Origin of the sequence: Paenibacillus sp. S-12, assembly GCF_030363895.1 — a bacterium.
Classification (GTDB): domain Bacteria; phylum Bacillota; class Bacilli; order Paenibacillales; family Paenibacillaceae; genus Paenibacillus_B; species Paenibacillus_B alvei.
This window is the reverse complement of the sequence record NZ_JASIUF010000018.1, coordinates 57,672-115,342: the sequence shown is the minus strand read 5'-3', so window position 1 is coordinate 115,342 and position 57,671 is coordinate 57,672. Positions and strand designations below refer to the sequence as shown.

Below are 57,671 nucleotides of genomic sequence, written 5' to 3'. Positions count from 1 at the left end.
ATTTGGTGGACATATGGTTGTAGTTTCCGTTTTGCTTTCTAGCGGTATTTAGTGCTTTGCGCAATCGGTCATTTTCAGCGCGAAGTTCTTTCATCTCATCAAACAGCTCTTGCAGCAATTGGGAGCAACTATCAGGATTCCCTTCTATATGCGCGGTTACTTTATTCTGCAAGTCATGCCACTTCTGTTCATTCATCACCATACGTCTCCTATTCCATTGCGTTCATCTATTTGTACCCATTATAAAGCAAAAAAAAAGAGCCGTCACTTGACGGCCCTTCAGGACATCATTACTTTTTGCCCCACATTTGTTCGATTTGCTTCATATTGAGGATGTGCATGCGATCCATCGCATAGCTTCCGGTCATCGCAATCCCGTCAGAGGCAGATTCATAGTTGATATAGAGTGAATCTTCAACGATTACCACCTCTTCAGCCATTGGCGGACCGTCAAGTTTCAGTTTGAGCTCTGCTTTATCAAGGAACCAAAGTGGGATTTCCTTGTTGTTAAGCGTGACTTTTGCGTGAGGTGCTTGCCTGCGAGGGTCATTAAAGAATAGCATCGTGCTGTTGGTGTTACGCCCATAAGAATCGCTTAATACCCAATGGCCATTCCAGAACGATACACCTTGAATTCGATTCGGAATCGAGAGGAGCTGCTCTGGAACCAGCTTATCGCCAGATTTCTTCAATTGTGCAGGAAGCCCTGTCTTCGTATCTACCGTAAATCCTTCGATCCAAGCGCGATATTCGTCGCCATCGCGGTTCGTTATATAGTGCGACGCATCGGTTGGATAACTTGTGCCATAAGCGAATTCGCCAACCCATAGCTTTCCATCCTCGAATGCGATGAAGGAAGCATTTGTGTTCACCTTAAATTGACCCTCGAAAATAAGCTGCCCGCCATCATCGGTCTGCTTGATTTTATCAATGGATACGTATCTTGCCTTGCTGCCAGAAGCAATAAATACATAGCCATTTGAAATAGCAACACCGCCAGCATGACCTGTATACGGATCTCCGACTGCGTCATACAGTTCGAGAGACTTCAGCAGTTGGCCAGTTTTTGAATCCATAATGGCAATGACGCTGACGCCTTTGTCGCGATATCCTGACATCACAAGCCATCCTTGTTCAGCAGAGTAGGCAAGCCCCTGCGGAATAACAAGCTCGTGCAAGCCTGGAATAATAGGGCCATCCTTTGCCATGCTGAGCAGCGGTTTGAACTCTTTTTTATCGATGCGCAGCTTCGGGTTCACCTCTTGTTGCGTCAGCTTGCCAGCAGCCTCTGCTGCACTCGGATTGGTGTTGGATATTTGCATGACGGGTGCAGCAGCAAGATTCGCGCCTGCCGGCTCTTCTTCACTATTGGCACAGGCAACGGCAGATGACAACAGAATCGAGGAAAGCAGCAGCGCTTGAACACCTTTTCGATAACGTGAAGAAGTAGAGTAAGATTTCATTACTTAGCCTCCTTGAAGTATATGAATATGGGAAAGCCTATAGGTTGGCTGTACACCTACTTGAACGATTATTTAAAAGTAGAATTCGCGAGAGCAGAGACAATGTGCTTCTGTGCAAAAGTAAATACAATAACGATCGGCAGGATGACCATTACGCTTGCGGCGCTGAGCATGTGGAACGTAAGGGCCTCGTCGCCTGCTACTGCATCGCGCATCATCGCAACCGCTACCGTCAATACGCGCATGCTGTCCGAGTTCGACATAATAAGTGGCCAGAAGTACGAGTTCCAGCTTCCGATGAATGTTAAGACAATTAAGGTTGCAATCGTCGGCATCGCCATCGGAACGAGTATTCGATACAATTGATGGAATCGGCCGGCACCATCAACACGGGCAGCTTCCAGTACATCATTGTTTAGTGACTTGAATGCCTGACGAAGCAGGAAGATACCATAGGCGGAAGCTCCATGAGGCACAATTAAGGCCAGAAATGTATTCAGCCAGCCAATCTTGGACATCATCACATACACAGGCACGAATGTTACCTGTTCCGGAACGATCAGGGCAGCAAGGACAAGAATGAACCATTTGTCACGGCCCCAGAAGTTCCCTTTCGCGAAGGCAAAGGCAGCCCAGATTGCCACGTTGATTTGGAGGATCATAATGCCCAGTGTCTGAACGGCAGTATTGAAAAAGTAACGGCCAAATGGTGAAGCCTGAAATGCATCAATATAGTTCTGGAAGCGGAACGATTCAGGCCAGAAGGAGGGAATCGCGAGCCGCAGTTCAAACGGTGTTTTCAATGAAGTGACAACTAGCCAATACGTTGGAAAGAACATCACAATCGTAATAAGGATGGCTGCTGCCAACCGGATGGTTGAAAATAATGTTTTAGACATCCGCTAAGCCTACCCTTCGTAATGAACTCTTTTTTTCGAAATCCATAGCTGGATCACAGTTAAGGCGATAATAATGATGAAGAAAATAACGACGAGAGCCGAGGCGCGGCCTGTCCGGAACTCGGAGAATGCCATCTGATAAATCCAGAACACCATTGCCTTCGTTGCGTTCAACGGTCCGCCGTTCGTCATAATATTGATCGATTGGAAGACCTGCATCGATCCGATGAAGTTCGTAATAACTAGGAACAGTGTCATCGGTGACAGTAATGGAATCGTGATGTTGCGGAATTGGTTCCAACGAGAAGCACCGTCGATGCTGGATGCCTCATAGTACTCAACAGGAATGCTGCGTAAGCCAGCGATGAAGAGCAGCATTGCAAAGCCGACGCCTTTCCATAGGGACACCGTAATTAGTGCGCCAAGCGCTGTGTTCGGATTCGTCATCCAATTGATCTTATCGAATCCTGCCAATTCCAATAGGTAGTTGGCAAGGCCGTATTCACCGTTAAATATCCATAAGAAGATCATGGCTGCAACGACCATGGAAATGTAATAGGGCATAAAGATGATCGCGCGCATGAAATTGTAAATCTTCGATTTCGAGTTAAATAGAAGTGCCAGTAGAAGTCCGATGACAATCGTAAAGAATACGTCGAAAATCGTATACTTGAACGTAATCGTAAGAACCTTCCAAAAGTCTTCACTGGATAACAGCTTCGTATAGTTATCCGCCCCGATAAATTTCATCACTGGACGCGACATGTTCCAGTTCGTCGTACTGATATAGATCGAGAATACAAGTGGTACATAGGTAAAAATAAGCAGGAACAGCAGAGCCGGCAGCGCGAAGCTGAAATCCTTTAACTTCTCGGAAAAGCGGTACCATGACCAAGGCTTCTTGTACTTTACAGCTTCTGCCGGCGTATCAGTCGTAATTCCGGAGTTACTATTCATTTGTTAAATCGCCCTCTCCTTTGGAACCATGATAAAGAAAGGCCAAGTCAAAGCCGCATGCCCTGTTCCCATATGGCAGATAGGGGATACGACCTTGCTTGACCATAGATGTGCAATGTGCAACCCGCGCATTACGTTAGTTGCTATCTTCGAGTACTTTGTTGATTTGCTCAGCGGCTTCCTTCATCAGTTTCACAGGGTCTCCTTTTTCAAGGACCATTTTGCCCATTGCTTCGATGTAGAAGTTGCTGAACTCAGGGTACAACGGATGCTGCATGCGCGCTTGTACTTGGTCGAAGTTGTCAAGCACGGCTTTGTATTGCGGCCAACGCTGCATGTACGCTTTGCCTTCTTCTGTATCAATAACTGACTTGTGAGTAGGGAGATAGCCTACTTTTTCTGCCCACTTCAAGTTGTTTTCTTTGCCCGTCATGAATTGAATGAACTTCCAAGCTGCTTCTTTTTGGTTGTCCTTTGCGCCTTTCATCATGACGATACCGGCACCGCCGATGTTGGAGATGCGTGTTTTGTCGCCAGGCACAAAGGATACGCCCACTTCAAACTTCGCATTTTCTACATACGTCTTGATCATAGCGGAAGTGTGCTCAATCATACCGATTTTGCCCTCGAGGAACATTTGCCGCATTGTGCCGGAAGCACCTTTGCCGTAGCCGATGTGCATGTTGCCCTCATCTACCCAGCGCTTGAAGTTCTCGATGTAGCGCAAGCTCTCCGGTGTATCAATTGCAGCCTTGGACATGTCAGCGTTCAGAACGGAACCGCCGCCGTTAATCATCCAAGGATCGTAGTACCAGTTATCCCAGCCCGGAACGGAAAGCGCATAGCGAACTGTCTTTCCATCTTTCTTCTCTGTAACTTTCTTATTGTAGTCTTCGATCTCGGTCCATGTTTGCGGAGGCTGAGCACCGAGCTTATCTAGCAATGTTTTGTTATAGATCATAACACTCGTACTTACGATAAGCGGGAAGCCGAATTGACGGCCTTCATACGCATATGCCTTCAGCATGCCCTCCGAGAAGTCGGAGGTATCTACTTGGTCGCGCTCCACATATGGCGTCAAGTCTTCGAAAATACCATCGTGAGAGAAGATAGGCAAAGAAGATACCTCAACATTCGTTACCGCAGGAACATCGCCGGCAGCTACAGCTGCGAGGAGCTTCTTATGTAAGTCTTCATATCCGCCTTGATATACCGGTTCAACTGTAATGTATGGATATTTCTTTTGGAACTCTCCGATCATGTAGTTAAGACCTTCGGTTTGAGCCTCAGCGTGAGAATGCCAATAATGAATTTTGACAGGTGTCTTGTCCTCTTCTTTGGCAGCAGGAGCAGCAGCGCTTGACTCGTTAGCTTGGCCTTCGCCAGATGATGAACTGCTCGAACATCCAATAACGGATATAAATAGTAGAGAGATGATAGTAAGCAGGGCAAACCAACGTTTTGCTTTCATAGTTACACTCCTTAGTAGATTTAGATTTCAGTAGATCCCATTCATGATTCATCTTGTTAGCTAACCAACCCTTATTTTGTTGAAATTCGTCGAAACTGTGCACAAGCCCCATTGTAAATGGAAAGATTAAACATAGCGTTAAGTGAGTGATAAGGAATTGTAAATAACTTCAATGTTGATTTTTGGGACTTCGCGGGGATAACTTACATCATCTTATGTGAATCCGCTTTCAATAATTACAACAGTCAGCGGCCTATTTCAAATTTTCTATGAAAAGAAAAATCGCTTTAATTTTTAATAGAGTGAGTATAAAAAGGTATCTTGCATTACATAGTAGTGGGTGATACAATGTAGAAAATTACCACGAAAGGGAAAAGGGGAGGGTGGTGCAGATGGTATGAATGTACAATTTAAAAAGGGCGTATTGGAGCTGTGTGTGCTTGTACTTACCTATGAGCAGGATCGCTACGGTTATGAGCTTGTTCATCGCATCTCAGAGAAGTTCCAGGTTGCAGAGGGCACGATGTATCCGCTTCTTCGCAGATTAACGCAAGAGGGATATTTTGAGACATATTTGAAAGAGTCGCCGGAGGGCCCGCCGCGTAAGTATTATACACTTACCGAAACAGGAAAGACCTATATGCAAGAAATGCTTAAGGAATGGAGTCTGTTCTCCCAAGGGGTAAATGAGATGATTAAGGAGGTAATGTCACAATGAGCTTGCAAAAACTAGAGTTTCTTGTGAGATTGGAGCGGGAACTGGAGGAAATTCCGCCAACTGAGCGTAAGGAAATTATGAGTGACTTTGAGGCTCATTTCCAAGAGGCAATGGAGGCTGGTAAGTCCGAAGAAGAGATATTGAATTCATTAGGCAACGTACAGACCATCGCCAATGAAATTCTTGAGCAGCATCGTGAACATCCTACTCAGACCAGACAGAGTGAAGGAAATGTACAGGCTGGCGCTGAAAGAACACATAGTGACAATGGGATGTTGCATGTAGCAGCCTACGCTGCTGGACAATCATTCCGGTCATCTTCATCACCTTACAATCAGGAGAATGATGATACTTCATCGATACGTGTGTTGCGCATCCAGACAAGTGAGGTGGATGTTGCCATTGAGTCGTATGAAGGGGATCGGATTGGCTATCGCCTTGAATCGGATGAGCCGGAGAAGTTCGATATTCGTGATCATTTGGATAGCGATACCTACACGATTTCAGCTCGATTGAGATACAATGCCAAGCGCTTCTTCTCCTTTCTTACTATTCAGCAGCTCCGTTATAGTGAGCACAAGCTGTATGTGCGTGTGCCAAGCAGCTATCAAGGTCATCTTCAAATTACATCGGAATCAGGCGACATTGATATGCAGCAAGTTCGGTCGAGCCAGCTTGATATGGAATTGTCGTCTGGGGACGCAGATATTCGGCAGGGGATATTCCAATCTGTCCGGATAGCGAGCAAGTCGGGTGATATCCACTTGGATGGCTGCTCAGCAGAACAAATGAGTGTGGTAGCATCATCAGGGGATGTAGATGTCCGCCGCAGCAAGACTCAATCGATGGCGATTCAAACGTCGTCGGGGGATGTGGAAGTCGGGCAAATTAGTGCTGATGAGCTGCGTGCAGAGGTGATGTCCGGCGATCTTTCGATCCGCGAAGGAGTCGGTCTTAATTGGGCACTGTCTTCTTCCTCAGGAGATATGGAGCTAGAGTATATTCGTTCCAATCTAGAGATCATTAGCCGATCTGGCGAGGTGGAGATTGATGAACTGAACGGTTCGCTTATGCTCAAATCGAGCAGTGGTAATGTGGACTGCTCTTTCGGGCGTGATATTGGCCCTTCAGTGATTGAAAGTGCGTCAGGAGATATTGACGTCCGAATTTCTTCGTTAGTGGCAAATATCAATATTGAAGCGATCACCAGCAGTGGTGATTTATCCGTGAAGCTTCCGCATGTACAAACAGAGACGGAACATCGAGATCATTATCGGGGGAGCATTGGATATGATGGGCCAATAGTACGAATTGTTTCTGCAAGTGGAGATATTGAACTACGAGCGACAAGAGCATAAATTAAGCTGGGTTCTAGTGCGTACTTGAAATTTAGCAAGCCTAATTCCGAATTTCAACACAGCCCTTAATTTTGCTGCGATCGGTATTCACATTTTTCATTCATCAGATTATACTAATATAGTAATGTTGCCTCAATTCAAAAAAATGACCATAGTGAAAATTAATCTCATTATCAATGCATGCTGCTTCCCTCTCGGAAGCAGCATGATGCATTTTTAGGGGGTTAACAACGATAGTCATTTTCAATTGAAGAGAGGATGAATGAAAATGAATAATACGATCTCAATGACAGCATCATGGAAGAAATGGCTGGATACACATAATGAATCTTGTGCGGCAGCAGGCAGTCTGCTGTTCCTGCTGTTGGCTATGTTCGGCAGTTCAGTTTCGGATGATTGGGTGTTGGCGTGCTACGTGCTGTCTTATATTTGTGGAGGCTGGCTAAAGCTGAAGGATGGCGTTGTTACGCTAATACGTGATAAGGATTTGGATGTCAACCTGCTGATGATTGCAGCCGCACTTGGTGCAGCTTCAATCGGATACTGGTCAGAAGGTGCGATCCTTATTTTTATTTTTGCATTGAGCGGTGCACTGGAAACCTTTACGATGAATCGCAGCTCAAAAGATATTTCCGCACTCATGGATCTGAAGCCTGAAGAAGCACATGTCATTCGCAGCGGAGTGGAGTATGTACTGCCTGTAGAGGAGGTGCTGGTCGGGGATCTCGTTCTGGTAAAGCCAGGTGAACGTATACCGGCTGATGGAACGGTGCAAGATGGGCAATCTGCAGTGAATCAATCATCGATTACCGGCGAAAGCATTCCAGTCGATAAGAATAAGGGTGACGACGTGTATGCAGGAACAGTGAATGGGCAGGGGGCTTTATATATTACTGTATCGCAAACGAGTGAATCGTCTTTATTTGCAAAGATTATCCTGCTTGTACAGGAAGCGCAAAGTGAAATGCCAAAGTCACAGCGAATGATTGAAAGATTCGAACATATTTACGCAAGGGTGATTCTATTCGCAGCCTTGGCGCTTGCAGTTTTTCCGCCATTGCTGCTTCAAGAAACATGGACAGAGGCCTTTTACCGGGCAATGGTCTTTCTCGTTGTGGCATCCCCATGTGCTTTAGTTGCCTCGATTATGCCAGCTACGCTATCTGCGATTTCAAATAGTGCTCGTAAGGGTGTCTTGTTCAAGGGCGGTGCATACTTGGATCATATTTCACATGTGAAAGTGATTGCCTTTGACAAGACGGGAACGCTGACAAGCGGAAAGCTGGAAGTAACAGATGTTATTCCGTATGAATCGATGAATGAACAGGGGCTCCTGCTTGCTGCAGGGGCATTGGAGAAGCTGTCCACACACCCGATTGCTAAGGCAATTGTTGCTGAAGCGCAGCGAAGCGGTGATGGTGTGGTCGATTCTGAATTAGGGCCACGTCCTTCTCAATTTCAAGCACATGCTGGGCAAGGCATTGAGGCTGTATGGGCAGGAGAGTCGTGGAGAATCGGCAAGCCTGCTTATATCCAGTCAGAGCAGGAAATAGATGGGGACATCCGCGAACAGATTGATACGCTGCAATATCAAGGCAAGACGGTTATTGTGATAGAGAAGTCCCGGCGAGTGGTTGGAGTTATTGCACTGCAAGATCGCATTCGTCCGGAAGCGATTGAAATGGTGAAGCAATTGAAGCGCCAAGGAATACAGGTAGCGATGCTGACAGGCGATCAGAAGCAGACAGCTAACAGCATTGCGACAGAAGCAGGAATTGACTTGGTGTTCTCAGAGTTGTTGCCCGAAGATAAGCTGAGCATAGTTAAGGAACTGAAGACGCAGTACGGTCAGATAGCGATGGTAGGAGATGGCGTCAATGATGCGCCGGCACTTGCGAGTGCGTCGGTCGGAATTGCCATGGGGGCAGCAGGCAGTGATGCAGCCTTGGAAACAGCCGATGTTGTTCTGATGAATGACGACCTCACTAACATTGGCCGTGCGATCGTATTAAGCAGAAGAACGCAATCCATTGTGAAGCAGAACATTATTTTTGCTGCTGTGGTCATTATGGGGCTAATTGCAACGAACTTTATTTTCGGCATCCCACTCCCGCTTGGCGTTGTCGGACATGAGGGGAGCACGATTCTTGTTATCTTAAATGGGTTGCGATTATTGAAGTCCTAAAAGGGTTTCCTGAGCCAGCAGGAATTAATGATCGCTCTATTGAATTATGTACGAGGAAAAAAGCTCCTTATTCGGGGTATGTTCTGGAGATGGTTTCCATATTGTGTGGGGAGGTTATTGCATCATGCTGCAGCATGGGGATAAGGTCGTTGTCATTGGGGATTCCATTACGGATTGTGAACGGGCAAGGCCATATGGAGAGGGGCTTTTCGGAGCCAATGGAAAAGGATATGTATCCTTGTTCGATGCATTGGTTCAAACGGAGCATCCAGAAATAGAAATTCGCATTGTAAACATGGGTGTTAGCGGAAATACAGTTGTTGATTTAGAGAGCAGATGGGAGACAGATGTCGAAGAGCTGGAGCCCGATGTTCTCGTCATTTGCATCGGTATTAATGATGTGTGGCGCCAGTTCGACATGCCCTACATGTCCGAACAACATGTAGGGTCAGAGCGGTATTCCGATACTTACACTCATCTTATTGAACGCTCCAAGCCAAATGTGCGCGAGATTGTTCTTATGACGCCATTTTATATAGAACCGAACAAAGAAGATGCCATGCGTCAGACCATGGATGAATATGGCCGGATCGTGAAGGATTTGGCGAATGTTCATGGAGCAGTGCTTGTTGATACGCAACAGGTTATGGATAATCTGCTCAAGCATTTCTATCCGGCTGCACTAGCTTGGGATCGAGTTCATCCGAGCATTGTGGGGCATATGGCTCTGGCTAAGGCGCTTTATAAGGTCTGCTTTTCTAACTAATCCTCATACGGACAGGAAGTTATAGGTAAGTGGTAAGTGAACGAGCAAGGAGATGCTGCCATCTCTTCCTGTCAACTATTTCCTTATGGCTGCCGCATATTATTCGTATTCACTTTTTATCCATTGTTGTACGATCTTTGATCAAGGAATAAAGAACCGCACCAAATGCAAACGTTTACAACCGAACAAACTTTCCTTATTCGATTTTTTCAATGAATCAGAGGGAAGAAGATGTCCGTACACTACAGTCAAGCATGTGTTGAACGTATGGATTAACAGAAATGTTGAAGAGTTTGCTGCACAAGGTGTTGTTTGTGCCGGGAAGAAGGGCAGACAATTATAAATGATACTTATGATCACGTCTTGAAGCCGACAGCATTGTTTTGCTGTCGGTCTTATTTTTCGCAGCCTGTTCATAAGTTTTTCTTATTTATTCGGTCGGAATACGTTATAATAAGAGTATTAGCAGTATACCCATGCAATCCTCCCATTGATTGCCCAAAATGATGCTGTTAGCGATTACACGACGGAAAGGGCTGATGCGAATTTGTGGACGACGGATATGATTATTTTCTTATTTGGTGGTTTGCTTCTGGCGGGAGTGGTTAGTGCCAAATTCTCGAATCGATTCAATGTGCCATCACTTGTATTGTTTATTATTGTAGGTATGGCATTGAATCCCCTTATTTATTACGATAATGCGAATCTGACGCAGTTATTCGGGATTTTGGCTCTAATCATTATATTGTTCGATGGAGGTATGCAGACAAGCTGGCGTGACATCAAGCCCGTAATTGGCGGATCTGTGTCGCTTGCGACCATCGGCGTGTTAATTACCGCTACGATATTCGGAGTGTGCTCCGTATTTATTTTGGGCATTGACTGGAAGGAAGGCATGCTTATTGGTGCGATTGTCGGCTCAACGGATGCTGCGGCAGTCTTCGCGGTTCTCGGCAGTCAAAATGTAAAAAAGCGATTAACGTCTACCCTAGAAGCAGAATCAGGCACGAATGATCCAATGGCGGTCTTCTTGACGATATCATTCATCCAATGGATTCAAATTCCGGACTTATCGGTTTGGGAAATGCTGTTTTCATTTGTGTGGCAAATGGGGCTTGGACTTGGATTAGGGTTGCTCGCTGGCTGGATTGCTGTTCAAGTATTGAATCGGATTGCCCTCGATACATCGGGCTTATATCCTGTACTTTCGATTGGATTCGCTATTCTCATTTATAGTGGAGTCGGGCTGCTGAAGGGTAGCGGCTTCCTCGCCGTATACGTAATGGCGCTAGTTATAGGCAATTCCGATCTACAGTATCGCTATACAATCGTAAAATTCAATGAGGGCTTCTCGTGGTTGATGCAGATTATGATGTTCATTATGCTGGGATTGCTCGTATTCCCTTTTCAACTGCTGGAGATTACATGGCAAGGCTTGGTGCTGTCTCTACTCCTCATGTTCGTGGCGAGACCGATCGGCGTGTTTATCAGTCTGATGTACAGCAAGTTTACGGGCAAGGAGAAGACGCTTATCGCATGGGCTGGCTTGAAAGGCGCGGTTCCGATTGTCATGGCCACTTACCCGCTTATTGCAGGATTGGAGCATGGACAGCTATTCTTCAATATTGTTTTCTTTATTGTTCTGACATCTGCGCTTATCCAAGGCGCTACCATTTCTCCGCTTGCGAAGCGGTTTGGGCTGACAGGGGAGCCAGGCGGACAGCAAGTACATTCACTTGAACTGGTATCGGTCGGCAAGACGAATATGGATTTGGTCAAGAAAACGATTGAACCAGGGGCTTGCGTGGAGAATAGTTATCTTCATCAGCTCAAATTGCCGGAAGATACCTTGATCACTGCCGTTATTCGCGGTGAAGAAATGATAGCGCCTAAAGGAACCACGCAGCTGCTGGCTGGGGATGTGGCGTACGTGCTTGTTGCCAAAAATCAAAGGGATGAAGTTAGAAGATTGTTCACGGAGATTGCAGATGGGCGATGTACAGTAACCAGCAGCAATCATGCTGAGTCGCCGCTAGAGACAGCGGATGAAGCTATAGAAGTAGAAGAACAAGCGGGGTTGGCTCAGATTAAAAGTTCAGCTTTAGAAAAAAAGAACGAAATGAACCTGTCTGCTAAAAAAGGAACATGAACGGTTAAGAGCGAATAGTACGATTATAGTGACTTTCAAGGGGGAAGTAGAATCGTATGTTAGGGATGGAGCAGCACACCTTCAGTATTCGCAAGCAGTCAGCGGAATGGAAACGGGACGACAAAACACTGCGTGGACTAATTACCCTACCGGTTGCAAGCGCTCCTGTTGCAGCGGTCGTCATGTGTCATGGATTTACAGGACATATGTTGGAAGGAAGGGGATTTTTTCGCAGACTAAGCGAACAGCTTGCACAAGCGGGAGTGGCGGCCATTCGTTTCGATTTTGCTGGAAGTGGGGAGAGCGACGGAACGTTTGAAGAAATGACGCTGTCTTCTGAACTGGCTGATGCGTTAGCAGTATTCCGATCTGTTCGTAGTATGGATGGCATCGATCCGAATCGTGTCAGCTTATTGGGTTTCAGTATGGGTGGGGCGGTATCGCTTCTGGCGGGAGCACAGCTGGGAGATGAGCTGCATCGCTTGGTGGGGTTGTGTCCTGCTGCAAATATTTTTGATATTGTAGCTAGGGAAGCGTCTGGGCCTCGCTTTAAGCAGTTGATGGAGGAAGGCCGCATGGAGATGAACGGCTTCATCGTAGGTCAAGGGCTGCTGGAAGATACTGTTCAGCACGATATGTATGCTGCCGCATCTCGCATCCAGTGTCCGACTTTATTCGTTCATGGAACCGCTGATAGCGCTGTGCCTCCTTATATTTCGCATCGCTTAGCTGCCGCAATGGAAGGGCGAGCCGGCATCACGTGGATAGATGGTTCGGATCATGTATTTTCCTTGTCTGAGCATGCGAAGCAGGTATGTAAGGCAGTCGTACATTTTTTAGCGGATTAGCTGGTTTACGATAGATTGATGTGATTTATCTCCTTTTATTGGTATGAAAGATGCTGCACAATAGATTCAGGTGTGGTGTATGCGATATGGAATACGTATATGTCATGCAAGGTGCCCGTCCTTCTGCCCCCCAACTCCAGGTAGGGCGGGACTCTTAAAGCGATTAACGCATCTGCTTGCGAGCAGGTGCGTTTTTGCTCTTTATGGTCGTCTTTGCGTCGCGGAGAAATGGAATACTGACAGATTGAGTAATAAAAAAATGAGGAAAATGTTTCATAATGCTATTGTGAAATAGGACTAATTAACCGATATTATATAGTAGTACGTGAAAGTACAGCAAGGTTAAGAGAAGAAAGGTGAAGGCAATAGATGATGAAGTACGAGAAGCTGAATGATGCGTTTAAACACGTTGGATACAGCCCATATCGCTATGTCCATATCGTGGATGTTACGACTGAGGCTGTTGATTTTGATCATAGGGACAGAGAACGCGTAGATCAATTGGTTATTGGGTCAGAAGAACCAATGACAGAAGAGCAGTTAAAAGTGGAGGCACGCACGAAGTTGATGGAAGAACATCCTGATTTTCAGTTTTTCCGCGAGGTGCAGGTAGCAAAGCTTGATGTCGTGCAGGCGTTCGATTTGGAACTGCAGTAGGTTGTAAAGCAGCAAGCATTTGTTATTACGGATGCTAAGTTCTCCCCTTAGGTGCGTTTTTGCAGCCGCATGTAAGGGGACGAGCTTTCGATAGCAGGAAAGGTACATATAGGGATAAGGAGATGAATCGGTTGTTCAAGGGGATTAAGAGAGCACAAGGGACGACACCGAGGAAGTGGAATTTGAATTGGAAATCATTCGTTTCCTCCGTATTTCAGAATCCATCGCGTTCCGTAGGAACGAAGCTATTTCTGGTGTTTGTCATCAGTATTATTGTGTTTGTATTTAGTGTAGGCATGATTTCATATTTCTTCTCTAAGAATGCAATTGAAGATCAAGCATCTAAATCCAATTACCAAACGATGGTTCAGGCCGCGCAAAAAATTGATCTTCAACTGACCCAGTTCAACAATATGACGATGCAGATCATGTTCGATCCTAACTTGACAGCCTCGCTCAAAACGTTGAAGGACAATCAGATTAGCGCATATGAAAAGATTCAAACGATGGAAGCGATTACGAAAACGCTGCAAACCTACAGCGTAGGCAATCCGCTAATCGAAAATATTTATCTTATTCCGATCGATCCGAAGCGCAACACAATGGCTGCACTTGGCCTGCGCGGCAATTTGGATAATTTGCGCAAACAGGCATGGTTCGAAGAAGCGACGAAGAGCAATGGACAATCTATTTGGGTAGATACTATGCCGAAAGGGGTGGATAAGGCGCCGGAAGCTACATTTGGAATTGCGCGTCCGATGCGGGATTTGAACTCTGGCATGGCCGAATACATTGTACTGATGGAAATTCGAATCGCTACTTTTTCGAAATCGCTGGAAGGAATTAATCTGGGTGACGGATCTACGGTTCAAGTGATGAACCGCAGTGGACATTATATTTATTTTGAAGATGATGATAAGCTGACCAAGGAAGCTCCAAAGTGGCTCATGCCTCATATTGAGGATACGGCGAGTGTCGTTAGCGGCAGCACGAAGGTGGCTTCTGATTCTGATGGTGACATGCTTCTTGTCTATGATCAGATGCCATCGAGCCGTTGGATGCTCGTTGGAGCGGTTCCTGTGGCTGAGCTAGTGAAAGAAGCGAAATCCATTCTGACTCTTACATTCATCTCCATGCTTGCTGCTGCTGTCATCGCGGTTGTGATCGGCTGGCTGGTTATCCAGTGGGTGGCTACTCCGCTCGTGAAGCTCCGCAATTTAATGAATGAAGGGGCACAGGGAAATCTGGCAGTTCGTGCGGTATCCAAGTCCAAGGATGAGATTGGCCAGCTTGCAAATGGATTTAATACGATGATGGAGCAAATTACGGATCTCGTGAAAAGCACAGATGCAAGTGCTCGCGCTGTTTTGGATACTGCTGCCTACTTATCGGAAGCATCTCGCAGCACGGCCATTTCCGCGAAGGAAATTGCGATTGCGACTGAAGAGATAGCTAAAGGTGCTACATCTCTGGCTGTTGAAGCAGAACGCGGTCATGATCTGACGCATAATATTGCTTCACAGATGACGACTGTTATTGATGCAAATGGACAGATGGATCTTTCTGTTCAGGCTGTTGCGGAATCGAGCACGCTTGGGGCGGCAAATATGACCTCCTTGATGAGCCGCACGACTTCAACAGGAGATATGATGCGATCTCTTGCAACGAAGGTCAATACACTTAGCGATAGTACACAATCGATTCGTAAAATATTGGACGTACTTCATAACATGACGAAGCAAACGAACATCCTATCCTTGAATGCTACCATTGAGGCTGCGCGTGCAGGAACTGCGGGCAAAGGCTTCATGGTTGTTGCAGATGAGATACGCAACCTAGCTGACCAATCTCGTCAATCCATCGATGTCGTTGGACAAATTACAGAGAAAATTCAGCAGGAGATTACAGAGACGGTTACGGCGCTGTCGGAAGCGTTCCCGCTCTTCCAGAAGCAAGCAGAAGCTGTGCAGGAAACGGATGTAATCTTCTCGACTGTGCAGCAGCAAATGGATGGCATGATTCAACAGCTTGGAAATGTGACGGGCTCGATTGGACGATTAAACGAGGCTCAATCCATTCTAGTTGAAGCGATGAGCAATGTAAGTGCAGTTGCTGAAGAGGCATCTGCTACGTCCGAAGAGGTGGCATCATTAAGTACGGAACAGTTGAATGTCTCGAACCGCTTAGTTGAGTTGTCGCAACAGCTTGAGGAAGTATCCTCAAACCTCAAGGAAACCTTATCTCAATTCAAATATTAGAATCATTCGCGAAGGCCCGTATCTGTTAGAGATACGGGCTTTATTTTGTGCGGGGATTGGAGAAGGCGTTCATTTATCGTAGTTTTATGCCCAATTGAAGCAGCCTGCGATGTATCCATCTACACCTAGAGTGTAATGTTCAAGAAATGAAAAATATGTTGAATTATGGATGTTGTTGTGCTATTGTTGAACTAACTTCACACGGAAAATGTACGGAAGCACCGTCATTAAGCGAGGCATTAGCATTAATGCCCGTTTGATGGCGGTGTTTTTTGTTTTGTCCAGGTATGGTGTAGGGGCGTTCTAAACCGTGAAGTAGGAAGGGGAGAGATGTATTAGCAGATGGGATGTTGTGATTGCTCATCCGCAAAAGCGCATACTGGACGGTTATACGGATTATTGGAAGCAATCCATGTACTATGAGTCGATGAATTTACGCGTATTTACTCAGTCCGATACGCTAGGCCATTATTTGCGGCTGAAGCCAGGCCTACATGTGCTTGTCGCTGAACCAGATTTGCTTCGAACCTTGTCTAAGGAGGATGTTAAAGGCATCATCGTGGTTGCATTGTCTATTGAGCAATCTGCTCAAGCGCTAGCAATAGACTTCCCATGCCACTTACAAAATCCTTATCAGCCGATCCCTCAGCTGCTGCAGTCGATTATTGAATATTGTCAATCGGAGGATATCAATGAGGAACCATGGAGAGGTAATCGCACATGTCGCATAGTTGGCATTTCCTCAACGTCCGGAGGAATAGGAAAAACCACTATGGCGCTTCACTTGGCAGCAATTGCTGTTAAATCCGGATTAAGGCCTTTTCTACTTAACATTGACCCGATTCAGGAGTACAGCGTATTCCTTCAAGGTATGGACGATCAGACTGAAGGGCGAATCCCCTTGGCTCAGCTTTTTTATTACTTAAAGAAGGCTGGGGAGGGGCATGTGTCCGAGTCGTTGTTCTTAGAGTCATCTATGCTGACTATTCCTATGCTCGGTGCACGAATGCTTCATCCAGTTCAATTGGCTGAAGAGTGGAAGTGGCTGGATGCGAGCCTGCTGCGTTCATTGTTGACTGCGCTTCAAGACAGCGGACAATACGACCTGATTATTGTTGAAGGGGCCTATATTCATCCTGCTTTTGAAGCTGTATGGGACATGGCAGATCAGGTTGTATGGCTTCTACTTGATGATATGGCCTATATACAGAAGACGAGGATATTGTTACAGCAGTGGGAAAGCGCTGAAGAGACTGTGCTTCGTCAGCGAATGAAGCGAATACGCGTGGTATTGAATCGATATATGGGTTCCATGCAAAATGCATGGCAGCCTCGAGAAGCAGGCATATCAGGATATTTACCTTACATTCCAGCATGGAAGCAAATTTATCGATTCGATCAATGGCTCCAATCCAGTGTATTTCGTTCAACCTTGGAGGAATGGGCTGGAACAGAGTTGGGACTATTCAGCATGGGCCGCTAAGGGGTGAATTTGTAATGATACGGGGAAAGGATAATCAGCCAGTCCAGACTAAAAGGCATTTGCAGATAGAAACGGATCGCATGTCGCTTGATGAATTGTATATCACGATACGGCAGAAGGTGCGTGAGAGTATGGAATGGGGAGATCCGCTATCTGATGAGGCTTTGATGGAGCGAATCGAGCAAGCTTTGTTCACTTTTTCGCAGGCTGCACACTTGGCATCGGCTGATCTTCGAACTGTGGTGCGCAGAGTCTTTTATTCCTTCCGTGGTCTTGACGCGCTTCAGCCGCTTGTAGAAGATCCCGAAATAACGGAAATTATGGTCAACAGCCATCGAGAATTATTCATAGAGCGCCAAGGTTATATGGAGAAACTGAATCTTTCTTTTGAAAGTGAGGAAAAGCTGGAGGATGTTATTCAGGCCATTGTCTCTCAAGTAAATCGTACGGTGAACGAATCTTCGCCAATTGTCGATGCTAGATTGCGGGATGGTTCGCGGGTTCATGTTGTCCTTCCGCCGATTGCACTGAAGGGGCCAGCGGTTACGATTCGAAAGTTTCCATCGAAGCCGCTTCACATGTTGGATCTTATCTGCTATGGCGCGCTGAGTGACGATGCGGCTCAATTTCTGCAAACCTTGATTAAGGGGAAATACAATTTGTTCATCAGCGGGGGTACGGGCTCGGGAAAGACGACATTTCTAAACGCGCTGTCCCAGTTTATTCCAACTGATGAACGGGTGATTACAATCGAGGATGCGGCAGAGTTGCAAATTCATTCAGTTCCAAACTTGGTATCCCTCGAAACGCGAAATGCCAATTCCGAAGGCAAGGGAGCCGTTGCGATGCGAGACCTGATTCGCGCCTCGCTTCGAATGCGGCCGAACCGCATAATCGTGGGGGAAGTGCGTGGAGCTGAAGCATTGGATATGCTTCAGGCGATGAACACAGGCCATGACGGTTCTTTATCTACAGGCCATTCCAATGGGCCAAAGGATATGATAAGCCGCCTGGAGACGATGGTGCTAAGCGGGGCGAATCTCCCCGTCATTGTGGTTAGGCAGCAGATTGCCTCTGCAATTGACGTGATTGTGCATTTGGCAAGGATGAGAGATGGCTCGCGCAAGGTGCTGGAGATTGCAGAAGTAAGAGGATTTGTCGAAGGCGAAGTGCAGTTGTCGAGCTTATATCAATTCGAAGAGAGCGGTCAAGAAGATGGCAGGATTATCGGGAGGCTGGTTAAGCGTGGGACGTTAGAACATGTGGACAAGCTGCGAATGGCAGGACTTGAGCTGCCTTGCGTGGGAGGGGACGGGGAAAGTGAAGCAACAGAAGGATAAGGCGGAGACGGGACTTCCTCGATACGATGCATATGTTTTGAACCATAAGGAGAGGATCTTCGCGATCCTTGCGGGATGTTCAGCAATGGCTGGTATCGGATACCTGTTTTATCAGCATTGGCTCGGGATGATCCTGCTATCAATCATTGGTGTTCGCTATACCCGTATCCGCCAGCGAACACTGCTTGAGCGCAAACGATCACAATTGACCTTGCAATTTAAGCAGACTTTATATTCATTATCATCCGCTCTCGGTGCAGGAAGGTCAATGGAGAATGCATTTCGGGAGGCTGCTCAGGATCTAAGGCTTCTCTATCCTGGAACTGATGTAGATATGATTCGAGAGCTTCACATTTTGTCATTGCGCATGGAGAATGGAGAACCGGTAGAACAAGCCATGATGGACTTCAGTGAGCGAGCGCAGCAGGATGATATTGCGAATTTTGCAGATGTATTTATGACCTGTAAGCGAACAGGCGGGGATTTGATTGAAGTAGTGCGCCGGACCTCCTCCGTCATTGGCGAGAAAATGGATATTCTACAGGAGATAGAGGTACTTGTGGCGCAGAAGAGGCTAGAGATGAAGGCTATGATGGCTGCCCCATTTTTGTTCTTGGCATTTCTCAATATGAGCTCGCCTGACTTTATGACGCCGCTGTATGAAGGGATTGGCAGAGTGATTGCAACGGCCGCATTAATCGTGCTGTCCATTGGAGTTTTATTGATTCATAAATTAATGGATATTCGGGTCTAATCAGACATTTTATTTCCGATGAAGTTGTTTAGTGAAAGGGGAGGTAGTTGTGCTGCCTACTTGGATCTGGGGCATATCCAGTATAGTAATTATCGTGCTATACGTTTTGATGAATCAAGCTGGAAAAGCGCGATATGCTGAATTGCTTGCTGCGATTGACTCGGAAATGAAAACAGCGAAATGGCTTCCAGCATCATTGATGTGGCAGGAGAAGCTGCAGCCAACCCTGGATACTCACCCCGCCCTAGTGAAGATAAGGCAGGCGATTATGCAAATGCATGGGCCAGCACGATCTCATTCGATGTATCGGGGAGTGATGGCGGAGATGGGGCTGTATCTGTTCGGGGGAGTCGTAGCGGGATTTCTCCTTCCTGCTGTAACAGACGGCAGCTTCACTACTATGGCAGGCGGTATGCTGCTCGGCGTCATTCTCCCGCTCGTGCGCGGCAAGGAGGTTGTCAACAAGGCCGAACGAAGACGCCAGGACATACAATTGGAGCTTCCGGAATTGATTAACAAGCTAAATCTGCTTGTACAAGCTGGGGAAACCGTACCGAAGGCACTTGCAACCTGTATTGAGCGGAAGAAGTCAGAGAACCAGCATCCATTATACATAGAGTTGTTTCGAATGATGTCAGATGTACATAACGGTTATTCCTTCGCGCAGGCAATGGAGCTGCTGGCGAAGCGCTGTTCGATGCAGGAAGTATCTATGTTCGTGACTACAGTGCTCATGAACCAGCGGCGTGGCGGGGAGACATTCATGCTTGCGATGGCGGATTTGGGCAGACAATTGTGGGACAAGCGCAAAACGGTGGCACGCAAGCGGGGCGAGGAGTTGTCAACGAAGCTGGTATTTCCGATGATGTTGATGTTTCTAGTTGTTCTTGTTGTTGTCGGTGCGCCAGCACTATTGATGATGCAGGGGTAATATTATCGTGTTTTCATTTTTATTGGAATTAAAGGAGGATAACAATGTTGAACTCACTATGGAAACGATTATGGGTCGAAGAAGACGGGCTTGGCATGGTGGAGATTGTTGTCATTATTGCCGTTATTGTCGTTCTTGCACTTACATTTCGGGAACAAATCAAGGAGTTTCTGAAAGGGCTATTTGCAAAGGTGGACACCGAGAAAAATAAAATTTTCGATAGCACACCATAAGAGGGGATTTCCTTGAAGAAAAATCTTCATAAATGGTGGAAACGGCTTATTTCCGAAGAGGGTACTTACACGGTTGAAGCGAGCATCATATTTCCAGTTGTTTTTTATTGTTCTTTAGCAATGCTTTTCTTCGCGATGCTGATGTTCCAGCACGTCATGTCGTCACATGCTGCGACGCTTGCGGCAGAGCGGGGAGCAGCCTTCTGGGACAATAGCTTCAAAGACGCAACTACGGGTTCTTATCCAGAAGGCAAGCGTGATGGGCTGTACTGGCGATTATTCGATGATTTTATGCTGGATCGTTTGCTTGGTGTTGTAACCGGCAGTGTGACGAACGAAATTTCGCTGCCAGTCAGCAGCGACTCGTCTTCACTTCCAGAGAAGAAGCTCATGCGGGCAGGAAGACTTTTGCCGCCTATTTTCCAGGGAGAGATGAAATTCGACAACATTGCAATTGAACGCAAGGTAAAGGTTTCACTTGATCGTCCCTTGTACCAAAAGGCATTTGCGCAGCTTACTGGACGTCGAGTATCTGGAGAAGGCGAGGCTGCCGCAGCCGTTGTGGAGCCTGTAGAATTTATACGTTCCGTTGAATTTGGACGGTATATGTATACCAAGCTCACTCAATGGAAGCAGAAGGGAGTCACGAATGAGCAAGCTGCTGATACGATTAAGCGGGCAGCTAAATAGCAGATGGAATCGAAAAAACCTCAATGATAGATGCGGAGGTGTTCAAGCGGATGGGGGACGAGAGGAGAACTCGCATGAGGCGAAGTTTATGGAAAGATGTTCAGGGCTCCGTATCCGTCCTTCTCATTTTTATCGTTGCCGCAATCTTTCTGTTTACGAGTGTGCTCATTGATTATGCTCGTATAGCGGCCGCTGAGTGGCGGGCGGAGGTGCTTGCTCAAAGCGGAATTCGCTCCGTTATGTCCGCCTATGAACCTGCACTGCAGCAGCGTTATCAATTGTTCGCTTACGGACAGTCCGATCCTGCCATTATTATGGATTATGTAATGCAGGATCAGGCGAGGCTAAAGGCTACCGGTGTATTTCCATGGGTATCTGTGCTGTTAGACAGCCATTCCACCTCGATTACGAGAGAACTTGGACGATATGATGAGTTGGAGCGGCAGATCTTAGAAGATATGAAGTACAAGGCACCTGTTCAATTTGCGTTTGATTTGTCCAGCAAGTTGAAGCCAATGTCCAAAGTAATGAAGGAAGCAGCGCAAACAACAGAGCTGCTATCCAAGTTGAAGAAGCAGGTTGACAAACGTGATAAGGAAATACGCACAGCCTTTAAGCTGCAGATCTCGCTTCGTAATGATGCTGCACGATCTGACCTGTCCAGCCGAATAGCGACAGGAGAAAGCGATATCATGCGAGATAGCTCGCTGGGTTCAATTCGAAGTGCAGCGGATATGGGAGCACAATATTCAGATTATGTATATAAGATTCGTTTGGATGAGAACCGTGCTGAAGATGAAAACAAGCAATATGAGGATGCTACGGATGCGTATGAGACTGACTCATCAGATATGTCTAGAAGGCTGATGTCGGCTTCCTCTAGCTTATTGGATCAGCATCGTAAGGGGGTGAATACAGCTCTGATCCATATTGAGAGGGCCCGTCAATACAATGAAGAGATGAAGCAGGTCATTCAAGAGGTGCGTGCCAGCTCGAGTTACAACGGATATGACCAAGTTGGTCAATCCAGTGAGCCAAGTGAAGGGACGATAAGTGATTCTGAACAGATGTCAAATGCAATTAAACGAATTAATGAAGCTGCTGATGATCTAGTAATTCCAGACACTTTCATTACGGAATGGAAGCAGGAGGTAGAAGGACAGCTTCGCAGCATGGAGCAAGTGAATGAAGCAGCGAATCAGGTTCAATCGACGGCAAACCAAATTATGGGGAGAACAATATCCGCTTATAGTCTAAAGAATACAGTTTTCAGTTTTTGGAGGCAATGGCGTCAGTATGCAAAGGATTACGTAGACGCCTCTAATGTGATCGATGCCAGGGAGCAGCAGTTTGAAAAGCAACGATCCACGGAAAAGGAGCGCAAGCAAAAAGAAAAGGAGGCAAATGAAAAGCTTGGAAAAGCAACTGATTTATTGTCTTCATTAAAAAAATTGAAGAATCAGTTAAAGGAGCATGATCAACTGTTTCAAGTAGTAAAGAAGAAGGCAGAGGCTATCGCGGCTTTTAATGATAGTGTATCCGAAGAAGAGACTGCAGCAGACAAACATTATGAGAATGCGGTAGAAGAGGGAAAGGAGTCAATGGATTCTGTTACCTCGATTTATGACAGCATTGCAAGTGGGTTTAGTTTGTTAAGAGATCGATTATACCGCAATGAGTATGCGTTCCTCTACTTCAACTCTTATGATCCTATGAAGCTGAAATCGCTTCTTACGTCAAATAAGCCTGCGGAAGAGTTGGTACAATCCTTATCCATACATAACCAGGAAGTTGAGTACATATTGTATGGATTCCATAATCCATCAAGTAATGTTTCAGCAGCATTTGGGGAAATATTTGCAATGCGGCTTGCGATTCGGACAATGGAGGGTTTTATCGAGTGCGCAAAGTTGAAACATCCGCTGCTCATTTTAATAGCTGCAATTTTATATGGAATTGAACAGGCGGTTCGGGATCTGATTCTTCTCGCTACGCAAGATAAAGTGCCGATTTCGAGATACTTGCCTTCTGTTACATTGTCGTATTCGGATCACTTGCGTTTGTTTATGCTCGTTCATGGCAGTCGTGAAGGAATGCTGAAGCGCATGCTCGCTCTTATTCATCAAAATACAGGTATCGATCCTACGACTAGAGGAACCTATGGTGACACAGAGCTGCGAATTAGCACACCATTATGGTTCCTGCCCGGGGTAATGAAATGGATTGGGCAAACCGGCATATTGGGCGGTGAAATCGAGAATGGAAGATACTATGCAACAAAGACTTCTGTGTTCTCATATTGACGGCAAGAAACAGCTTGCAAAAAGGAATTGCTTTGGACGAGACGGCAACTGGATGCGCCGTTTTATTGGCGATGGTAGGGCCAGTATCACAATTGAAGCTGCGCTGATGCTGCCGATGGTACTGTTCTTGTTTTTATTTTTTGTGTATATGATTTACGCCTCAGTAATTACGACATCTCTGCAATCCGCAGCGACGAATACAGTGAAGCAGGTAGCTGCTCACATGTATCCTATCGAGCTGATAGTGAAGAAAGGGGAATCAAAGGATAGAGAGAGCAAAAGCCCCTTTCTTCGCAAGCCGCCAGCAATGGCTCTAAAAATGACAGCACGGCAGTTCGCTGAGCGCTTTAGTAATGCCTTGCCCCCACCTTTGAATCAATGGGCTTCCGAGCATATGGTAGATTGGGCGGAGAAACGAGCAGAGGCAGCAGGAGAATGGGGACAGGCTCGCGTTGGAGCAGCTTTGTTTAAGCCTTTGCTCATTCGTTATGGAATTCAAGGGATATTAAAGGAAGAGCGGATTCGGATTACACATGTGAAGCTGCCGGATATTGTGGATAAGGAAGAGCCTTATATTGCGATAGAGGTAGAGTACGATCTACCTATGCGTGTGCCTTTTCTCTTGAAGACTATTACTATAGCTGCGAGAGCATCAGAGCGGGTATGGATTGGTGACGGTCCCCAGTCGAGAACAGCTGGGGGAGAAGCAAAAGCTGAGGGGGGGGCGCCACCTGCATTTGTTAGTCTGGAACCAGATCCCTTATTGCCTGGACGTAAAGCCAAGTTGGCGATTAAGGCTATACCACATGAAAAGGTCGAGCTAGTGGTCTTCTATAAAAGTGGAAAGAGTAAAGCAAGGCATATTGGATGGGCTGAAGCGGATGCCGACGGCAATGTAAGCTGGGAATGGCTCGTATCTGGCAATACAACATCTGGTGAATGGAGATTGGTCGTGAACACAGAAGACGGAGGAACTGCAGAGAGGCAATTTACAGTAAATTAATTTGAATGGCTACCGCAAGGGTGAAAGGATGCTGCCGAATGATATGGTCGATCGGGCTATGTGGGATATTGCTTGTGGCTGCGTTTACAACCGATTTGCGAACTCGAAAAATACCCAATTATTTAACCGTTTCAATTGTGCTTGTAGGCTTCATTGGACATTGTGCTGCAAATGGATGGGGTGGTCTGTTATTCAGCCTATTGGGGGCTGTCTGTGGCTTCGCTATTACACTAGTACTTTTTATACTTCGCGCCGTTGGTGCAGGAGATGTCAAGCTGTTTGCAGCGATAGGAGCATGTATGGGGGCTGCTTTTGCATGGGACACATTTGTTTACGCCATTATATATGGCGGGATGATTGCGGCAGCAATCATGCTATTCGGGCGTGAAAGAAGATGGAAGCGATTTGGAACGGCTATCATTCAATTTATGTGGCTTCGTTCTGCGGCACCTTTGAAGCATGTGACCTCCAATCAAGCAACCTTTCCCTTTATGTGGGCGGTACTGCCTGCAGCGATAACAGCATATTGGGGTCAATTATGGATCTAGGAGGTGGTCGGTGTCGATGTATGGCTATAAGGCGGATTTTGTCCATGAAGGGAAAATGAGAATGCTGCTCACCAGAGAGCCAACTGTCCATTCCGATGAATTGGATGCCTATCAGATCAATATGCTGCGCTTTAATGAAGTTCCTCATTTGCTGCCCGTGGAAATTCGAGAAGTCGATTTTGAGGCATCATTTTTATACGATATTAGTGGTAAAAAAATGATGGAGCAGGTGCTCCGTTCTTTACAGATTACTGCGATTCAATATTTTGAATGGATGTTTCAACTGGTCAATGTGCTGGAAGGATGCCGAGCATATATGCTGCATCCGAACCAAATTTTATTGCACGAGCGCTTCATTTATGTAGACGGGAGCTCTTGGAACGGAAATCTTTATACTGCGTACATCCCAACAGTGGAGCCGTTACATCCACAAGCTGGTATGGAAGGCTTGAGGAGATTAGGCATTTTGTTGTCCTCTCATGTCAATGCTTGGGATGGAGATGGTTTTCAACGTCTTGTGCAGTTGTTGTCTCAGGAAGGAGCAACTCTTGCAGATGTGCGTGGCTTATTGCAATCCTTAATTGTGGGTTCAGCGTCCGGCAGGTCTGTGAATAATAGGCAGCTCACAGAAGGGCAGCTTAATTCGGGGGACGGCGGGAGAGGTGGGCGGGATAATCAGAACCAGCTACCTAATGAATACACAGGTGCCGGGACAGAACTAGGAAGAGACGAGTGGAATTCCGCGGCATTTCCTTCTTTTGATAGGCAGGATCGAGTGCCCTCGGCATTCGGTCAATCGAAGTCTAATGTAAGTTCAAGTCAGCAAGAGCGAGGTCACTGTACGATCCCGGATGAGGCAGGACAAGAATATGAACAGAGCAATAAGAAGTATACGATCGTTACATCTGGGGTTGTCATTACTGTGGCCGCACTAGGATGGAAGTTTGGTTATATGTCTAACCCCACTCCTGAAGTATTTACGTATACAATAGCTTGGAATATTGCTATCGTTGCTATTGGCGCAATGTATTTAACGGGAATTCCCAGCCGGTGGTGGAAAAAGCTGTACTCTCACAAGGCGGGCTATCAGAAAGCAACAGATGAGCAGAAATTTCAACCGAGAGCAAATCAGGATTGGAATAACCCCAATAGACTTCCTGAGTTCTTATCAATGGAGCTATCCCATATATCCCAGCCTATGGGTGCGATGGATACACACAACAGCAAAGAAAAAGGGAGCTCACAATTGGAACAGAACACAGTGCTATCATCCTCTCCATCGGCTTCGGAACTAGCTGGACATCAGACCAATGAACGATCAACTGCTCATACCGCATCAGCCAGTTCAGAAGTTTTGAGTTTTTTACAGCAACAGAGAGCTGGTGAGATGCCTCAAATGTCTCATGTCGGAGTAAATCACTTCCATAGTGAGCAGCGATCAATAGTCGGTGGTGATCAAGGCTCGCTTGCTGCAGATGGTAATGACTATTATGCTTCATTAACTCATCACACAGCTATTTTAGATGCTTCTGATTCAGATGCTACAGTTATGCTTGGAGAAGGACAAGCCGAAGGCAGCCCGAGGGAACCGTATCTCCAGCAGCTCGATGAAGCGGGAATGGCTATAATTGGCACTTATTCTCTCCATGTGTTTCCGTTCATAATCGGACGTGCTGATCAAGGCGTGCATCACCGAGATGAAAGTATGGGGGTATCCAAGCATCATTGTGAATTCATAAGGACACCGACGGGCTCCTTAGAACTACGAGATTTGGGCTCAAAAAATGGAACGGAACTACAAGGGGAGCTTTTGATTCCCTACAAACTGTATTCATTAAATGATGGCGATAAGCTATCTATCGCCCGTTCGAAGTATATATTTCGGGTGGGATAACAAAGAGGGACAGACGCTGCGTCTGCCCCCCTTTGTTAGGGTCATACTGTCAATAATGGCGATTGAGAATGACTCTGATGCGGAAAGTGAATCGCTAAAATCATATTCGTATGATAAGCAAAGCTTGATAAACGGTTGTACATTTTCGTTCATCTATGAGCTGCTGTTGTTCTTCTTCGAATCGCGAAGCTCGGTCAATGCTTTTTCCAGTGTTCCATATTGGAAGGTGAAGCCATGCTCCAGCACCTTAGCTGGATAAACACGCTGACCTTGGAGCAACAGGGAGGACATTTCGCCAAAGAGAATGTGCAGGGCAGCAGCAGGAACGGGCATCCAGTGCTTTCGTCTATACACTTTAGCAAGGGATCTGCCGAAATCATCGTTGGTTACCGCCTCTGGTGAGGACGCATTTACGACTCCTGCAATTGAATCATACAGCACGAAATCAATGAGTCGAACCATGTCCGTAATATGTATCCAGGATAAAGGTTGTTTTCCCGAACCAATTCGTCCCCCAATGCCTAGCAAATACGGCAGCTTTATCATTGGATACGCTCCGCCTTCATTCGCCAGTACTGGGGCTATCCGCAGCTTAATGGTGCGATCAGCAGGAACGCGATCCGCTGCCTCTTCCCATTGATAGATAACATCTGTTAAAAAGTCATCTCCGCGAGCCATGCTCATCTCATCGAAGGTTCCCGTCTCGGAAGGCCCATAAATGGAAATGCCCGAGGCACTTATGTAGATCGGCAGCTTACGGGACAGCTTGCTCGCCCAATCTGCAATTCTCCGTGTAGGAATGATGCGGGAGGAGAGAATACGATTTCGAGCCATGCTAGTCCAACGTTGATTAATGGATTCTCCAGCTAGGTTCACAACGGCATCTACATCTTGAGAATGCTCGGGGATATGGGTCAGCTCTGACCAACTAATGGCTTGAACTCTTTTCCTCTCACCATAAGCATGCACTTTCGCAGGGGAGCGGGAAACGATGATAAGCTCATGGCCTTCTTGAAGCCAAAAATCGATCAGAGCCCTTCCGATAAGCCCGGTTCCGCCGCAAATCATCACTTTCATGTCATATCCCTCCTAGCACGTTAATGGAATGGATAGAACTAAGATGTGATTTACCCGAATAGATGCTTGTGTATGCGCATCCATCTCTTAATACGGAGAAACGATAGGAATCATTTGTTGAGCAGATGCTTATATGGTGTATAATCGATTCCATTATTGTCCAGAAATTTAACGAGGCTTCTATAATCACGCTTCGGTGTAGCCATGATGTATCCTTGGATGCAATGATCCTGCGTTACTTCTGCCGCGCCGCTCTCACAAGCTACTTGCCCAATTTTGGCTGCGATCGAATGACGAGCAATATCGCGGAAGGGAGTCGGTACGGGCTCAACAAGCTTTTCCAAAAATGCCTTTGATTCGTCCGTCCACAGGCCTCGACTTTGTTCTACCCAGTAATTCTGCCAATCCAGCTTCGACTTGCCATCATTCATTGGAAGCACCTTCATAAATTTGCGGAACATGAAGTAGCCGCCAATCGCCATCAGGCCTAATAAGACGAAGGTCCAAAATGCAATGGAATTCATAAACCAACGGCCTGGGCCATCAATAGCCATTGGGAACAGGGTGAACGAGTTAAGCATAAATTCTCACCTCATGATTGTTGGTACTTTTTACTAAGATGCTTATATCGAATTATACCCCATTCCTAGATATATTTCGAGAGTAAGTGGTGGAGCCAGCAGGTACAAAAAGGGTAACGTTTAATAACGTGGTATCAGGATCTGTTGGATACCTCCAAGTTTTCTACAACACCAATAACATCTGGCGTACCTTCCGTGACTGGAATGAGGAAATCACGGCGCAACTGGATCACTGTTTTCATTCTAGAATAGAAACAATTTTTCTTTTTAGAGCTACAGGTGCGGAAGCATATGGTTCTATGTCGTTTTTGCACGGATTGAAACTTATAATATAGAAAACATAGAGCCGCCAAGGTTTAGCCATGGCGGCTCTAAGGGTTTCTACCATAGTACTCTTTTTAGATCAATATTGATTTGTGCTGTTTCGCCATCTTTATATGTGTACAGCTTATTAACTTTATAAGTGAGATTTCCTCTAGCAATTGGGCGAGGCGGTTTTATGCGATCGTTAAAAGCGCTAATATTAATGCGATAGCTATTTCCCTCGACTAAAAGGGAATTATTGATGTTGAATTTTGTTTGGAAACGGTCTGTGGGATAAACTTTTTGGTGAGCTATTTCTCTGTTCGTTTCGACTTCCCTGATGGATACCTCGAAGTAATTGTACCCGCCTGTACTCCACAACAGAACATGTTCAATATATTTCGCGTCTGGTGGTGGAGACTGTTTCTCTGCTGAATTTGTAGATTCTGCAGAGGCTGGAGCTGCATGTGGAGCTGCATGTACAACTTGTCCTGTTAGTGACAGAGTTGCTGCAATGGTTAATGCAACAAATTTTTTCATTAACAGCAGTATCCTCCTAAAATATGGAATTTGATTACATAACAATCTTAACCAAAGCTTAAAGGGTAGTCAACAGGTAACTCTATTAAAGAGCTAATGAGCCGAGAGGATAGAATTCGACGGCGCTTTAATTTAGGCGCTACCTGAAACTGGATTGTTTTACCATCATTAGAGCTATGGTTTCTTGTTCAGATAGACATGGTGAGATTACGCAGAGGTATATAGTTGTTCGTCACATTCGAGATGGAGTGCTCCATGCTACCTTCCCACAAAAACGATGCTAAACCGTGCTATCCGTTGACTAAACGTGCTTACGCAAAAATCTAAAAAAACGCACCATTACAGCGTTTTTGCAAAGGTTCCCTAACGATAGCAACGTTGCCTAGATTTATTTCGATAATCCTTGTAGAATAAGGGGAAATGATTTTGAAAGGAGCAATTACATGCTGAAAATTGGATCTCATGTTTCGTTTTCCGATAAAGGGCTGTTGACTGCAACGAAGGAAGCAGTATCCTATGGGTCAAGCTCGTTCATGATATATACTGGAGCGCCGCAGAATACGCGCCGCAAGCCAATTGAATCGCTCTATATTGAAGAAGGCAAGGAACTGATGGAGAAGCACGGCATTGGAGAAATTGTAGTGCACGCGCCGTACATTATTAACCTTGGATCGTACAAGCCGGATACGTTTGAGCTGGCCGTTAATTTCCTCCAAGAAGAAATTCGGCGCACAGACTGCATTGGTGTGAAAAATATTGTGCTTCACCCAGGTGCTTATACCGACAAAGATGCTGAGTTCGGCATCAACCGGATCGCAGAGGGCTTGAACGAGGTACTGAGCAATACGAAAGATACAGACGTCAATATTGCTCTGGAAACGATGGCTGGCAAAGGGACAGAGATTGGCCGGAGCTTCGAGGAAATTGCCTCGATTATTGAGAAGGTTGAGGATAATCATCGCCTAACTGTATGTTTTGACACATGCCATACTCATGATGCTGGTTACGATATCGTCAATGATGTTGATGGTGTTTTGGAGCAATTTGACCGCATAGTAGGTCTGGATCGCATTGCGATTGTGCATATCAACGACAGTAAAAATCCACTCGGAGCTGGGAAAGACCGTCACGCCTCGCTAGGATCTGGAATGATTGGCTTTGAGGCGATTCAACGCATCGTGCATCATGAGAAACTTGCAGGCAGACCATTTATTTTGGAGACGCCGTGGATCGGGAAAGACTCGAAGAAGCAGCGTCCGATGTACGAAGCAGAGATCGCTCTTCTTCGCGGCGATGTGGAGCGCCTTGGTTCAGAATTTATCCCGGATGTGGAGCGTCTGGAGCATTTCTTCAAGGGACAGGATATCGCCCCGCGTGAGTTCGTATTGGCGACATGGGATGTGCTTAAAAAAGATGCGAAAGCTCGAAAGGCTGATCCGCGCGAGCCGATGGAGCGGCTGTATGATATGGTTGGCGAGGCAAATCTATTCCCAGACCTGTCTGAGGAAGAGATTAACCAGCGTCTAACGGCTTGCTTAGCTGGACAGGCTGCTTGGAAATAACCATCATAGTTGTATGTAAAGTATTACGAGAACATCAGCTGTTATGATTCGATTGGATAGGCACGAATGAAGCATGAAGACAGAGAGTATGATGCAAATGATATTCATGATGTGAAATCGATGTAAAGACTGCAGGAAGCAACGCTCATTCATGGAGGAGAAACGAAGATGACCCACCAACACACGATGGTTCACGCCCTTCAACAAGCTGGGGAACAATCGCGCAATCGCGCACGAATGCTGATCTCATGTCCAGATCGGGCAGGGATCGTATCTGCTGTATCTAAATTTTTGTATGAGCATGGAGCGAATATTGTCCAATCCGACCAATATACGATGGATCCAGAAGGCGGCATGTTCTTCATGCGCATTGAATTCGATATGGAGCAGCTGGATGGCAAGCTGTCACAAGTGGAGTCGGAATTCGAGTCCATTGCATCAGAGTTCAATATGCAGTGGCGTATTTCTCGTGTGAGCAAGAAGAAGCGTATAGCGATTTTCGTATCGAAAGAGGATCATTGTCTGGTTGAACTGTTGTGGCAGTGGCAGGCTGGTGATCTGGATGCAGAGATCGCGATGGTCGTAAGCAATCATCCTGATATGAAGGAATATGTAGAGTCTTTCGGCATTCCTTATGTTCATATCCCGGTGGACCCGAACAATAAGCCGGAGGCGGAGCGCAAGCAGTTGGATGCTGTAGAGGGTAAGGCTGACCTGATTGTATTAGCTCGTTATATGCAAATCATTTCACCGAAATTCATCGAGAAATACCCGAACCAAATAATAAATATTCATCATTCCTTCCTGCCGGCATTCGTTGGCGGCAAGCCGTATCAACAAGCGTACAACCGCGGTGTGAAGCTGATCGGGGCAACAGGACATTATGTAACAGAAGAGCTCGATGGCGGACCAATCATTGAACAGGACGTACAGCGAGTGACGCATCGTGCGGATGTGAATGAACTGAAGCGAATCGGCAGAACGATTGAACGCGTTGTACTTGCACGCGCCGTGCATTGGCACATTGAGGATCGGATTCTCGTATACCAAAACAAGACGGTCGTGTTTAATTAGATGATGTTGTGCTGGCTGTTGCCGGCTGCAGATGATTCTGCGGCTGGAACAGCTTTCTTTTATTTGGCCAGCGGGCAAGGCCTGATCCAAGACCCGCTGATAAGCTAAGCATGAAGTTCGGATATACTATATCTAAATATCCATAGCTTTTCACACGTTAAAGTAGCATCGAATAGGGTAGTAATGATACAATGAATGCAAAATAGAGCACAGCGTACAAGCTAAGTATTTACGCATTTTCATTTGTTCTGTATAGCTTTCAGCTTGTGATGAGTTGGACAAGGAGGAAATCATCAATGACTGCAAACCAAATGAATATTGACGAGCTATCGGTGGCGGCGATTCGAACACTTGCCATCGATGCCATTGAAAAAGCGAAATCGGGTCACCCGGGCATGCCTATGGGTGCCGCTCCTATGGGGTACCATTTGTTCGCCAAGGCAATGACGCACAATCCTATCAATCCTACATGGATTAACCGTGACCGTTTCGTGCTCTCAGCTGGACATGGTTCCATGCTGCTGTACAGCCTTCTTCACCTTAGCGGATACGACCTTCCTATGGAAGAAATCAAGAATTTCCGTCAATGGGGTAGCAAAACTCCAGGTCACCCGGAGTTTGGACATACAGCTGGTGTAGATGCAACAACTGGTCCACTTGGACAAGGGATTGCAATGGCAGTAGGTATGGCTATGGCAGAAGCACAACTCGGTGCAACATATAACCGTGACGGCTATTCTGTTGTTGATCATCATACGTTTGTAATTTGCGGTGATGGAGATATGATGGAGGGCGTTGCTAGTGAAGCAGCATCGCTTGCAGGTCACTTGAAATTAGGTAAATTAGTTGTACTTTACGACTCGAACGATATTACATTGGATGGCGAATCCGGCCTGTCCTTCAGCGAGAACGTTCGTCAACGCTACGAAGCTTACGGCTGGAACACGTTGCTGGTTAAAGACGGCAACGACCTTGCAGCAATTGCGCAAGCAGTTGAGACGGCAAAACAGGATCCAAGTAAGCCAACATTGATCGAAGTGAAGACAGTTATCGGATACGGAAGCCCGAATAAGCAAGGCAAGGGTGGACATGGCGGTACACACGGATCTCCACTCGGCGCTGAAGAGACGAAGCTGACGAAGGAATTCTATAAGTGGGGACATGAAGACTTCTTCGTGCCTGAAGAGGTTTACAGTCACTTCGATACAAATGTAAAGCAGAAGGGCGTAAAGGCGAACGAAGAGTGGGACAAAATGTTCCAAGCTTATCAAGCTGCTTACCCTGAGCTTGCGAAACAATTCGAAACTGCGATTAGCGGACAGCTTCCTGAGGGCTGGGATAAAGATCTTCCGGCATATGCGGCAGGAGACAAAGCATTGTCCACTCGCGTAGCATCCGGTAATGCCTTGAACGGTCTTGCAAAGAACGTTCCGAACCTGACAGGCGGCTCTGCTGACTTGGAAAGCTCCACAATGACGCACCTGAACGACCTTCCAGCGTTCCGTCCTGGTCAATATGACGGCCGCAATATTTACTTCGGTGTGCGTGAATTCGCAATGGCAGCAGCAATGAACGGTATGGCATTGCACAGCGGTGTAAAGGTATTCGGCGGTACATTCTTCGTATTTACTGACTACTTGCGTCCGGCTGTTCGTTTGTCCGCATTGATGGGATTGCCAGTAACATATGTGTTGACGCATGACAGTATCGCAGTTGGTGAAGATGGCCCTACCCATGAGCCTATCGAACAGCTCGCGTCTGTGCGTATTATCCCAAATGTGACGGTTATCCGTCCTGCTGATGCAAATGAGACTTCTGCAGCATGGGCTTACACGCTGCAGAACCAATCGAACCCAGTCGTGCTTGTTCTGACACGTCAGAACTTGCCTATCTTGGAAGGCGGCGTAACAGCATCTCGCGAAGGCGTTGCTCGCGGCGCTTACGTGGTATCCGATGCGAAGGATGGCAAGCCTCAAGCGCAAATTATTGCGACAGGATCGGAAGTTCAATTGGCTGTGCGCGCTCAACAAGCATTGGCTGAAGAGGGCATCCATGTACGTGTTATCAGCATGCCGAGTTGGGATTTGTTCGAGAAGCAATCGAAGGAATATAAAGATTCCGTATTGCTTCCAGATGTGAAGGCTCGTCTTGCGATTGAAATGGCTTCTCCATTCGGCTGGGAGCGTTATGTAGGAGACCAAGGCGACATCATTGGCATTTCTACATTCGGTGCTTCTGCTCCTGGAGACCGTGTCATCAGCGAGTATGGCTTCACTGTAGAAAACGTGGTAAGCCGTGTTAAGGCATTGCTGTAATACCCGATATCATGGAACCAAAATACTTGACGGTGGGAATTCAGTCCTGTTAAGTACAAATTAGATAGAGAGCAATCGGGTTCCTTCTCTTATTCAGTTGGAGAACTCGGTAATGAACAAGGCCGCCTAACGGGTGCAAGTAATTAGAATTCCCGTTGTTGCGGCCTTGTTCGTAATGTTTTTAATAAGATTTGTTAATATCATCCTATTTTTGTGTCTGAACTGATATAATAAAATTTATATATACAAATTATTATGGTTAGGGCGAGGAGTAGTCGAGTGAAACAGAAGCAAAGTCATTATGCGACCGGTATCGCAGCTGCCGGGCTGTCCTACATTATTTGGGGGTTCCTCCCGATTTATTGGAAGCTGCTTGGTTCTGTGCCGGCAGCAGAGGTATTAGCTCATCGGATTATTTGGTCATTAGTATTCATGATTATCCTGTTGGCGCTATTGGGAAAATGGAGAGCTACTGCGTCAGAAATCAAACAGTTGCTCGCAAATAAGAAGCAGACAATTAGTATTATTGCGGCTTCCATTTTGATAAGCATCAACTGGCTCGTGTATATTTTCGCAGTCGAAAGTGCGCACGTGGTAGAAGCAAGCCTTGGTTATTACATCAACCCATTGCTTAATGTTTTTCTTGCGACATTTTTCCTAAAGGAAAAATTGACGAAAGCAGAATGGTCAGCTGTTGGGATTGCAGCAGCAGGGGTTGTGTGTCTGACGGTATATTACGGCAGCTTTCCTTGGGCGGCGTTGACCTTAGCGACAACGTTCAGCTGTTATGGGCTCATTAAAAAGAAGGTGTCTGTAGGTCCTTGGACTGGATTGACGGTAGAAACCTTAATTATGACGCCTTTTGCGCTCATTTTTCTGTTTTTCTTCAATCCGAGTGGCACACCGTTGTGGGACAAAGACAGTTCGATTATTATGCTGCTCATAGGGGCGGGAGTTGTAACGGCTATTCCGCTGCTATTGTTTGCAACGGGCGCGAAGCGAATATCGTTCACACTTGTGGGTTTTCTGCAATATATTGCACCAACCATTATGCTGCTGCTTGGTTTGTTCGCGTTCGGTGAAGCGTTCACGACTCCTCAATTTCTTGCATTTTCACTCATTTGGGTTGCATTAGTCGTATTTTCGATTTCGAGGATCCGTGCAAATGCTCAAGCTTCTAAGGAAGTCTCACAGGCAGGGAATTCTACGGGGAGCGCATCTACTGCATCGTAAAAATGAGGTGCTTGTAAGCGTTGAAATCAATCAACCGAGTAGAAGGAATGCAGAATGCATGGTGAAAATAGGAAGGGAGCGCCGAAATATACGTGCACTCCCTTTGTCATCGTGTTCCTATAAAGCGCCTTTTAAAGGAGCTAGGTCATTGTTTTTCACGGTTATGCCCAATTGGATGGCCGATCCATTGCTCGTATATTTTCACAAGCGAACATAAATCCTCTTCACCATAGCCCGCTGTTTGTCCCATTTGGAATAGACTCTTTGCAAGCTCCAGCATAGGTGTTGGCGTTTGCATCGTGTCTGTCAGTACGGAGGCAAGCTTCAAATCCTTGAGCATCAATTGCAAAGAGAATTGATTGTCGAAGTTGCCTGCGATAATTTTCTCACCCTTAAGTTCGGCTGCCTTGCTTCCTGCACTGCCATTGCGAACTACCTGAAGGAATGCTTCTGGGTTCACGCCAGCCTTGGATACCATTGCAAAGCCTTCCGCTAGAGCGGCATTATTGATGCCGACAATCGTGTTATGGGCAAGCTTCGTAATGGAACCGCTGCCGTTTGGGCCCATATGGACGATCATCCGTCCCATCGCTTCCAATACAGGCATAGCTCGCTGAAGAGCAGAATCTTCACCGCCCACCATAAAGACGAGTGTTCCCTCGACCGCTGCAGGCTTGCTGCCTGTTACTGGAGCATCTAGGAACTGCGCGCCACGCTCGGCGCATGCTGCTGCAAGACGCTGGACAAGTGAAGGGGATATTGTGCTGCAGTCGACGATGACTTGTCCGCTGCGAACGCCGGCGAGTACGCCATCATCACCGTAGTAGATCGCTTCAATGGAAGAATCGTCACTAACCATTGTGATTATGATATCGGACTGCTCAGCAGCCGCTCGCGGCAGATCCGCTGCATGAGCTCCTTGCTCAACTAACGGAATCGTTTTCTCCTTGGAGCGATTGTACACCGTCACTTCGAATCCTTTACCTAGCAGATTGGCCGCCATCGGCGCACCCATCGTGCCTAATCCAAGTACCGCTGCCTTCATTGCCTCTCATCCTCTCGCACTGTGAATGATTCGAATGATTTCGATGATGTTAGTGTATCATATTTGTCAGTGGCGGGGACAAGAAATCAGGTATGCCATGTTTGAAAGAAGGGGGTGACAGCGTATTCATATGCAAAATTGCGCAATGTTATAAATTTATTTTATCGTGTAATCCATTCCAATGAAACGCGTTCCCTTGTGTTTCCGTCCAAAATCCAGTATCCTATGACTATATTGATTTTCGTGGGGTAAAGTGGCAAAGTCAACCAATACTCGAGGAGGGTGTACGATGGCAAAAAAAGTGCACTTTGATTACAGCAAGGCGTTGACGTTCGTAAGTCAGCATGAAATTGATTATTTTAAAGAGCCCATTCGCTTAGCGCATGAGCAATTACATAATAAGTCAGGAGCCGGTTCTGATTATCTAGGCTGGATTGATCTACCTTCCGCATATGATAAAGAGGAATTCGCGCGCATTCAAGCGGCAGCTAAGCGCATTCAAGCGAATTCTGATGTGCTTATCGTTATCGGAATTGGCGGTTCCTATTTGGGAGCACGCGCAGCGATTGAAATGTTGAGCCATTCCTTCTATAACATGCTTCCGAAGGACAAGCGCAACACGCCTGAAATTTATTTCGCAGGCAATAACATTAGCTCGACTTATATGACTCACTTGATGCAATTGATCGAAGGCAAGGATTTCTCGATCAATGTTATCTCCAAGTCGGGGACAACGACAGAGCCTGCTATTGCATTCCGTATCTTCAAAGAATTGCTGGAGAAGAAGTACGGCAAGGAAGAAGCGAAGAACCGTATTTTTGCTACAACGGATCGCGAGAAGGGCGCACTGAAGACGCTGGCAACGGCGGAAGGCTATGAGACATTCATCATTCCTGATGATGTAGGCGGCCGCTACTCCGTATTGACGCCGGTTGGCCTATTGCCAATCGCAGTCGCTGGCATTGATATCGACGAGATGATGCAAGGTGCTAGAGATGCTTCGGAAGAATTCAGCAATCCGAATGTCGAAGAGAACCTTAGCTACCAATACGCAGCAGCACGCAATGCTCTTTATCGCAAGGGCAAAACAACTGAAATTCTCGTGAACTATGAGCCATCCCTTCACTATGTGTCGGAATGGTGGAAGCAACTGTTCGGCGAGAGCGAAGGGAAAGACAATAAGGGGATCTACCCATCCTCAGTTGACTTCTCGACTGATCTTCACTCGATGGGACAGTTCATTCAAGAAGGGACTCGCAACCTGTTCGAAACGGTTATTCAAGTGGAAGAAGTGAAGCATCACATCACGATTCAAGAGGATGCTGACGATTTGGACGGCTTGAATTTCCTAGCAGGCAAGACAGTCGACTTCGTGAACAAGAAGGCATTCCAAGGCACTTTGCTGGCACATACAGATGGTAACGTACCGAACTTGGTCGTGACGATTCCTGACATGACGCCATATTCGTTCGGATATTTGGTATACTTCTTTGAAAAAGCATGCGGCATCAGCGGCTATCTGCTCGGAGTTAATCCGTTCGATCAGCCAGGGGTGGAAGCATACAAGAAAAATATGTTCGCCTTGCTCGGCAAACCAGGATATGAAGCTCAAAAAGCAGAATTGGAAGCAAGATTGTCCGAATAAGCGGGCGGCATGAGTTATCAGCTTAGATAGGCAACAAGCCGTGAAAGCAGTTCTCCGACATGGGGGGCTGCTTTCTTGGCAATCTTGGAAGGTGAATCTTCATGCTGGAACAATATAAGACGGTGCGCCAATTCGGCAGCAAAGAAATCGTCATCAAGAAGTCGCGCTTTATCGGTTATGGCAAGCCAGTTGCCAACGAGGAAGAGGCGATTGCTTTTATAGAAGAAATGAAGAAGCAGCATTGGAATGCCACGCACAATTGCTCCGCTTACGTCATTGGCGAACGCGATGAAATTCAGAAGGCGTCTGATGACGGGGAACCTAGCGGCACTGCTGGCAAACCCATCTTGGAAGTAATCAAGAATCAAGGTCTGAAGAACACTGCCATCGTTGTAACTCGATATTTCGGGGGAATTCTGCTTGGAGCAGGCGGCTTGATTCGCGCGTATACAGATGGGGCTGTTGCTGCGATTGAAGCAGCGGATGCGATTGTGAAGGTGCTGCATCAAGAAGTGTTTGTTGAAATTGATTATACTTGGCTTGGCAAGCTTGAGAATGAGCTGAGAAATAAAGAGACAAGGATGGGGGAAACGCAATTTACCGACAAAGTGACATTGACGTGTTTGCCCGTCGTGTCGGAAACAGAGCGGTTTATGGCGTGGATTACGGATTTGACGCAAGGTCAGGCCGTCATTCGGAAGGGAGAGCCTATCTACTATATCGAAGGGGAATAAGGAGACAACCTCTATGCCAAGAAAAGCAGTGGATCAAGAGCTATCGCGAGAGCGCATCTTGGAAGTAGCGCGCCACTTGTTTGTCACGAAAGGATACCGCGCGATCTCCATGCGAAGTATCGGCCAACAATTAGGGTATAGCCACGGATCGCTTTATTATCATTTCAAAGACAAGGCAGAACTGTTCTACGCGCTAGTTCAGGAAGATTTCAAGCGCTTGGGACGGTTGTTCGAACGTGTTATGGTTCAGGCTCCTTCGGATGGGCTGTCGAAGATGGAACAGGTGATGCTGGAATTCATCCGCTTTGGTCTTGAACAGCCGCACCATTATGAAATTATGTTCATGACGCGGGATGAAGAATTGCTCGCGTACGCTCGCTCAGAACAAGGTCGCTGCTTAGAAATGTTCTCGACGATCGTTAGACAGACGCTCGCGAGCAGCATTCATACGGAACAGGAACGGCATAATATCCCACGAAGTATTTTTCTTGCCATGCATGGATTCATCTCCTTTTACATTCAAGATCAAGTCACCTATGATGAGGTGAAACCTGCGGCGTTAGCCCATGTTCGTTTCTTATGCCGCAGAACGCTGGATTCGGCACAGACGGCGTAAAGCGTAATCATTCACAACTTGGAATCCTATGTTTTTGAATTAAAAAGAAGCCTTCTCACGTTTCCATTCGGCGCACATCGTGACAGTAGCCCAGCTCAAGGTTACTGGCATGAATGCAAGCAGGTAATCGGACGTAAGGAGGCTTTTCTATAGTAAAGCAAGACAGCGTATATTACTTTTTTGTATGTTGCTGGAATAGTGACAATATTGTAAGAAGAATTGTCATCAGAATCAGATGCTCATTCTGCGAACTTCATGTAAAGTAATAGATGTGGGGGAATAGACATAGAAGGAGTCTAACCATATCGTTGGAATGAAGTGGGGTAGATAGATCATGAAGAAGGCAGCGCTGCTGCTGGCGGTCATGTCGATCAGCTGGCTGTTGGCAGGATGCGGACAGGCCGTTCAGCATACCTACAACAAGGTTAATCAGGTCGTTACCGATTATGGAAAAGAGAAGTCACTCAATAAAGAGAAGGTCTTTCAAGTTGCGAAGGAAGGCCTCCGCAATTTATATGATATTTCCATCAGCGAACAGGATTGGAACCTGATTTGCGGATTCTCGAAATATTACGCTAACCAGGATAATACGAAGCCTGATGAAGGGCATGTGACCTTTATTGCCACACTTCAGGACATTGGGGAGCGGAAGAATGGCATTAGCGGTTTTTATGGTGAGGTAAATCTGAAGACAAGAGAACTATTTAAGCTCGGTTTATTGATGCCTTCAATAGGCTTGGATAGAGAAGAAAATGAGGTGTCAGAGCTTCAGGAGAAGGCGCAATCGTTCATTGTGGAACGGCTGCGAGCAAATGAACGTACTCTCCACGTCTTGAATGAAAAGAACAAGGAAAAAGGGATCTTTCTATTTCAGGATGCAGAGCTGGGAATGCGGTATATCATTCGCATGAATGCGGAGCAGAAGAGGGTCACCTTCTTTAAAAAGTGGATACATTCCTAATGGAAGTCCGTCAGATGCTGGCAATGCCATCGGCGGGCTTTTTATTATGTGTGAACAGTTCTTTAGTATGAGATGGGCCAAGGATCAACGTCTCAATAACGCAAAAATGGGTTATCACCTATCATAAGGGTTTCGAATAAGTTGCATAAGGTTCACTTACAAATTGGATAAGCGAGAGTATGCTTTTCAAATCTTAGGTATTGACGATGTCCGTTATTTTTTGGTAAAGTGATGAAAACAATTACCTAGTAAAGAAGTTGGAATAATAAGCATAAGGCGTGAGATCACGTAAATGGGGGTACGAAGGTGAACGCAGTACTGCGCTATCGCGGAGCGTTGTGGGGGTTTCGAACCACGCTGCTTCTATACGTATTTTTACTGGTTGTAATTCCTCTCGGAGGTATTTACGCCCAATCGTTCTATGGAGGTTGGGGGACATTTGTAGACAGTCTTATCGAGCCGCTTGCGTGGCAGTCAGTCGTATTTACGTTCCGTCTTGCATTCATTGCTACAGCCATCAATGTCGTCATCGGGACGATGTCGGCATGGGTGCTCCACCGGTACCGTTTTGTCGGGCGAGCGTGGTTGAACAGCTTGGTTGATCTTCCATTTGCACTTCCGACTGCTGTCGGGGGGCTCATGATTCTGCTGCTGCTCGGACCAGGAAGCTTCATTGGCCGTCTGGCGGAGTCAATGGGATGGAGAATCGTATTTGCAGAGCCCGCAATTGTCGTGGCCATGGTATTCGTCACCTTCCCTTTTGTCATTCGAGCGGTTCAGCCGCTATTGGAGGAAGCAGATCGGTCTGAAGAAGAGGCTTCTTATACGCTGGGAGCTTCTCGTATGCACACGTTCCTTCACGTCACACTGCCGCGCATGCGTCCAGGTATCGTAAGCGGGGCTATGCTGGCTTTCTCCCGAGCGATGGCAGAGTTCGGAGCAGTCGTGCTTGTAGCTGGGAATATTCCAGGAAAAACACTTGTTGCATCGGTGTACATTTTCGGCGAAATAGAAAGTGATCATCCCCAAGCAGCAGCTGTCGTGTCTATCTTATTGCTGACGTTATCTTTTCTATTCCTGTGGGCGATTCATTGGATACAGAACCGGAGGAACCCATCATGAAACAGCGTACTTCTAATCACCAGTCCAAATCATATACAGAACAGCAACTCTTCTTGACCGCCTCGTCATTAACTGCAGCTTCACATTCATCTCATTCACGCTCCAAGATGCAGCTGCTTCTCATTTTATTAACGTACGCTGTATTTTTCACCCTGCTTATCTCTCCCTTACTGCAAATGTGTCTGGGTGCCTTCCAAGGCGGCTGGAGCTCGGCTCTCGCTTCGCTTAGCAGACCAGAGGCTCTTCATGCACTTGGCGTTACAGCCGCTGTTGTAGCGGTTGTGACTGTGCTAAATGCCATCTTTGGAGTATGGCTGTCCATTGTACTGGTAAGAGGGAACTGGATGAGCGGGCTCGCTCGTCGTTTGCTTAATGCCATCATTGATCTTCCTTTTGCGGTGTCTCCGATCATTGGCGGATTTATGATTGTGCTTTTGTTAGGGCCCCAGACAGTGATTGGCACACTATTCGCAGACATGGGATTTCAGATCGTATACGCGTTTCCGGGTATGGTGCTTGCCACTTTGTTTGTGACGTTCCCGCTGCTAATCCGTGAAGTTATTCCTGTTCTTCAAGAAATAGGGACGCAGCAGGAGGAGGCGGCATCTACACTCGGCGCGTATGATTGGACTACCTTCTGGAAGGTTACATGGCCTTCGATTCGTTGGGGAGTCATCTATGGAATCGTGCTGACCGTTGCCCGTTCCCTCGGGGAATTCGGCGCCATTCTTGTCGTGTCCGGCAATATCATGAACAAAACACAGACAGCAACTACATTAGTGTATCAAGACGTGGAGAACTTCAACATTGCGGCTGCCAGCAGCTTGGCACTTGTGCTTGTATGTAGTTCCATCATCCTGCTGCTCGTCATGGAATGGGCGAAGCGTCATGCAGGTCGCAAAGGAGTGCATTGACGATGCATATTGAGGTAAATCAGCTCAACAAATGGTTCGGAGCGTATCATGCGGTGCGCGATGTTAACTTCTCCATTGAAGCAGGACAGCTTATAGGCTTGCTTGGACCTAGCGGCGGCGGGAAAACTTCCGTATTGCGCATGCTTGCTGGCTTGGAGCAACCAGACAGCGGTGAGATTAGATTTCAAGGGAAGCGGATGAATGAGATTCCGCCCCAGCAGCGCGGTATCGGTTTCGTATTTCAACAGTATGCATTGTTCAAGCATATGACGGTTTATGACAATATTGCCTTCGGGCTGAACATTCAAAAATGGCCTAAGGCGCGCATTCGCGAGCGGGTCACGGAGCTGCTGGAGCTTATCGAACTGACTGGTGTGGAGCGCAGGTATCCGCATCAATTGTCCGGGGGCCAGCGGCAGCGAGTCGCCTTTGCACGCGCCTTGGCGCCAGAGCCTCAGCTGCTGCTGTTGGATGAGCCGTTCGCTGCGATTGATGCTAAGATCCGCAAGGAACTGCGCAGCTGGCTACGGGAGTTAATTGAACGGGTTGGGATTACGTCCATCTTCGTAACCCATGATCAGGATGAGGCCATTGAGGTTGCTGATGAAATTATGATCATCAATCAAGGGAGAGTCGAACAGAAAGGAACACCTTGGGATATTTATCAATCTCCAAACACACCTTTCGTGGCCGAATTTATTGGAGAATCAACGATTATTTCAGATTTTGACTCTTTGCGAGGCTTCGAGACCTTATCGCTGCATCAGTCAGGCAGCCCTTCTTCAAATATTTCTGCTTCTGCACACATCAGCTTAGAACCTCAATACGATCGGGATACATCCCTTCAAGATGCAGCATTCAAGGCGCTTATTCGCCCCGAATATATTGAGGTTGGATTGCCTGGCGAATTGATGATGGCATCCGCATGTGTGCATGGTACGGTAAAGTCGCTACAATTTCGTGGCAGTGAATGGATGGTGGCCATTGAAGTGGGCGATATGATACTGAAGACGTATCGCTCATTAGAAAAACCAATGCTGCAGACAGGAGATTGGGTACATGTGCTCGTCCATCGTGTCTATCTGTTCGAGGAGGGGCGCAGTTGGGTAGTGGAAAATGCGTTAAAAGAAGACCCGATGCCGGTTCACATTTAAACACAAATGGAGGCACGGGAATGAGAGTACGCCTGATTCGATTCAGAGCGATAGCGTGGACAGCTCGATTGACGGCTGTATGGATGCTCTCTTTTTTGGTGATGTTGACGGGGTGCAGCAATGGGGCGGATGCTCCAAACGTGAATGGGGCGGATAGTGGCTTGCCTGTTCAGCAAATATCTACTGCTGATAAGGATACAGTTACACTTGTGATTGGTGCATATTCGGTCGTGAAGGATGCGCTTGGCCGTATATTGCCGGAATTTGCTGCGGATTGGGAAGCAAGGACGGGGAAGAAGATTGTATTTCAAGAGTCCTACGAAGCTTCGGGCACACAGGCAAGAGCGATAGCCGGAGGCATGGAAGCGGATGTGGCGCTTCTTGCAATGGAAGGTGACATTGATAAGCTTGTAGGAGCAAAGCTGATTAAGCCGGAATGGAAGGGTCAGGACACTTATCACGGCATGGTCACTCGATCTGTTGTGGTCATTGGCACGCGCAAGGGCAATCCGCTCGGGATACAGGAGTGGTTGGATTTGACTCTTGAGGGGGTCAATGTTCTGTATCCGAATCCCAAAACGTCTGGTGGAGCCCAATGGGATATTAATGCGATATATGGGGCAGGTCTGAAGATGGCCGCTGAACAAGGCGAGAATGGGCCAAAGTTCGCCAAACAACTGCTGATGCGTATCCATCAAAATGTGCTGTCATTAGATAAGAGCGGCCGTGCTTCAATGGCGGCATTCGAATATGGTGTCGGAGATGCAATCGTCACTTATGAAAATGAGATACTATCCCGCAAGCGCGAGGGGGTTCCCTATGAAATGATCCTGCCGAAGCACACCATCCTGGTTGAGAATCCAGCGGTTGTGGTTGAGCACTATGCGAAGAAGCACCAAGTAGAGGAGGCTGCTCAAGCGCTTGTAGCTTATTTGCGTGAGCCTAAGGCACAGCGCATATTCGCAGAAGCGGGATTCCGACCGGTGAATGAGCAAGTTGCACAGGAGACTGCCGAGGTCTATCCCATTCCTGAGGGCTTGTTCCATATCGAAGATATGGGGGGATGGAAGGATGTACGGGAGACATTGTACAGCAGCAGGGGGATTTGGTATCAGGTGTTAGCAGGAATTGAATAAAACATGATGAAAAAGCGCAGGCTGCCCGATACGTTCGAGCGGTCTGCGCTTACATGCTGTCTTAATAAAAACTCATCGTATTCGCGTCGCGACAATGGAAGAGAAGCTTAGCCTTCCCGGTACAAAGGAATGTCGGTCGTCAATCTGCGTACTCCAAGCTCAACAAGCTTATATGCTTCCTCCATGCTGCGCACGGTCCAAACTCCTAGCCCAACGCCGGCTGTTTTCGTATCGGCGACGAGCTGCGGATGGTTGAACACAGCTGACAGCTGTATGAGCAGGGTTGCATTGCCCAGTTCGGCCAGAGCTTTTAGGTCAACGGGCTCATTCGACAGGAGTGCAAGCTCAATGTCTTCGTTCAGTGAACGCAAAATGCGCAAATTGTCTGGATAGAAAGAAATGAATGTAGTGCGTTCCATCATTTCATATTGGTTCACCAAATGAAGGATAGCTTGCAGCTCTTCTTCTGTGTTGTGCTCTTTCAGTTCAAGTTGAAGTCCAACTTTTCCCCCGCATAAGTCGAGCACTTCTTCCAGCAAGGGAACTCTGCAGCCAGCGAACTCAGGGCTGAACTTCTTGCCAGCGTCCACTTGTTGAATTTCGGCAACCGTCTTCTCGCGAATACGCCCAGTGCCGGTCGTCGTCCGATCCAGCGAATCGTCGTGGATGACGACAGGGATACCGTCTTTCGAATGATGTACGTCGATTTCTAACGTATCGGCGCCCATTTGGATGGAACGGCGGAATGCTTCCATTGTATTCTCGGGATGCACCGCTGCATATCCGCGGTGAGCAACAATTTCAACATCATTGAATCGTGCATTGGAACTCATGATAATCCTCCTTATTACATGATAGCGAATGTATTGGCCAGTGTGACCTTAGCTGCGTTATCATGTATCATAGATCTGTATGTAAGAAAGAGTGCATCGGAATTGACTCCGATTATACTTGATACATGATGGAAGAACAATGGAGATTTTATAACGGTTACGTAATGTTCTTGTAAATATATACGCACTTGAAGGAGAAAGATAGCCATGAATCGTACGACAAACAATTGGTCAATATCATTTTGGGGAACAGGGGATTCCATGGGCGTTCCGCGAGTGTATTGCGATTGCAGCGTGTGTATGGAGGCAAGGGAAGAGGGGGAAAATCGCCGATACCGTTCCTCCATTCTTATAGAACGAGAAGAGGAGCGGCTACTCATCGACTGCGGGCCGGACTGGACAGGCCAGATGGAGCGCGCAGGCTTATATTGGCTGGATGATATTCTCATTACTCACGCGCATCAGGATCATATTGCCGGACTCCCTGCATATGCGGATGCATGCCGCTGGCTGGAACGACAAGGGCATGTCATTGCGCCTGCCGAGGTGAATCAGATGATTCGAACGATGTATCCGTGGCTTGAACGGTTCATTCAATTCGAAAATATCGAAGAAACATGGGAATGGCGAGAATGGTCGGTGCAGCCGATTCGTGTGAATCATGGAAAAAACGGTTATTCCTATGCCTACCGCTTCGACCGTCTCGCTGCCGCAAATCAGGAGCAGGATCAGAGTATGGAAACAGAAGGAGACAAGGGCGGCATATATGCAGATGCAGGCTCAAATCATGATGATAGGGGCTCATTGAATAGCTGGCTATATGCTTCTGATGCAATTGGTCTTGGCGACGAGGAGCGGCGGCATTTCCATGATCTTGATCTGCTTATATTGGGTACGAACTTTTATCACGAACAGGCAGCCTACGAAACTCGTTCCGTATATGACATGGTCGAGGCTATGGAACTGCTCCAGGATGTGTGCCCGAAGCGGGCCATATTTACGCATATGTCGCATGACATCGATCTACATACGCGCTACCCGCTTCCATCTAACGTGACACTTGCAAGGACTGGCATGAAGGTGGAGGGATAGCGAATATAGGTAAAGCGCCGCTTCCTGCAGACAAGCTTGTCTGCTAGGAAGCGGCGCTTATTTATGAATGATTAGTTTGAGCTGTCACGATTCAAAATGAACTTCTCGATAACGTGGCGTACGCCTTCGTCGTTATTGCTGTCTGTAACATAATCGGCAATTGCTTTGAGCGAGTCCACCGCGTTGCCCATTGCAACGCCAAGTCCAGCCGTCTCAATAAGATCATGGTCATTCCATGAGTCCCCGATGCCGATTGTCTCCTCCAGGCTACAGCCGAAGTGCTCGGCCAGGTGGCGCAATGCGCTGCCTTTCGTTCCCTCGTGATGGGTGACCTCCAGGAAGTGCGGCTTCGATTTCGTAATATGAACCTCTGATCCAAGCAGTTCCTTCAGCTCTTCTGCAACACGATCCAGACGCTCGGGCTCGTCGATCATGAGCATTTTCGTGGAAGGCGAAGCGAGCAGGCGATCGAAGTCCGGCTCAATGAAATAAGGAATGCTGCTCAAATTCGCATAGTCAATCAGCTTTTGATTTTCCTCGCGAGCATACAGCTTGTCATCAATGTACAATTGCAGATGAAGATCGTGCTCGTCACAGTAACGAAGCAGCTTACGTGCAGCATCGCGCGGTACAGCGCGCTCGTACAGCACTTTGCCGTCAATTACATTCTTTACAAGAGATCCTTGATACGTAATAAGAGGTACATTCAGTCCTGTCTGTAAAGCAATGTTATGGGCAGAAGCATACATGCGCCCAGTTGCGAGTGTAACCGTAACACCTTGCTGAACGGCCAGCTCCAAGGCACGCTTCGTACCTGGCGTTACTTGCTTGTCATCATTAATCAACGTGTCATCTACATCAATTGCGATAAGTTTATACATGGGTTATGAGTTTCTCTCCTATCTATGTATGCCAGCACACATGCAAGCACGGTATATTTGGGGGTTCGACACTCACTTCTATGTGAACACCCATTGTTCTCTAATACTCCTATTGTACAGCATGTTCGCCCCATTTCAATTCGGCAACAATCATTCCTGCAAAAATGAGCCCGCATCCGGCAATGGCCCACCCTCCAAGCACTTCTCCCGCAAAGGTTACACCTGTTATAGCTGCGAAAACGGGCTCCATGGCGAACAGGATGGCGACGCGTGTCGCTGACGTATAACGCTGGCACCACGTTTGTGCCCAGAAGGCGAAGGCGGTGGACAGCCCGATGGACACTGCCAAAGCGAACAGCACCTTGGGTTCTGAAAGTGCTTGTCCAAGCATGCCCGTTGACAGCTGCGGCTCAAAAATCAGTGAGCTTCCCCCAGATAAAATCCCTACAATCGTGAGCTGTACGGTAACCAGCGGCAGCGTATCGTGATGCGGTGCGAACCGACCCGTCAAGGCGATATGCATGGCGAAGCCAACCGCACAGAGCAATACGAGCACATCCCCTTGATTCCATACAGCAGCCCCGCCGTTAAAAGCAAGCAAATACAGCCCGCACAGTGCAAGCAGGGCGGAGATCCATGTAGGCAGGGTCAAGCGCTGCTTCGCCAGCCAAAGGGTGATGAACGGAACGAGCACTACCGACAGTCCGGTGAGAAATCCCGTATTGGTCGTCGTCGTATACAGCAGTCCAATGGTCTGGAAGGCATAAGCGGAAAATAGCCATAAGCCAAGAATGCTTCCATGGATCAGTAAGCGCTTGTCCAGAAATACAGACAAGCTTCGTCTGGCAAGCAGTACGACAGCAAATAGCAGCCCTGCGCCTATAAAGCGGATTGCATTAAAGGCAAGTGGCGGCAAGGTGTGGACAGCGTGCTGTACAACTAGAAAGGTGCTGCCCCAAATAAGTGCGACGAGTAAAAGACATACATCAGCCAACCATGTGCGTTTCATGATGAATGAGACAGGACTCCTTCCGGCATGCGAATGTTTTACTCCTATCATGTAAGAAAGTGAGCATGCTGTAAAGCGGAGTTTTCAATTATCAATTCTTTACATCCTCCATTTTCCATGTTAAATTTGGAGTAATAATCCGAAATATAGTCGAATTATTGGATAATTATTTCTAACCTATGGGAGTTGGAAACGATGAAGGTAGAGGAAACGAACAAAAAGGTTGAAAGGCTGGTTCAACAACTACAGGGGAATTTGATTGTATCGTGTCAGGCGTATCCTGGAGAAGCGCTGTATGGCAGCGATATGATGGTTCGTATGGCCCTTGCTGCAGTGAACGGCGGCGCAGCCGGAATCCGGAGCAATTCACCGCAGGATGTGGCAGCAATTAAGGAAGCAGTAAGTATTCCGGTAATTGGGATTTGGAAGAAGGAATATCCTGACTCTGACGTATATATAACCCCAACATTTTCGGATGTTGAAGTCATGATCGCTGCAGGAGCTGATATGGTCGCCCTTGATGCTACAATGCAGACACGGCCATCAGGTGAGACGCTTGAGTACATCGTAAACGCTGTCAAGACGAAATACGAAACTCCATTAATGGCTGACATTTCAACCTATGAGGAAGGCGTACGTGCAGCAGAGCTTGGCTTTGATTTTATATCTACGACACTCTCTGGCTATACGCCATACAGTCTCCAGCAGAAGGAGCCTGATATGGAGCTGATCAAGCGGCTGGCTTCTACGGTGTCGAAGCCGATCATTGCAGAAGGACGTATTCATACACCGGAGCAGGCAGAGGAAGCCTTGAGAAATGGGGCATTTGCTGTTGTAGTGGGCACGGCGATTACCCGGCCGCATACCTTAACCAGCACATTTGTCTCTAAAATTAAAGGTGGGACAGTTCCCGCTCAAACGGCAATGACAGGTTCAGTCATTCCCGTAATGAATCGGCAGCACGTTGGAAGCGAGGCTGGCAAGGAGGGGTGCTCCTCATGACCCTTATGACCCTGACGGAATCGGAAATGACGAAAGAATCTGTTGTGATTGCAATTGATATTGGCGGAACCAATATCAAGAGCGGCATTGTGAATAGACATGGGAAGGTGCTCCATTCCCGAACTCTTCCTACAGAAGCTGCGCTTGGGCGTGACGAGCTGCTGAACAAGTTGCTGCGGCTTATTGCTCTGTATCGGGAAGATGCGGAAGAAAATCAATGGATGATTGAAGGCATTGGGGTTGGTTCTGCGGGCTATATCCATCATGATGGGCATGTCGCATATGCGACGGACAATCTGCCTGGCTGGAGCGGAACTCCTGTTCAATCATGGCTGATTGAAGCGACTCGTATTCCCGTCCGTGTTGTGAACGATGTGCATGCAATCGCTCTAGGGGAGAGCTGGAAGGGGGCAGGCAGAGACCTGAAGCAATTCGTATGCGTAGCGCTTGGTACAGGTATTGGCGGTGCAATTATTGAGCAGGGTGCTCTCTATGGGGGGGCCGATGGGCATGCAGGCGGGTTTGGCCATTTTATTGTGCAAATGGATGGAGAACCCTGTACGTGTGGATTGCGAGGCTGCTGGGAGCAATATGCTTCCGTCAACGCCTTGAAGCGCATGATCAAGGAGAAGATTCAAGCGGCGGAAGGCAATCCCGCTTCGATGTCGCTCCTGCCTCCATGTGAGGAGAACCCGAAGGACTGGTTCGCAGCAGCTTGCAGCGGCAATCAAGCAGCAAATGAGGTTATTACTCAATATATCCACAATATCGCAGTGGGACTGGTGGCGCTGCAGCATGTGCTTAATTGCCGGCAATTTGTTTTGGGGGGAGCAATTACGGGTCAAGGGACATGGATGCTTGAAGCGATCAAAGCAGAGATGCGCAAGATGTGCATGCCGGCTTATTGGGGAAATGGAGTAGAGCTCCATGCCGCTGAAATGGGTGAGCATGCAGGAGTCGTTGGGGCGGCCCATTGTATTTATACAGAGCTGCAGGAGCGGCGTAGCTCCGAACAACTTCTTGCTTTTGAACAAAAAGTTCAAACAAATTAGAATTTGGTGGTTGAAAAATCCAAAAAGGCAGTATATAATTTGGATGTAAGATTCATACATATTGTTTTCAAATGGATTATTTCACCGAAATAAACAAGATACTATCTATTTCTATGGTGATTTGCACCTCAACTTGTCAGTCCTTTCATGTAAGTTCGAAATGCTGCTCCAACGTTTCTAGTTTAGACTGTTACCCATCTTAGATTTCTTACCCTAGAATTGTAACCGTATACGTATTGCGATCTGAACGGCAAGGTGAGTTTCGTTTTGAGATCTTTTTGAAAACGTTTACTTGTGACAAAGAGTTCCTAACGCGTATCGGACTCTGTTCACCATAAAGCTACAACAACATGAAAAGGGTGGTTCAGATGGCAAAAATGAAACGAACAACGATGCTATTGCTAGCTTGTTTCATGCTCTTCACTTTATTTTTGAGCGCTTGCTCAGGGAAAGGCTCCAGTGAAGGAGGATCCTCTTACGGAAGTGATGGCAAGCCTACGGAGATTACATTCTGGTATGGCGTAAAAGGAAAAGACGGCGAGTACCTAGACAAAATGGTCGAAAAATTCAACGCCGGCCAAAAAGAAGTTGTAGTCAAGGCGCTTGGCGGTCAAGATCATTTGAAGCAATTGACAGCTATCTCCGGCGGCAACCCGCCTGATATTTTGCAAACACAATGGAACTTCATTGGTCCTTGGTCAGAAGCTGGAGCCATCATGTCGCTTGATGAATTTATCCAGAAGGATAAATTCGATATGACCAGATTGATCCCTGCGGCATTCGAGCGGATGAAGGTTAATGGCAAGGCATACGGCATGCCAATTCGCTTGGCAATGGCAAACAAGCTGTTTTACAACAAGAAGATGTTCGAGGACGCAGGCATTACGGCCCCTCCTGAAACCTTGGAAGACATGTTCGAAGTGGCGAAGAAGCTTACGAAAAAAGATAGCAGCGGCAGCTATACACAAATCGGATTCATTCCTGACTATCCTTGGATTGACAGCGTATTCTGGCCTACGATCTTCGGCGGAAGCTGGGATGACGGCAACGGTAAGCTGACAGCGAATCAAAAAGCAAACGTAGATGCGATTGATTATCAAATGTCCTATTACAGAGAATTTGGCAATGATGGCATCGACAAAATTAAATCGGGCATGGGCGGACTGCTTACCCCGCAAGACCCGATCGTAACAGGCAAGCTCGGCATGATTATCGGTTGGGATAACTGGTATGTAACAGAGCGCAGCGAAGGCAAAATTGGTGTAGCTCCATTCCCATATCCAAAGGATAAGCCTGAGCTGAAGAACGCGGGGATGGTCAGCCCTGTAGCAATGTACATTCCGACAAAAGCAAAAAATAAGGACGCTGCCTGGAAGTTCTTGCAGTTCATGCTCAGTGATGAAGCACAAATTGAAATGACGTTGGTCAATGGCTCGATTCCATCTGTGTTGAGCGTGTTGGACAACGAGAAGATCAAAAATGATCCAAAGCTTGCAGTCAACCAAGAATTCTTTGAAAGTGCGAAGAGCGAGAACCTGAAGGGTTTCCCGAACACGATTTATATCGATGCATATTTGCAGTCGTTGACTGAAGAAACAGAAAAGGCGCTTAAAGGACAGCAAACCGCACAAGAGGCAATGGATAATGTTGTGAAGAAGATTCAGCCATTAGCCGATAAAGCACAGAAAAAATAACATCATGTGTGGCTGTAACCGTTAATGTAACCGAAAGAGAGAGAATGACAACGGACGGCCTGCCCACTATGGGAGGCCGTCTTTTTACCCCGATCGATTGGAGGGAGTTTATATGGAGAGCACGACCAATGCTGGCATACGCAGACGCGAGCGCAAAAACCTGTTGATCGGACTGGCCTTTATTAGCCCATGGATTATTGGCTTTATTGGGTTCCAATTATACCCGATCATTACTTCATTATATTACAGCTTTACAGAATACAATTTGTTTTCTGCCCCGCAATGGGTGGGATTGGATAACTTTAAGGAATTGTTCCATGATGATAAGTTCTACTTGTCGATGTATAACACCCTGTTTATGACGATCTTTGGCTTGTTTCCGCAGCTGGCATACGCGCTTGGCATTGCGCTGCTGTTGAACATGAAGGTAAAGGGGAAGTCCTTCTATCGTACCGTCTATTTCTTGCCTACACTGGTACCGATCGTAGCTGCTTCCTTGCTCTGGATGTGGCTGCTCAATGCGCAGTACGGTATCGTGAACCAAATGCTCGGTGCGCTTGGATTGCCGGAACCGAACTGGATTTATGATCCGAAGTGGACGAAGATTTCCCTTATTATTATGGGCTTTTGGGGAACCGGAACAACCACGGTCATGTACTTGGCGGCATTGCAGGATGTGCCGAAGGAATATTATGAAGCTGCTTCGATTGACGGAGCGAATGCATGGAAGCGGTTCTGGAACATTACGTTCCCTGCGATTTCGCCAATGAACCTGTTCCTCGTCGTAACGGGTCTCATTGGGTCATTCCAATATTTCGCGCAGGGTATGATATTCGCGGAACAGGCGCAATCGATTGGCGGACCTGAGAACTCTATTTTGTTCTATGCCATCTATCTCTATCAAAATGCCTTCTCATTCTTGAAGATGGGCTATGCATCCGCTATGGCGTGGATCTTGTTCATTATCGTTATGGTGCTTACGGTTATTGTCTTCCGGTCATCAGCTCGCTGGGTTTATTACGGAGGTGAACGTTGATGAGCAGCGTAAATACATCGGTTACCCCCATGAGTCAGGCGAAGCGTCGGCGTTCTATCAAGCGCTCTATTCGAGAAACGTGGATTCCGCATTTGATTCTTGGTGTTGTTGGTCTGCTGTTTTTATTGCCATTCGTATGGACCGTACTTACGTCACTGAAGACGCAGGAAGAGATTTTCGCGATTCCAATTGTTTGGATCCCGGAGCATTTTCAGTGGAGCAACTATGTAGAAGCTGTCAATATGATTCCATTCTTCCGCTATTTATGGAATACGGTTCTGGTCGCTGGCGTCAGTGTAATTGGGGTCGTATTGATTTGTCCGCTCGTAGCATACGGATTCTCGCGCATTCAGTTTAAGGGGCGCAATACGTTGTTCTATTTCATGCTGGCAACCTTAATGCTTCCGTATCAAGTTACGCTGATTCCATTATACGTATTGTACAACAATCTAGGCTTGCTCGATTCCTTCTGGCCGCTCTGGCTTGGGGCGTGGTTCGGGATGGCAACGAACGTCTTCATGGTACGCCAGTTCTTTATGAACCTGCCTTATGAGCTGTCCGAGTCAGCGAAGATTGATGGTGCGTCTGAATTCCGAATTTACTCGCAAATCATTCTTCCATTGGCGCGTCCAGCGGTGATGACGATCGGCTTGCTTACCTTCCTCGCTTCATGGGGGGATTTTATGGGGCCGCTCATCTATTTGAACAGTCCGGAAAATTGGACCCTGTCTATTGGTCTAAAAGGGTACATCGGAGAAACTAAGGTGGCTTGGGAGCAGCTGATGGCTGCATCCACACTCTTTACGGTACCGATCGTAGTCCTATACTTCTTCGTGCAGAAGCAATTTATTGAAGGTATCGCTTTGACAGGATTTAAGTGATTTATCACGATATATTTAGCTCAATAGGCGGCAATAGCAGTTAACGAACTGTCTATTTGCCGCCTTTATGTTGGTCGTTTTTCTATCGCAAATTGGTTGAAAGTGTATGTGCTGATAGAGAAAAGGAAATTTGATTGTATAATTATAGAAGCGCTTTCATGATTTTGCGATAAAATATTGATTTTTTATTCATTCCATTAGATGATAAGGCTAGGTATATACCAGATAGCGGGGAAAAATAAGCGGATTACTGCACCAGCGTGAAGACTGGGTTCATATTATGGAAGGCATTGAATCGTTGATGATTGATGTATAGGTGAACTGGGATTTGCAGGGCATGCAATCTAGCAGGTGGCCGCGCTAGAGAGGCTTCATCCTTGCTGTGATGACGCCGATTGAATGACATAACGAGACTGGAGGAGTCACAGATGGTCGCTGGTGAACATACGAATACTCTTCTGCTTATTAAGAGCCTGTATCCGTCACTTACGAAGACAGAGAAGAAAATAGCCGATTATGTGTTGAAAAATGCGGATTCGGTACTCTATGCGACAGTTACGGATTTGGCAGAGAGAGCAAGTGCAGGCGAGACTTCCGTGCTGCGATTTTGCCGCAATCTCGGTTTTAAGAGCTACCAGGATTTCAAGCTGTCCTTAGCCAAGGATCTGGTATCGCCATTGAAGCATGAGAATAGCGAAATTGAAGAGAGCGATGATTTGTCTATTGTTGCGAAAAAAATGACAATGGAGAATGTCGCATCACTGGAGCACACGTTGTCCCTGCTGAATATGGAAGAGCTGAATAAGGCTGTCGAGGCCATTGTTAAGGCGAAGCGCTTGTTCTTCATGGGCGTAGGCTCCTCAGCGATGACAGCGATGGATGCGCAGTATCGATTTATGCGGCTGGGCTACACGGGAGAAGCGATTACAGATCCGCACGTGATGGCGATGAATGCTGTACTGATGTCGGAACAGGATGTTGTATTCGGCATATCGACATCGGGCAGTACGAAGGACTTGGTAGACACGATCCGGTTAGCGAAAGACAATGGGGTGTTTTTCATCTGTTTAACGAGCCATGCGAAGTCGCCAATTACGAAATATGCAGACTCTATTTTATTGATCAAGTCCAAGGAAACACCGTTAGAGGGCGGAGCCTTCTCCTCGAAGATTGCTCAAATCCATGTGCTGGATATTCTGTCTACGGCGGTTGCCCTTCAAGAGAAAGAGAAGGCCTACAAGGCAATTCAGCAAACGGCAAAATCAGTATTGGACAAGCTATACTAAGTAGAATAACGGTGATAGGACATACTGTGGATCTGTCGGATCGATAGCCGGTATGTTTTGTTACATGAGAAAGAGGCGTTCTCTTCCAAGGAGAACGCCTCTTTGTATGATTCTATATTTTTTAGCACCTATTTTTGCAGCATGAGCAGTCCGATAAAGTCATCCTTGCTAATGTTGCCGAGGTAATGATTGATATCCATATCTCCAATCGCCTCGTAAATGGCCTGCTCCTCATAGCGAACGCCTTGAAGCTGCTCCTCGATGTCGCTTACTTCACCGATGCCGAAGAAGTCGCCGTAAATCTTCATCGATTGGATAACGCCATCTGCTACATCCAAGCGCACATCGACGATGCCGGCAGGGAACTTCTTCGAATGCTCTACATTGAATTTCGGGGAAGAGCCGTAGTTCCAGTCCCAGTTCTGGTAGCGTTCTTCGGAGATGCGGTGAATGACCTCCCAATCCTGCTCAGTCAACACATACTGCGGTACTTGATCCGCTTCCATTCCGAAGATGTGGCGCAGAATAGTGGCCTTGAACTCCTCGATTGTCATAGGCTCCTTCATGTACTCCACAATGTTGGCAACACGTGAGCGCACAGACTTCGTGCCTTTGGATTCAATTTTAATCTGGCGTACCTTCAAGGCTGATGCGACATGCTCCATCTCAGAGTTGTACAGCAGCGTTCCATGGCTGAACATCCGTCCGCGCGTAGCGAACTGGGCGTTACCAGAAATTTTGCGTTCTCCGACTTGAATATCATTTCGACCAGTCAGTTCAGCATCAACGCCAAGCGAATGCAGGGTATCGATTACGGGCTGGGTGAACTTGCGGAAGTTGTGAAACGATTGCCCGTCGTCCTTAGTAATGAAACTGAAGTTCAGATTGCCTGTATCGTGATAGACGGCCCCGCCTCCAGATAGGCGGCGAACGACGTGTATGTTGTTGTCCTTCACATATTCGGCATTGATTTCTTCAATTGTATTTTGGTTTTTGCCGATGATGATAGAGGGTTCGTTGATATAAAAAAGAAGATAGCTGTCTTCCTCAAGCGGCAGATGCTTCAATACGAATTCTTCTATCGCAAGATTGATGCGAGGGTCTGTTATGCCTTGATTATCAATAAATTTCATTGCTTGTCCGACTCCTTCATGTTGAGGCTGTTATGTACATATTTCTATTGTATACGATTTGAATCGAAATACAAAACAGATTTGATATTGATAATCGTTATCACAGATGGTATGATAAGAAGTAACTAAGACGGTTACAATGCAGACCTATACGAGGAGGAACGTCCTAATGTCGATTGCTTCAATCATTCGGGAACGTAGAAGTATTCATGAATTTAACGATAGGCCAGTTGATCGCAGCTTGGTGCTGCAACTGCTGAATGATGCCGTGTGGGCGCCGAATCACGGACTGCGTGAGCCATGGCGCTTCATATATGTAGAAGGAGAAGGCAAGGAACGCGTTATGAAAGGGCTTCTTGCCATTTTGGAAAAGACCAAGCTGAAAGACGCAACTCCAGAGCAGCGCCAGAAGTTTATGGATCACTTGACACATGTCCCTGCTTACTTGCATGTCGTTATGCCGGAAGATCCCCGTCCGAATATTTGGCAGGAGGATTTGGAAGCGGTTAGCGCTTTGATTCAGAATTTCCAACTGTTAGGCTGGGAACACGGGCTCGGCATGCTGTGGCATACAGGCGATTACATTTATAACAAGCAGTATCGTGAAATGGTAGGTGTTCAGCCGGGCGAGAAAATTGTAGGGGTAATCCGTATCGGTTATTTCGATAATGCGCCGAAGGCTCGCCCGCGTACGAGTGCAGAGCAGCTCTTTACAGTAGTTGATAAATAAGCAAGGCTGGCCTGTATCAACTGACGGTGCTGGCCAAATTAAGGAGTGTCCCGCAGGAAAAGCTGCTGTGGACACTCTTTATTATTTTGTATCCAAAATGATAGATATTCGTGAAGTAAACG

General features: G+C 46.9%; 51 protein-coding genes (1 of these 51 only partly in view). 38 read left to right on the top strand and 13 right to left on the bottom strand.

All coding sequences use genetic code 11. From position 1 onward, the window contains the following. From NO352_RS17915 to NO352_RS17895, 5 genes are all read right to left on the bottom strand, one after another. Nucleotides 1-196, bottom strand: the 5' portion of a protein-coding gene (locus tag NO352_RS17915; protein WP_005543890.1) for a hypothetical protein. 23 nt of this gene lie to the left of the window's left edge; 196 of the gene's 219 nt are visible here — the first part of the coding sequence; it begins with the start codon at nt 194-196; the stop codon falls past the left edge of the window. A gap of 94 nt (nt 197-290) precedes the next feature. After that, nucleotides 291-1,463 carry a YncE family protein gene (locus tag NO352_RS17910; protein WP_268621383.1) on the bottom strand — a complete coding sequence of 391 codons (1,173 nt, stop codon included), beginning with the start codon at nt 1,461-1,463 and terminating at the stop codon, nt 291-293. Between the two features lie 68 nt (nt 1,464-1,531). After that, nucleotides 1,532-2,362, bottom strand: a complete 831-nt coding sequence (locus tag NO352_RS17905) for a carbohydrate ABC transporter permease (protein ID WP_289356335.1) — start codon at nt 2,360-2,362, stop codon at nt 1,532-1,534. Between the two features lie 9 nt (nt 2,363-2,371). Next, nucleotides 2,372-3,319 (bottom strand): carbohydrate ABC transporter permease, encoded by a 948-nt coding sequence (locus NO352_RS17900; RefSeq protein WP_289356334.1) that lies wholly within the window; start codon nt 3,317-3,319, stop codon nt 2,372-2,374. A gap of 136 nt (nt 3,320-3,455) precedes the next feature. Then, nucleotides 3,456-4,790, bottom strand: coding sequence for an ABC transporter substrate-binding protein (locus NO352_RS17895; RefSeq protein WP_268600473.1), 1,335 nt, complete (start codon nt 4,788-4,790; stop codon nt 3,456-3,458). A gap of 397 nt (nt 4,791-5,187) precedes the next feature. On the opposite strand from NO352_RS17895, the gene NO352_RS17890 reads away from it, so the two are divergent. From NO352_RS17890 to NO352_RS17805, 18 genes are all read left to right on the top strand, one after another. Continuing rightward, nucleotides 5,188-5,508, top strand: coding sequence for a PadR family transcriptional regulator (locus NO352_RS17890; protein WP_005543881.1), 321 nt, complete (start codon nt 5,188-5,190; stop codon nt 5,506-5,508). Beyond that, the gene (locus tag NO352_RS17885) at nt 5,505-6,866 is read left to right on the top strand and encodes a DUF4097 family beta strand repeat-containing protein (protein WP_289356333.1); all 1,362 of its coding nucleotides are present in this window, start codon (nt 5,505-5,507) and stop codon (nt 6,864-6,866) included. Before NO352_RS17890 ends, NO352_RS17885 begins: the two co-directional genes overlap by 4 nt. A gap of 268 nt (nt 6,867-7,134) precedes the next feature. Then, nucleotides 7,135-9,051, top strand: coding sequence for a heavy metal translocating P-type ATPase (locus tag NO352_RS17880; protein ID WP_289356331.1), 1,917 nt, complete (start codon nt 7,135-7,137; stop codon nt 9,049-9,051). Nucleotides 9,052-9,172: 121 nt separating this feature from the next. After that, nucleotides 9,173-9,817: an SGNH/GDSL hydrolase family protein gene (locus NO352_RS17875; protein ID WP_483311849.1), complete on the top strand. Its 645-nt coding sequence runs from the start codon at nt 9,173-9,175 to the stop codon at nt 9,815-9,817. 562 nt (nt 9,818-10,379) lie between these two features. Continuing rightward, complete coding sequence (locus NO352_RS17870) at nt 10,380-11,966, top strand: potassium/proton antiporter (RefSeq protein WP_268600480.1); 1,587 nt, start codon at nt 10,380-10,382, stop codon at nt 11,964-11,966. Nucleotides 11,967-12,022: 56 nt separating this feature from the next. Further along, nucleotides 12,023-12,814, top strand: a complete 792-nt coding sequence (locus NO352_RS17865; protein WP_289356329.1) for an alpha/beta hydrolase family protein — start codon at nt 12,023-12,025, stop codon at nt 12,812-12,814. Between the two features lie 369 nt (nt 12,815-13,183). After that, nucleotides 13,184-13,471, top strand: coding sequence for a hypothetical protein (locus tag NO352_RS17860; protein WP_005543874.1), 288 nt, complete (start codon nt 13,184-13,186; stop codon nt 13,469-13,471). 131 nt (nt 13,472-13,602) lie between these two features. Next, nucleotides 13,603-15,729, top strand: coding sequence for a methyl-accepting chemotaxis protein (locus tag NO352_RS17855; protein WP_268621390.1), 2,127 nt, complete (start codon nt 13,603-13,605; stop codon nt 15,727-15,729). Nucleotides 15,730-16,081: 352 nt separating this feature from the next. Beyond that, nucleotides 16,082-17,212, top strand: a complete 1,131-nt coding sequence (locus NO352_RS17850) for a nucleotide-binding protein (protein ID WP_289356328.1) — start codon at nt 16,082-16,084, stop codon at nt 17,210-17,212. A gap of 80 nt (nt 17,213-17,292) precedes the next feature. Beyond that, nucleotides 17,293-18,552, top strand: coding sequence for a TadA family conjugal transfer-associated ATPase (locus NO352_RS17845; RefSeq protein WP_289356465.1), 1,260 nt, complete (start codon nt 17,293-17,295; stop codon nt 18,550-18,552). Beyond that, entirely contained in the window at nt 18,533-19,306 is a 774-nt protein-coding gene (locus NO352_RS17840; RefSeq protein ID WP_005549059.1) for a type II secretion system F family protein, read from the top strand. Before NO352_RS17845 ends, NO352_RS17840 begins: the two co-directional genes overlap by 20 nt. Nucleotides 19,307-19,355: 49 nt before the next feature. Then, nucleotides 19,356-20,237, top strand: a complete 882-nt coding sequence (locus NO352_RS17835; RefSeq protein ID WP_289356327.1) for a type II secretion system F family protein — start codon at nt 19,356-19,358, stop codon at nt 20,235-20,237. A gap of 44 nt (nt 20,238-20,281) precedes the next feature. Further along, nucleotides 20,282-20,470, top strand: a complete 189-nt coding sequence (locus tag NO352_RS17830) for a Flp1 family type IVb pilin (RefSeq protein ID WP_005549056.1) — start codon at nt 20,282-20,284, stop codon at nt 20,468-20,470. Between the two features lie 12 nt (nt 20,471-20,482). Next, complete coding sequence (locus NO352_RS17825) at nt 20,483-21,160, top strand: pilus assembly protein (protein WP_005549055.1); 678 nt, start codon at nt 20,483-20,485, stop codon at nt 21,158-21,160. Nucleotides 21,161-21,234: 74 nt separating this feature from the next. Beyond that, nucleotides 21,235-23,463 (top strand): acyl-CoA cholesterol acyltransferase, encoded by a 2,229-nt coding sequence (locus NO352_RS17820; protein ID WP_289356325.1) that lies wholly within the window; start codon nt 21,235-21,237, stop codon nt 23,461-23,463. Beyond that, complete coding sequence (locus NO352_RS17815; protein WP_289356324.1) at nt 23,432-24,466, top strand: TadE/TadG family type IV pilus assembly protein; 1,035 nt, start codon at nt 23,432-23,434, stop codon at nt 24,464-24,466. Before NO352_RS17820 ends, NO352_RS17815 begins: the two co-directional genes overlap by 32 nt. A 38-nt stretch (nt 24,467-24,504) precedes the next feature. Continuing rightward, nucleotides 24,505-25,014 carry an A24 family peptidase gene (locus tag NO352_RS17810; RefSeq protein ID WP_005549051.1) on the top strand — a complete coding sequence of 170 codons (510 nt, stop codon included), beginning with the start codon at nt 24,505-24,507 and terminating at the stop codon, nt 25,012-25,014. Nucleotides 25,015-25,030: 16 nt separating this feature from the next. Next, nucleotides 25,031-26,908, top strand: coding sequence for a DUF6382 and FHA domain-containing protein (locus NO352_RS17805; protein ID WP_289356464.1), 1,878 nt, complete (start codon nt 25,031-25,033; stop codon nt 26,906-26,908). Between the two features lie 153 nt (nt 26,909-27,061). Here NO352_RS17805 and NO352_RS17800 read toward each other — a convergent pair whose 3' ends face one another. The 3 genes from NO352_RS17800 to NO352_RS17790 form a co-directional block, all read right to left on the bottom strand. Then, nucleotides 27,062-27,985, bottom strand: a complete 924-nt coding sequence (locus NO352_RS17800) for a TIGR01777 family oxidoreductase (RefSeq protein WP_268621514.1) — start codon at nt 27,983-27,985, stop codon at nt 27,062-27,064. A gap of 110 nt (nt 27,986-28,095) precedes the next feature. Further along, complete coding sequence (locus NO352_RS17795) at nt 28,096-28,566, bottom strand: DUF2621 domain-containing protein (RefSeq protein WP_005549048.1); 471 nt, start codon at nt 28,564-28,566, stop codon at nt 28,096-28,098. A 381-nt stretch (nt 28,567-28,947) separates the two neighbouring features. Further along, nucleotides 28,948-29,409: a hypothetical protein gene (locus tag NO352_RS17790; protein ID WP_289356323.1), complete on the bottom strand. Its 462-nt coding sequence runs from the start codon at nt 29,407-29,409 to the stop codon at nt 28,948-28,950. A 443-nt stretch (nt 29,410-29,852) separates the two neighbouring features. Here NO352_RS17790 and NO352_RS17785 point away from each other — a divergent pair, with 443 nt between their 5' ends. From NO352_RS17785 to rarD, 4 genes are all read left to right on the top strand, one after another. Further along, complete coding sequence (locus tag NO352_RS17785; RefSeq protein ID WP_268621519.1) at nt 29,853-30,971, top strand: deoxyribonuclease IV; 1,119 nt, start codon at nt 29,853-29,855, stop codon at nt 30,969-30,971. A gap of 168 nt (nt 30,972-31,139) precedes the next feature. After that, on the top strand, nt 31,140-32,045 hold the full coding sequence (gene purU, locus NO352_RS17780) for a formyltetrahydrofolate deformylase (protein ID WP_289356322.1): 906 nt from the start codon (nt 31,140-31,142) through the stop codon (nt 32,043-32,045). A 296-nt stretch (nt 32,046-32,341) separates the two neighbouring features. Then, nucleotides 32,342-34,360: a transketolase gene (gene tkt / locus NO352_RS17775; RefSeq protein WP_268599800.1), complete on the top strand. Its 2,019-nt coding sequence runs from the start codon at nt 32,342-32,344 to the stop codon at nt 34,358-34,360. Between the two features lie 279 nt (nt 34,361-34,639). Further along, nucleotides 34,640-35,593 (top strand): EamA family transporter RarD, encoded by a 954-nt coding sequence (gene rarD, locus NO352_RS17770; protein WP_005549042.1) that lies wholly within the window; start codon nt 34,640-34,642, stop codon nt 35,591-35,593. A gap of 145 nt (nt 35,594-35,738) precedes the next feature. Here rarD and NO352_RS17765 read toward each other — a convergent pair whose 3' ends face one another. Next, nucleotides 35,739-36,638, bottom strand: coding sequence for an NAD(P)-dependent oxidoreductase (locus NO352_RS17765; RefSeq protein ID WP_289356321.1), 900 nt, complete (start codon nt 36,636-36,638; stop codon nt 35,739-35,741). Between the two features lie 289 nt (nt 36,639-36,927). Between NO352_RS17765 and NO352_RS17760 the strand changes: the two genes are divergently transcribed. The 8 genes from NO352_RS17760 to NO352_RS17725 all read left to right on the top strand — a co-directional run bounded on the left by NO352_RS17760 (nt 36,928) and on the right by NO352_RS17725 (nt 44,920). Then, on the top strand, nt 36,928-38,283 hold the full coding sequence (locus NO352_RS17760; protein WP_005549040.1) for a glucose-6-phosphate isomerase: 1,356 nt from the start codon (nt 36,928-36,930) through the stop codon (nt 38,281-38,283). A 101-nt stretch (nt 38,284-38,384) separates the two neighbouring features. Next, complete coding sequence (locus NO352_RS17755; RefSeq protein ID WP_005549039.1) at nt 38,385-39,017, top strand: YigZ family protein; 633 nt, start codon at nt 38,385-38,387, stop codon at nt 39,015-39,017. A 13-nt stretch (nt 39,018-39,030) separates the two neighbouring features. Then, nucleotides 39,031-39,633, top strand: coding sequence for a TetR/AcrR family transcriptional regulator (locus tag NO352_RS17750; RefSeq protein ID WP_289356320.1), 603 nt, complete (start codon nt 39,031-39,033; stop codon nt 39,631-39,633). Nucleotides 39,634-39,967: 334 nt separating this feature from the next. Continuing rightward, complete coding sequence (locus tag NO352_RS17745) at nt 39,968-40,594, top strand: hypothetical protein (protein ID WP_289356319.1); 627 nt, start codon at nt 39,968-39,970, stop codon at nt 40,592-40,594. Between the two features lie 306 nt (nt 40,595-40,900). Next, nucleotides 40,901-41,716: a sulfate ABC transporter permease subunit CysT gene (gene cysT / locus NO352_RS17740; RefSeq protein WP_005549034.1), complete on the top strand. Its 816-nt coding sequence runs from the start codon at nt 40,901-40,903 to the stop codon at nt 41,714-41,716. Between the two features lie 107 nt (nt 41,717-41,823). Further along, nucleotides 41,824-42,630, top strand: coding sequence for a sulfate ABC transporter permease subunit (locus tag NO352_RS17735; protein WP_163978249.1), 807 nt, complete (start codon nt 41,824-41,826; stop codon nt 42,628-42,630). A gap of 2 nt (nt 42,631-42,632) precedes the next feature. After that, nucleotides 42,633-43,784, top strand: coding sequence for a sulfate/molybdate ABC transporter ATP-binding protein (locus NO352_RS17730; protein WP_289356317.1), 1,152 nt, complete (start codon nt 42,633-42,635; stop codon nt 43,782-43,784). 20 nt (nt 43,785-43,804) lie between these two features. Further along, complete coding sequence (locus NO352_RS17725; protein ID WP_289356316.1) at nt 43,805-44,920, top strand: sulfate ABC transporter substrate-binding protein; 1,116 nt, start codon at nt 43,805-43,807, stop codon at nt 44,918-44,920. 107 nt (nt 44,921-45,027) lie between these two features. Here the strand turns inward: NO352_RS17725 and NO352_RS17720 are convergent, their stop codons facing one another. After that, nucleotides 45,028-45,753, bottom strand: a complete 726-nt coding sequence (locus NO352_RS17720; RefSeq protein ID WP_005549027.1) for a glycerophosphodiester phosphodiesterase — start codon at nt 45,751-45,753, stop codon at nt 45,028-45,030. Nucleotides 45,754-45,960: 207 nt separating this feature from the next. On the opposite strand from NO352_RS17720, the gene NO352_RS17715 reads away from it, so the two are divergent. Beyond that, nucleotides 45,961-46,845 carry an MBL fold metallo-hydrolase gene (locus NO352_RS17715; RefSeq protein WP_005549025.1) on the top strand — a complete coding sequence of 295 codons (885 nt, stop codon included), beginning with the start codon at nt 45,961-45,963 and terminating at the stop codon, nt 46,843-46,845. A 71-nt stretch (nt 46,846-46,916) separates the two neighbouring features. Here the strand turns inward: NO352_RS17715 and NO352_RS17710 are convergent, their stop codons facing one another. Both NO352_RS17710 and NO352_RS17705 read right to left on the bottom strand, forming a co-directional pair. Continuing rightward, entirely contained in the window at nt 46,917-47,726 is an 810-nt protein-coding gene (locus NO352_RS17710; RefSeq protein WP_005549023.1) for a Cof-type HAD-IIB family hydrolase, read from the bottom strand. Nucleotides 47,727-47,835: 109 nt separating this feature from the next. Next, nucleotides 47,836-48,735, bottom strand: a complete 900-nt coding sequence (locus NO352_RS17705; RefSeq protein WP_289356307.1) for a DMT family transporter — start codon at nt 48,733-48,735, stop codon at nt 47,836-47,838. A gap of 195 nt (nt 48,736-48,930) precedes the next feature. Here NO352_RS17705 and NO352_RS17700 point away from each other — a divergent pair, with 195 nt between their 5' ends. The 6 genes from NO352_RS17700 to NO352_RS17675 all read left to right on the top strand — a co-directional run bounded on the left by NO352_RS17700 (nt 48,931) and on the right by NO352_RS17675 (nt 55,686). Next, nucleotides 48,931-49,737 carry an N-acetylmannosamine-6-phosphate 2-epimerase gene (locus tag NO352_RS17700; RefSeq protein ID WP_268599798.1) on the top strand — a complete coding sequence of 269 codons (807 nt, stop codon included), beginning with the start codon at nt 48,931-48,933 and terminating at the stop codon, nt 49,735-49,737. Next, nucleotides 49,734-50,789 carry an ROK family protein gene (locus NO352_RS17695; protein WP_289356306.1) on the top strand — a complete coding sequence of 352 codons (1,056 nt, stop codon included), beginning with the start codon at nt 49,734-49,736 and terminating at the stop codon, nt 50,787-50,789. The genes NO352_RS17700 and NO352_RS17695 overlap by 4 nt, the downstream gene beginning before the upstream one ends. A 368-nt stretch (nt 50,790-51,157) precedes the next feature. Beyond that, nucleotides 51,158-52,483, top strand: coding sequence for an ABC transporter substrate-binding protein (locus tag NO352_RS17690; protein ID WP_289356305.1), 1,326 nt, complete (start codon nt 51,158-51,160; stop codon nt 52,481-52,483). Between the two features lie 112 nt (nt 52,484-52,595). Continuing rightward, a complete protein-coding gene (locus NO352_RS17685; protein WP_005549018.1) occupies nt 52,596-53,519 on the top strand; it encodes a carbohydrate ABC transporter permease in 924 nt (307 codons plus the stop codon). Beyond that, entirely contained in the window at nt 53,519-54,400 is an 882-nt protein-coding gene (locus tag NO352_RS17680) for a carbohydrate ABC transporter permease (protein ID WP_289356304.1), read from the top strand. The genes NO352_RS17685 and NO352_RS17680 overlap by 1 nt, the downstream gene beginning before the upstream one ends. A 428-nt stretch (nt 54,401-54,828) precedes the next feature. Beyond that, nucleotides 54,829-55,686, top strand: a complete 858-nt coding sequence (locus NO352_RS17675) for a MurR/RpiR family transcriptional regulator (protein ID WP_289356303.1) — start codon at nt 54,829-54,831, stop codon at nt 55,684-55,686. Nucleotides 55,687-55,814: 128 nt separating this feature from the next. On the opposite strand, the gene lplA is transcribed toward NO352_RS17675, so the two are convergent. Next, nucleotides 55,815-56,819: a lipoate--protein ligase gene (lplA, locus tag NO352_RS17670; protein WP_005549013.1), complete on the bottom strand. Its 1,005-nt coding sequence runs from the start codon at nt 56,817-56,819 to the stop codon at nt 55,815-55,817. A 169-nt stretch (nt 56,820-56,988) separates the two neighbouring features. Between lplA and NO352_RS17665 the strand changes: the two genes are divergently transcribed. Continuing rightward, on the top strand, nt 56,989-57,549 hold the full coding sequence (locus NO352_RS17665) for a nitroreductase family protein (RefSeq protein WP_289356302.1): 561 nt from the start codon (nt 56,989-56,991) through the stop codon (nt 57,547-57,549). Nucleotides 57,550-57,671: the final 122 nt, after the last annotated feature.

Coding starts and splice junctions, on each gene's coding strand:
- NO352_RS17910 (WP_268621383.1), bottom strand. CDS start 1,463: ATGAAATCTTACTCTACTTCTTCACGTTATCGAAAAGGTGTTCAAGCG.
- NO352_RS17905 (WP_289356335.1), bottom strand. CDS start 2,362: ATGTCTAAAACATTATTTTCAACCATCCGGTTGGCAGCAGCCATCCTT.
- NO352_RS17900 (WP_289356334.1), bottom strand. CDS start 3,319: ATGAATAGTAACTCCGGAATTACGACTGATACGCCGGCAGAAGCTGTA.
- NO352_RS17895 (WP_268600473.1), bottom strand. CDS start 4,790: ATGAAAGCAAAACGTTGGTTTGCCCTGCTTACTATCATCTCTCTACTA.
- NO352_RS17890 (WP_005543881.1), top strand. CDS start 5,188: ATGAATGTACAATTTAAAAAGGGCGTATTGGAGCTGTGTGTGCTTGTA.
- NO352_RS17885 (WP_289356333.1), top strand. CDS start 5,505: ATGAGCTTGCAAAAACTAGAGTTTCTTGTGAGATTGGAGCGGGAACTG.
- NO352_RS17880 (WP_289356331.1), top strand. CDS start 7,135: ATGAATAATACGATCTCAATGACAGCATCATGGAAGAAATGGCTGGAT.
- NO352_RS17870 (WP_268600480.1), top strand. CDS start 10,380: ATGATTATTTTCTTATTTGGTGGTTTGCTTCTGGCGGGAGTGGTTAGT.
- NO352_RS17865 (WP_289356329.1), top strand. CDS start 12,023: ATGTTAGGGATGGAGCAGCACACCTTCAGTATTCGCAAGCAGTCAGCG.
- NO352_RS17860 (WP_005543874.1), top strand. CDS start 13,184: ATGATGAAGTACGAGAAGCTGAATGATGCGTTTAAACACGTTGGATAC.
- NO352_RS17845 (WP_289356465.1), top strand. CDS start 17,293: ATGTCGCTTGATGAATTGTATATCACGATACGGCAGAAGGTGCGTGAG.
- NO352_RS17830 (WP_005549056.1), top strand. CDS start 20,282: ATGTTGAACTCACTATGGAAACGATTATGGGTCGAAGAAGACGGGCTT.
- NO352_RS17820 (WP_289356325.1), top strand. CDS start 21,235: ATGAGGCGAAGTTTATGGAAAGATGTTCAGGGCTCCGTATCCGTCCTT.
- NO352_RS17815 (WP_289356324.1), top strand. CDS start 23,432: ATGCAACAAAGACTTCTGTGTTCTCATATTGACGGCAAGAAACAGCTT.
- NO352_RS17810 (WP_005549051.1), top strand. CDS start 24,505: ATGATATGGTCGATCGGGCTATGTGGGATATTGCTTGTGGCTGCGTTT.
- NO352_RS17805 (WP_289356464.1), top strand. CDS start 25,031: ATGTATGGCTATAAGGCGGATTTTGTCCATGAAGGGAAAATGAGAATG.
- NO352_RS17800 (WP_268621514.1), bottom strand. CDS start 27,985: ATGAAAGTGATGATTTGCGGCGGAACCGGGCTTATCGGAAGGGCTCTG.
- NO352_RS17795 (WP_005549048.1), bottom strand. CDS start 28,566: ATGCTTAACTCGTTCACCCTGTTCCCAATGGCTATTGATGGCCCAGGC.
- NO352_RS17790 (WP_289356323.1), bottom strand. CDS start 29,409: ATGAAAAAATTTGTTGCATTAACCATTGCAGCAACTCTGTCACTAACA.
- NO352_RS17785 (WP_268621519.1), top strand. CDS start 29,853: ATGCTGAAAATTGGATCTCATGTTTCGTTTTCCGATAAAGGGCTGTTG.
- purU (WP_289356322.1), top strand. CDS start 31,140: ATGACCCACCAACACACGATGGTTCACGCCCTTCAACAAGCTGGGGAA.
- tkt (WP_268599800.1), top strand. CDS start 32,342: ATGACTGCAAACCAAATGAATATTGACGAGCTATCGGTGGCGGCGATT.
- NO352_RS17765 (WP_289356321.1), bottom strand. CDS start 36,638: ATGAAGGCAGCGGTACTTGGATTAGGCACGATGGGTGCGCCGATGGCG.
- NO352_RS17760 (WP_005549040.1), top strand. CDS start 36,928: ATGGCAAAAAAAGTGCACTTTGATTACAGCAAGGCGTTGACGTTCGTA.
- NO352_RS17755 (WP_005549039.1), top strand. CDS start 38,385: ATGCTGGAACAATATAAGACGGTGCGCCAATTCGGCAGCAAAGAAATC.
- NO352_RS17750 (WP_289356320.1), top strand. CDS start 39,031: ATGCCAAGAAAAGCAGTGGATCAAGAGCTATCGCGAGAGCGCATCTTG.
- NO352_RS17745 (WP_289356319.1), top strand. CDS start 39,968: ATGAAGAAGGCAGCGCTGCTGCTGGCGGTCATGTCGATCAGCTGGCTG.
- NO352_RS17735 (WP_163978249.1), top strand. CDS start 41,824: ATGCAGCTGCTTCTCATTTTATTAACGTACGCTGTATTTTTCACCCTG.
- NO352_RS17730 (WP_289356317.1), top strand. CDS start 42,633: ATGCATATTGAGGTAAATCAGCTCAACAAATGGTTCGGAGCGTATCAT.
- NO352_RS17725 (WP_289356316.1), top strand. CDS start 43,805: ATGAGAGTACGCCTGATTCGATTCAGAGCGATAGCGTGGACAGCTCGA.
- NO352_RS17720 (WP_005549027.1), bottom strand. CDS start 45,753: ATGAGTTCCAATGCACGATTCAATGATGTTGAAATTGTTGCTCACCGC.
- NO352_RS17715 (WP_005549025.1), top strand. CDS start 45,961: ATGAATCGTACGACAAACAATTGGTCAATATCATTTTGGGGAACAGGG.
- NO352_RS17710 (WP_005549023.1), bottom strand. CDS start 47,726: ATGTATAAACTTATCGCAATTGATGTAGATGACACGTTGATTAATGAT.
- NO352_RS17705 (WP_289356307.1), bottom strand. CDS start 48,735: ATGAAACGCACATGGTTGGCTGATGTATGTCTTTTACTCGTCGCACTT.
- NO352_RS17700 (WP_268599798.1), top strand. CDS start 48,931: ATGAAGGTAGAGGAAACGAACAAAAAGGTTGAAAGGCTGGTTCAACAA.
- NO352_RS17695 (WP_289356306.1), top strand. CDS start 49,734: ATGACCCTTATGACCCTGACGGAATCGGAAATGACGAAAGAATCTGTT.
- NO352_RS17690 (WP_289356305.1), top strand. CDS start 51,158: ATGGCAAAAATGAAACGAACAACGATGCTATTGCTAGCTTGTTTCATG.
- NO352_RS17685 (WP_005549018.1), top strand. CDS start 52,596: ATGGAGAGCACGACCAATGCTGGCATACGCAGACGCGAGCGCAAAAAC.
- NO352_RS17680 (WP_289356304.1), top strand. CDS start 53,519: ATGAGCAGCGTAAATACATCGGTTACCCCCATGAGTCAGGCGAAGCGT.
- NO352_RS17675 (WP_289356303.1), top strand. CDS start 54,829: ATGGTCGCTGGTGAACATACGAATACTCTTCTGCTTATTAAGAGCCTG.
- lplA (WP_005549013.1), bottom strand. CDS start 56,819: ATGAAATTTATTGATAATCAAGGCATAACAGACCCTCGCATCAATCTT.
- NO352_RS17665 (WP_289356302.1), top strand. CDS start 56,989: ATGTCGATTGCTTCAATCATTCGGGAACGTAGAAGTATTCATGAATTT.